At 70.8% G+C, this 54,632-nt stretch carries 58 protein-coding genes and 6 tRNA genes; 42 read left to right on the top strand and 22 right to left on the bottom strand.

Going from position 1 to position 54,632, the window contains the following annotated elements; translation table 11 throughout:
* Window positions 1-43: 43 nt before the first annotated feature.
* Window positions 44-508, bottom strand: coding sequence for a DUF6314 family protein (locus tag ACWD3I_RS36180; protein WP_365395515.1), 465 nt, complete (start codon window positions 506-508; stop codon window positions 44-46).
* A gap of 136 nt (window positions 509-644) precedes the next feature.
* On the opposite strand from ACWD3I_RS36180, the gene ACWD3I_RS36175 reads away from it, so the two are divergent.
* Window positions 645-3,119, top strand: a complete 2,475-nt coding sequence (locus tag ACWD3I_RS36175; RefSeq protein WP_365395512.1) for an alpha-L-arabinofuranosidase C-terminal domain-containing protein — start codon at window positions 645-647, stop codon at window positions 3,117-3,119.
* Between the two features lie 58 nt (window positions 3,120-3,177).
* Here the strand turns inward: ACWD3I_RS36175 and ACWD3I_RS36170 are convergent, their stop codons facing one another.
* Window positions 3,178-3,330 (bottom strand): hypothetical protein, encoded by a 153-nt coding sequence (locus tag ACWD3I_RS36170; protein WP_365395510.1) that lies wholly within the window; start codon window positions 3,328-3,330, stop codon window positions 3,178-3,180.
* Between the two features lie 124 nt (window positions 3,331-3,454).
* A complete protein-coding gene (locus ACWD3I_RS36165) occupies window positions 3,455-3,649 on the bottom strand; it encodes a hypothetical protein (RefSeq protein ID WP_365395507.1) in 195 nt (64 codons plus the stop codon).
* Window positions 3,650-3,828: 179 nt separating this feature from the next.
* Here ACWD3I_RS36165 and argC point away from each other — a divergent pair, with 179 nt between their 5' ends.
* From argC to ACWD3I_RS36140, 5 genes are read left to right on the top strand one after another with little or no spacing between them, the layout of a single operon-like run.
* A complete protein-coding gene (argC, locus tag ACWD3I_RS36160; protein ID WP_365395504.1) occupies window positions 3,829-4,857 on the top strand; it encodes an N-acetyl-gamma-glutamyl-phosphate reductase in 1,029 nt (342 codons plus the stop codon).
* Window positions 4,854-6,005: a bifunctional glutamate N-acetyltransferase/amino-acid acetyltransferase ArgJ gene (gene argJ, locus ACWD3I_RS36155; RefSeq protein WP_365395501.1), complete on the top strand. Its 1,152-nt coding sequence runs from the start codon at window positions 4,854-4,856 to the stop codon at window positions 6,003-6,005. The genes argC and argJ overlap by 4 nt, the downstream gene beginning before the upstream one ends.
* Complete coding sequence (argB, locus tag ACWD3I_RS36150) at window positions 6,002-6,910, top strand: acetylglutamate kinase (RefSeq protein WP_365395498.1); 909 nt, start codon at window positions 6,002-6,004, stop codon at window positions 6,908-6,910. The genes argJ and argB overlap by 4 nt, the downstream gene beginning before the upstream one ends.
* Entirely contained in the window at window positions 6,907-8,103 is a 1,197-nt protein-coding gene (locus ACWD3I_RS36145; RefSeq protein ID WP_365395495.1) for an acetylornithine transaminase, read from the top strand. The genes argB and ACWD3I_RS36145 overlap by 4 nt, the downstream gene beginning before the upstream one ends.
* Before the next feature lie 20 nt (window positions 8,104-8,123).
* Window positions 8,124-8,663: an arginine repressor gene (locus ACWD3I_RS36140; RefSeq protein WP_046261502.1), complete on the top strand. Its 540-nt coding sequence runs from the start codon at window positions 8,124-8,126 to the stop codon at window positions 8,661-8,663.
* Between the two features lie 91 nt (window positions 8,664-8,754).
* On the opposite strand, the gene ACWD3I_RS36135 is transcribed toward ACWD3I_RS36140, so the two are convergent.
* From ACWD3I_RS36135 to ACWD3I_RS36110, 6 genes are all read right to left on the bottom strand, one after another.
* Window positions 8,755-9,543, bottom strand: coding sequence for an FAD:protein FMN transferase (locus tag ACWD3I_RS36135; RefSeq protein ID WP_365395690.1), 789 nt, complete (start codon window positions 9,541-9,543; stop codon window positions 8,755-8,757).
* 4 nt (window positions 9,544-9,547) lie between these two features.
* Window positions 9,548-10,339, bottom strand: a complete 792-nt coding sequence (locus ACWD3I_RS36130; RefSeq protein WP_365395492.1) for an FMN-binding protein — start codon at window positions 10,337-10,339, stop codon at window positions 9,548-9,550.
* 39 nt (window positions 10,340-10,378) lie between these two features.
* Window positions 10,379-11,761, bottom strand: coding sequence for a ferredoxin reductase family protein (locus tag ACWD3I_RS36125; RefSeq protein ID WP_365395489.1), 1,383 nt, complete (start codon window positions 11,759-11,761; stop codon window positions 10,379-10,381).
* A 125-nt stretch (window positions 11,762-11,886) separates the two neighbouring features.
* Window positions 11,887-12,588 (bottom strand): L,D-transpeptidase family protein, encoded by a 702-nt coding sequence (locus tag ACWD3I_RS36120; protein WP_365395487.1) that lies wholly within the window; start codon window positions 12,586-12,588, stop codon window positions 11,887-11,889.
* 3 nt (window positions 12,589-12,591) lie between these two features.
* Entirely contained in the window at window positions 12,592-13,176 is a 585-nt protein-coding gene (locus ACWD3I_RS36115; RefSeq protein ID WP_365395484.1) for a pyridoxamine 5'-phosphate oxidase family protein, read from the bottom strand.
* Window positions 13,177-13,297: 121 nt separating this feature from the next.
* On the bottom strand, window positions 13,298-14,179 hold the full coding sequence (locus ACWD3I_RS36110) for a hypothetical protein (RefSeq protein WP_365395481.1): 882 nt from the start codon (window positions 14,177-14,179) through the stop codon (window positions 13,298-13,300).
* 212 nt (window positions 14,180-14,391) lie between these two features.
* Between ACWD3I_RS36110 and argH the strand changes: the two genes are divergently transcribed.
* The 11 genes from argH (at window position 14,392) to ACWD3I_RS36055 (ending at window position 25,316) form a co-directional block, all read left to right on the top strand.
* A complete protein-coding gene (argH, locus tag ACWD3I_RS36105; RefSeq protein WP_365395478.1) occupies window positions 14,392-15,822 on the top strand; it encodes an argininosuccinate lyase in 1,431 nt (476 codons plus the stop codon).
* 176 nt (window positions 15,823-15,998) lie between these two features.
* Complete coding sequence (locus ACWD3I_RS36100; protein ID WP_365395475.1) at window positions 15,999-16,970, top strand: aldo/keto reductase; 972 nt, start codon at window positions 15,999-16,001, stop codon at window positions 16,968-16,970.
* Between the two features lie 83 nt (window positions 16,971-17,053).
* Window positions 17,054-17,602, top strand: a complete 549-nt coding sequence (locus ACWD3I_RS36095; protein ID WP_365395472.1) for a TetR/AcrR family transcriptional regulator — start codon at window positions 17,054-17,056, stop codon at window positions 17,600-17,602.
* Window positions 17,599-19,125: an MFS transporter gene (locus ACWD3I_RS36090; RefSeq protein WP_365395469.1), complete on the top strand. Its 1,527-nt coding sequence runs from the start codon at window positions 17,599-17,601 to the stop codon at window positions 19,123-19,125. Before ACWD3I_RS36095 ends, ACWD3I_RS36090 begins: the two co-directional genes overlap by 4 nt.
* Before the next feature lie 116 nt (window positions 19,126-19,241).
* Window positions 19,242-19,439 (top strand): hypothetical protein, encoded by a 198-nt coding sequence (locus tag ACWD3I_RS36085; RefSeq protein ID WP_365395466.1) that lies wholly within the window; start codon window positions 19,242-19,244, stop codon window positions 19,437-19,439.
* Window positions 19,436-20,422 (top strand): AAA family ATPase, encoded by a 987-nt coding sequence (locus ACWD3I_RS36080; RefSeq protein WP_365395463.1) that lies wholly within the window; start codon window positions 19,436-19,438, stop codon window positions 20,420-20,422. The genes ACWD3I_RS36085 and ACWD3I_RS36080 overlap by 4 nt, the downstream gene beginning before the upstream one ends.
* Window positions 20,419-21,372, top strand: coding sequence for a DUF58 domain-containing protein (locus tag ACWD3I_RS36075; protein WP_365395460.1), 954 nt, complete (start codon window positions 20,419-20,421; stop codon window positions 21,370-21,372). The genes ACWD3I_RS36080 and ACWD3I_RS36075 overlap by 4 nt, the downstream gene beginning before the upstream one ends.
* A gap of 28 nt (window positions 21,373-21,400) precedes the next feature.
* Window positions 21,401-22,351 (top strand): VWA domain-containing protein, encoded by a 951-nt coding sequence (locus ACWD3I_RS36070; protein ID WP_365395457.1) that lies wholly within the window; start codon window positions 21,401-21,403, stop codon window positions 22,349-22,351.
* Between the two features lie 145 nt (window positions 22,352-22,496).
* The gene (locus ACWD3I_RS36065) at window positions 22,497-23,399 is read left to right on the top strand and encodes a S1C family serine protease (RefSeq protein ID WP_451084276.1); all 903 of its coding nucleotides are present in this window, start codon (window positions 22,497-22,499) and stop codon (window positions 23,397-23,399) included.
* Window positions 23,400-23,436: 37 nt separating this feature from the next.
* Window positions 23,437-24,105: a response regulator transcription factor gene (locus ACWD3I_RS36060; RefSeq protein ID WP_365410787.1), complete on the top strand. Its 669-nt coding sequence runs from the start codon at window positions 23,437-23,439 to the stop codon at window positions 24,103-24,105.
* Window positions 24,102-25,316 carry a sensor histidine kinase gene (locus tag ACWD3I_RS36055; protein WP_365410784.1) on the top strand — a complete coding sequence of 405 codons (1,215 nt, stop codon included), beginning with the start codon at window positions 24,102-24,104 and terminating at the stop codon, window positions 25,314-25,316. The genes ACWD3I_RS36060 and ACWD3I_RS36055 overlap by 4 nt, the downstream gene beginning before the upstream one ends.
* A 50-nt stretch (window positions 25,317-25,366) precedes the next feature.
* On the opposite strand, the gene ACWD3I_RS36050 is transcribed toward ACWD3I_RS36055, so the two are convergent.
* Entirely contained in the window at window positions 25,367-26,056 is a 690-nt protein-coding gene (locus tag ACWD3I_RS36050) for a lysophospholipid acyltransferase family protein (protein WP_266833293.1), read from the bottom strand.
* A 314-nt stretch (window positions 26,057-26,370) separates the two neighbouring features.
* Between ACWD3I_RS36050 and ACWD3I_RS36045 the strand changes: the two genes are divergently transcribed.
* The 3 genes from ACWD3I_RS36045 (at window position 26,371) to ACWD3I_RS36035 (ending at window position 28,659) form a co-directional block, all read left to right on the top strand.
* Complete coding sequence (locus tag ACWD3I_RS36045) at window positions 26,371-27,534, top strand: glycerophosphodiester phosphodiesterase (protein WP_365410780.1); 1,164 nt, start codon at window positions 26,371-26,373, stop codon at window positions 27,532-27,534.
* A 74-nt stretch (window positions 27,535-27,608) separates the two neighbouring features.
* Window positions 27,609-28,115, top strand: a complete 507-nt coding sequence (locus tag ACWD3I_RS36040) for an RNA polymerase sigma factor (protein WP_266894898.1) — start codon at window positions 27,609-27,611, stop codon at window positions 28,113-28,115.
* A 46-nt stretch (window positions 28,116-28,161) separates the two neighbouring features.
* Window positions 28,162-28,659: a GNAT family N-acetyltransferase gene (locus tag ACWD3I_RS36035; protein ID WP_365410777.1), complete on the top strand. Its 498-nt coding sequence runs from the start codon at window positions 28,162-28,164 to the stop codon at window positions 28,657-28,659.
* Between the two features lie 7 nt (window positions 28,660-28,666).
* Here ACWD3I_RS36035 and ACWD3I_RS36030 read toward each other — a convergent pair whose 3' ends face one another.
* The 3 genes from ACWD3I_RS36030 to ACWD3I_RS36020 are packed head-to-tail and all read right to left on the bottom strand — an operon-like array spanning window position 28,667 to window position 29,812.
* Window positions 28,667-29,083, bottom strand: coding sequence for a hypothetical protein (locus ACWD3I_RS36030; RefSeq protein ID WP_365410774.1), 417 nt, complete (start codon window positions 29,081-29,083; stop codon window positions 28,667-28,669).
* Between the two features lies 1 nt (window position 29,084).
* Complete coding sequence (locus ACWD3I_RS36025) at window positions 29,085-29,444, bottom strand: hypothetical protein (RefSeq protein WP_365410771.1); 360 nt, start codon at window positions 29,442-29,444, stop codon at window positions 29,085-29,087.
* 50 nt (window positions 29,445-29,494) lie between these two features.
* Window positions 29,495-29,812, bottom strand: a complete 318-nt coding sequence (locus tag ACWD3I_RS36020) for a hypothetical protein (protein ID WP_365410768.1) — start codon at window positions 29,810-29,812, stop codon at window positions 29,495-29,497.
* 66 nt (window positions 29,813-29,878) lie between these two features.
* Here ACWD3I_RS36020 and ACWD3I_RS36015 point away from each other — a divergent pair, with 66 nt between their 5' ends.
* The 11 genes from ACWD3I_RS36015 to ACWD3I_RS35965 all read left to right on the top strand — a co-directional run bounded on the left by ACWD3I_RS36015 (window position 29,879) and on the right by ACWD3I_RS35965 (window position 43,634).
* Window positions 29,879-30,529, top strand: coding sequence for an HAD family hydrolase (locus tag ACWD3I_RS36015; RefSeq protein WP_365410766.1), 651 nt, complete (start codon window positions 29,879-29,881; stop codon window positions 30,527-30,529).
* A 313-nt stretch (window positions 30,530-30,842) separates the two neighbouring features.
* Window positions 30,843-31,931 (top strand): methionine ABC transporter ATP-binding protein, encoded by a 1,089-nt coding sequence (locus ACWD3I_RS36010; RefSeq protein ID WP_365410763.1) that lies wholly within the window; start codon window positions 30,843-30,845, stop codon window positions 31,929-31,931.
* The gene (locus tag ACWD3I_RS36005; RefSeq protein WP_266833275.1) at window positions 31,928-32,653 is read left to right on the top strand and encodes a methionine ABC transporter permease; all 726 of its coding nucleotides are present in this window, start codon (window positions 31,928-31,930) and stop codon (window positions 32,651-32,653) included. The genes ACWD3I_RS36010 and ACWD3I_RS36005 overlap by 4 nt, the downstream gene beginning before the upstream one ends.
* A 78-nt stretch (window positions 32,654-32,731) precedes the next feature.
* Window positions 32,732-33,565, top strand: a complete 834-nt coding sequence (locus tag ACWD3I_RS36000) for a MetQ/NlpA family ABC transporter substrate-binding protein (protein WP_365410759.1) — start codon at window positions 32,732-32,734, stop codon at window positions 33,563-33,565.
* A gap of 30 nt (window positions 33,566-33,595) precedes the next feature.
* Window positions 33,596-34,423: a MetQ/NlpA family ABC transporter substrate-binding protein gene (locus ACWD3I_RS35995; RefSeq protein ID WP_365410757.1), complete on the top strand. Its 828-nt coding sequence runs from the start codon at window positions 33,596-33,598 to the stop codon at window positions 34,421-34,423.
* A gap of 153 nt (window positions 34,424-34,576) precedes the next feature.
* Window positions 34,577-35,215 (top strand): GNAT family N-acetyltransferase, encoded by a 639-nt coding sequence (locus ACWD3I_RS35990; protein WP_365410754.1) that lies wholly within the window; start codon window positions 34,577-34,579, stop codon window positions 35,213-35,215.
* 105 nt (window positions 35,216-35,320) lie between these two features.
* A complete protein-coding gene (cbiE, locus tag ACWD3I_RS35985; protein ID WP_365410751.1) occupies window positions 35,321-36,532 on the top strand; it encodes a precorrin-6y C5,15-methyltransferase (decarboxylating) subunit CbiE in 1,212 nt (403 codons plus the stop codon).
* 366 nt (window positions 36,533-36,898) lie between these two features.
* Window positions 36,899-40,972 carry a nicotinate-nucleotide--dimethylbenzimidazole phosphoribosyltransferase gene (cobT, locus tag ACWD3I_RS35980; protein WP_365410748.1) on the top strand — a complete coding sequence of 1,358 codons (4,074 nt, stop codon included), beginning with the start codon at window positions 36,899-36,901 and terminating at the stop codon, window positions 40,970-40,972.
* 146 nt (window positions 40,973-41,118) lie between these two features.
* Window positions 41,119-42,351: a uroporphyrinogen-III C-methyltransferase gene (cobA, locus tag ACWD3I_RS35975; protein WP_365410745.1), complete on the top strand. Its 1,233-nt coding sequence runs from the start codon at window positions 41,119-41,121 to the stop codon at window positions 42,349-42,351.
* A gap of 64 nt (window positions 42,352-42,415) precedes the next feature.
* Entirely contained in the window at window positions 42,416-43,234 is an 819-nt protein-coding gene (locus tag ACWD3I_RS35970; protein ID WP_267017961.1) for a TrmH family RNA methyltransferase, read from the top strand.
* A 7-nt stretch (window positions 43,235-43,241) separates the two neighbouring features.
* Entirely contained in the window at window positions 43,242-43,634 is a 393-nt protein-coding gene (locus ACWD3I_RS35965; RefSeq protein WP_365410741.1) for an NUDIX domain-containing protein, read from the top strand.
* A gap of 4 nt (window positions 43,635-43,638) precedes the next feature.
* Here ACWD3I_RS35965 and ACWD3I_RS35960 read toward each other — a convergent pair whose 3' ends face one another.
* Window positions 43,639-44,970 (bottom strand): serine/threonine-protein kinase, encoded by a 1,332-nt coding sequence (locus ACWD3I_RS35960; RefSeq protein WP_365410793.1) that lies wholly within the window; start codon window positions 44,968-44,970, stop codon window positions 43,639-43,641.
* Window positions 44,971-45,166: 196 nt separating this feature from the next.
* Between ACWD3I_RS35960 and ACWD3I_RS35955 the strand changes: the two genes are divergently transcribed.
* From ACWD3I_RS35955 to ACWD3I_RS35940, 4 genes are all read left to right on the top strand, one after another.
* Window positions 45,167-45,406: a hypothetical protein gene (locus ACWD3I_RS35955; RefSeq protein ID WP_046261530.1), complete on the top strand. Its 240-nt coding sequence runs from the start codon at window positions 45,167-45,169 to the stop codon at window positions 45,404-45,406.
* Window positions 45,407-45,640: 234 nt separating this feature from the next.
* Window positions 45,641-45,838: a hypothetical protein gene (locus tag ACWD3I_RS35950; protein WP_046261531.1), complete on the top strand. Its 198-nt coding sequence runs from the start codon at window positions 45,641-45,643 to the stop codon at window positions 45,836-45,838.
* 403 nt (window positions 45,839-46,241) lie between these two features.
* Entirely contained in the window at window positions 46,242-47,186 is a 945-nt protein-coding gene (locus tag ACWD3I_RS35945) for a phosphotransferase family protein (RefSeq protein WP_365410737.1), read from the top strand.
* An 80-nt stretch (window positions 47,187-47,266) separates the two neighbouring features.
* Entirely contained in the window at window positions 47,267-47,566 is a 300-nt protein-coding gene (locus tag ACWD3I_RS35940; protein ID WP_266894929.1) for a TFIIB-type zinc ribbon-containing protein, read from the top strand.
* A 53-nt stretch (window positions 47,567-47,619) separates the two neighbouring features.
* Here the strand turns inward: ACWD3I_RS35940 and ACWD3I_RS35935 are convergent.
* From ACWD3I_RS35935 to ACWD3I_RS35915, 5 genes are all read right to left on the bottom strand, one after another.
* A tRNA-Val gene (locus ACWD3I_RS35935) sits at window positions 47,620-47,691 on the bottom strand.
* 29 nt (window positions 47,692-47,720) lie between these two features.
* Window positions 47,721-47,792 (bottom strand) — tRNA-Val (locus ACWD3I_RS35930).
* Window positions 47,793-47,811: 19 nt separating this feature from the next.
* Window positions 47,812-47,883: transfer RNA gene (locus tag ACWD3I_RS35925), tRNA-Val, on the bottom strand.
* A gap of 1 nt (window position 47,884) precedes the next feature.
* Window positions 47,885-47,958 (bottom strand) — tRNA-Cys (locus ACWD3I_RS35920).
* A gap of 39 nt (window positions 47,959-47,997) precedes the next feature.
* A tRNA-Gly gene (locus tag ACWD3I_RS35915) sits at window positions 47,998-48,070 on the bottom strand.
* A gap of 177 nt (window positions 48,071-48,247) precedes the next feature.
* On the opposite strand from ACWD3I_RS35915, the gene ACWD3I_RS35910 reads away from it, so the two are divergent.
* The 3 genes from ACWD3I_RS35910 to ACWD3I_RS35900 are packed head-to-tail and all read left to right on the top strand — an operon-like array spanning window position 48,248 to window position 50,988.
* On the top strand, window positions 48,248-49,291 hold the full coding sequence (locus ACWD3I_RS35910; RefSeq protein WP_365413753.1) for a chorismate-binding protein: 1,044 nt from the start codon (window positions 48,248-48,250) through the stop codon (window positions 49,289-49,291).
* The gene (locus ACWD3I_RS35905; RefSeq protein ID WP_365413751.1) at window positions 49,288-50,109 is read left to right on the top strand and encodes an aminotransferase class IV; all 822 of its coding nucleotides are present in this window, start codon (window positions 49,288-49,290) and stop codon (window positions 50,107-50,109) included. Before ACWD3I_RS35910 ends, ACWD3I_RS35905 begins: the two co-directional genes overlap by 4 nt.
* 54 nt (window positions 50,110-50,163) lie before the next feature.
* The gene (locus ACWD3I_RS35900; RefSeq protein WP_365413749.1) at window positions 50,164-50,988 is read left to right on the top strand and encodes a GNAT family N-acetyltransferase; all 825 of its coding nucleotides are present in this window, start codon (window positions 50,164-50,166) and stop codon (window positions 50,986-50,988) included.
* A gap of 12 nt (window positions 50,989-51,000) precedes the next feature.
* On the opposite strand, the gene ACWD3I_RS35895 is transcribed toward ACWD3I_RS35900, so the two are convergent.
* Window positions 51,001-51,525: a DsbA family protein gene (locus ACWD3I_RS35895; protein WP_365413747.1), complete on the bottom strand. Its 525-nt coding sequence runs from the start codon at window positions 51,523-51,525 to the stop codon at window positions 51,001-51,003.
* Between the two features lie 199 nt (window positions 51,526-51,724).
* Here ACWD3I_RS35895 and ACWD3I_RS35890 point away from each other — a divergent pair, with 199 nt between their 5' ends.
* Together ACWD3I_RS35890 and ACWD3I_RS35885 are read left to right on the top strand one after the other, a co-directional pair.
* Window positions 51,725-52,165 carry a hypothetical protein gene (locus ACWD3I_RS35890; RefSeq protein ID WP_365413745.1) on the top strand — a complete coding sequence of 147 codons (441 nt, stop codon included), beginning with the start codon at window positions 51,725-51,727 and terminating at the stop codon, window positions 52,163-52,165.
* A 155-nt stretch (window positions 52,166-52,320) separates the two neighbouring features.
* On the top strand, window positions 52,321-52,473 hold the full coding sequence (locus tag ACWD3I_RS35885) for a hypothetical protein (protein WP_020138043.1): 153 nt from the start codon (window positions 52,321-52,323) through the stop codon (window positions 52,471-52,473).
* A 64-nt stretch (window positions 52,474-52,537) separates the two neighbouring features.
* On the opposite strand, the gene ACWD3I_RS35880 is transcribed toward ACWD3I_RS35885, so the two are convergent.
* Both ACWD3I_RS35880 and ACWD3I_RS35875 read right to left on the bottom strand, forming a co-directional pair.
* Window positions 52,538-53,098 (bottom strand): CGNR zinc finger domain-containing protein, encoded by a 561-nt coding sequence (locus tag ACWD3I_RS35880; RefSeq protein WP_365413742.1) that lies wholly within the window; start codon window positions 53,096-53,098, stop codon window positions 52,538-52,540.
* Between the two features lie 241 nt (window positions 53,099-53,339).
* Complete coding sequence (locus ACWD3I_RS35875; RefSeq protein WP_004002642.1) at window positions 53,340-53,753, bottom strand: SsgA family sporulation/cell division regulator; 414 nt, start codon at window positions 53,751-53,753, stop codon at window positions 53,340-53,342.
* Between the two features lie 191 nt (window positions 53,754-53,944).
* Here ACWD3I_RS35875 and ACWD3I_RS35870 point away from each other — a divergent pair, with 191 nt between their 5' ends.
* Both ACWD3I_RS35870 and ACWD3I_RS35865 read left to right on the top strand, forming a co-directional pair.
* Window positions 53,945-54,397 carry a TIGR02611 family protein gene (locus tag ACWD3I_RS35870; protein ID WP_365413739.1) on the top strand — a complete coding sequence of 151 codons (453 nt, stop codon included), beginning with the start codon at window positions 53,945-53,947 and terminating at the stop codon, window positions 54,395-54,397.
* Between the two features lie 63 nt (window positions 54,398-54,460).
* Window positions 54,461-54,532: transfer RNA gene (locus ACWD3I_RS35865), tRNA-Val, on the top strand.
* Window positions 54,533-54,632 lie beyond the last annotated feature (100 nt).

Here is a 54,632-nt window from a genome sequence, read left to right as displayed (position 1 = left end):
GGCCCCGGGTCGCGAAGGCGTGCCCGTTGCCGGAGTCCGGCGATCAGCTCCCGCGTGACACGTTGGTCGTATCGCGCTCGTACTCGGTCGTGAGGACGAGGTCCTTGGTGGGGCCGCCCACCCGCCACACCGTCCGCCAGTGGTGTTCGTCGAGGACGGTGAACTCGCCGCGGTAGAGGTCCGCCGCGCAGGGGTGGTCGGTGACGTGGTGGCCGGTGGTCAGGTTGAGGTCGTGGAAGAAGCGGCCGTCGGCGAAGCGCACGTCGGCCGCGGCTGCCGAAGTCCCGGGCAGGAAGCGCAGGGTGCGCTCGGCGGGACGGGTGACGCCCTGCCAGGTGAAGGTGCCGGATTCCCGGTGCAGCAGCCCTTCGCCGTCCCATGGGCCGAAAACCGTCGTGCCCGAGAAGTGCCCGGCATCCCCGCTCGCCAGGTCTCGCACGGAACGTTCGACCCGCCAACTCCCGGCCAGATACGTCAGTACCTCCGGCACTGGCCAGAATCCGCCCATCCGTTCCTCCCTTCCGACACTTTCGGTACCGCGCGACCCGTTGACCTCGCCAATCCCCCTCCCTATCTTGCCGTTCGAAGTGTTGATCAGTGTCTGATATTTCGAACAACTCCCCCGATCGAGCCGCGGAGTATCCATGTCACGCACCCGCTGGAGATTCGGCCTCGCCGCCACCGCGTTCCTCGTGGCGGCCGGTCTCGTTCCGGCCCCGGCCCATGCCGAGGACGCCGCCGACTACGCCATCACCGTCGACCCGGCCGCCAAGGGCGCGAAGATCGACGACACGATGTACGGCGTCTTCTTCGAGGACATCAACCGGGCCGCCGACGGAGGCCTGTACGCCGAGCTCGTCCAGAACCGGTCCTTCGAGTACTCCACCGACGACAACCGCTCGTACACCCCCCTCACCTCCTGGACCGTCGACGGCACCGGACAGGTCGTGAACGACGACGGCCGGCTCAACGCGCGCAACCGCAACTACCTCTCCCTGGCGGCCGGTTCGACCGTGACCAACGCCGGATACAACACCGGTGTCCACGTCGAGGCGGGCAAGAAGTACGACTTCACCGTGTGGGCCCGCGCCGAGAGCGGCACGACCCTCACGGTCTCGCTCCAGGACGCCGACGGCAGCCTCGCCACCGCCCGCCAGGTCGCCGCGAAGGGCGGCTGGGCCAAGTACAAGGCGACCTTCACGGCCACCCGCACCAGCAGCAACGGCCGTCTGGCCGTCGCTTCCTCGGCCGCGGCCGCCCTCGACATGGTCTCCCTCTTCCCGCGCGACACCTACAAGCACCAGGCGAACGGCCTGCGCAAGGACCTCGCCGAGAAGATCGCCGCCCTCCACCCGGGCTTCGTGCGCTTCCCCGGCGGCTGCCTGGTCAACACCGGCTCGATGGAGGACTACAGCGAGGCCTCCGGCTACCAGCGCAAGCGCTCCTATCAGTGGAAGGACACCATCGGCCCGGTCGAGGAGCGTGCGACCAACTCCAACTTCTGGGGATACAACCAGAGTTACGGAATCGGCTACTACGAGTACTTCCGCCTCTCCGAGGACATCGGCGCCATGCCGCTGCCCGTCGTCCCCGCCCTGGTGACCGGCTGCGGCCAGAACAAGGCCGTCGACGACGAGGCGCTGCTCAAGCGGCACATCCAGGACACCCTCGACCTCATCGAGTTCGCCAACGGCCCGGTCACCTCGACCTGGGGCAAGAAGCGCGCCCGGATGGGGCACCCCAAGCCCTTCCACCTCACCCACATCGAGGTCGGCAACGAGGAGAACCTCCCGGTCGAGTTCTTCGCCCGGTTCAAGGAGTTCCGCGCCGCCATCGCGGCCAAGTACCCGGACATCACCGTCATCTCCAACTCCGGCCCCGACGACGCCGGTTCGACCTTCGACACGGCCTGGCAGCTGAACAAGGACGCCAAGGTCGACATGGTCGACGAGCACTACTACAACAGCCCGCAGTGGTTCCTGCAGAACAACGACCGCTACGACTCCTACGACCGCAGCGGCCCGAAGGTCTTCCTCGGCGAGTACGCCTCCTGGGGCAATGCCTTCAAGAACGGTCTCGCCGAAGCAGCCTTCATGACCGGCCTGGAGCGCAACGCGGACGTCGTCAAACTCGCCTCGTACGCCCCGCTGTTCGCCAACGAGGACTACGTCCAGTGGCAGCCGGACCTCGTCTGGTTCAACAACCACGCCTCCTGGAACTCCGCCAACTACGAGGTCCAGAAACTGTTCATGACCAACGTCGGCGACCGCGTGGTGCCCTCCACGGCGACCGGGACACCGTCGCTGACAGGCCCCATCGCGGGCGCGGTCGGCCTGTCCACCTGGGCGACCACGGCGGCCTACGACGACGTGAAGGTGACGGACGCCGACGGCAACTCCCTGCTGAGCGACGACTTCTCCGGTGACGCCTCGAAGTGGACCCACACCGGCGGCGGCAGCTGGAGCGTCCAGGACGGTCAGTACGTGCAGACCGACGTGGCCGCCGAGAACACCATGGTCTCGGCCGGCGACACCGGCTGGCACGACTACGACCTGCAGGTGAAGGCCACCAAGAAGTCTGGCAAGGAGGGCTTCCTCGTCGCCTTCGGCGTCAAGGACACCGGCAACTACTACTGGTGGAACCTCGGCGGCTGGAACAACACCCAGTCCGCCGTCGAGCAGGCCGTGGACGGCGGCAAGTCGACGCTGATCTCCAAGGCCGGGTCGGTCGAGACGGGCCGTGCCTACGACATCGACATCAAGGTGAGGGGCCGCCAGGTCACCCTGTACCTCGACGGACAGGAATGGGGCAGCTTCACCGACGACAAGCCGGCCGAGCCGTTCCGGCAGGTCGTGACCAAGGACAAGAAGACCGGCGACCTGATCGTCAAGGTCGTCAACGCCCAGTCCACGGCGGCCCGTACGGCGGTCGACCTGGGCGGTGCCAAGGTCGCGTCCAAGGCCCGCGTCACCACGCTGACGGCCGACCCGAACGCGGTGAACTCGGAGACCGAGACACCGGTCACCCCGGTCAGGTCCACGTTCGAAGGGGTCGCCGACCGGTTCACGTACACCTTCCCGGCGAACTCGGTCACCTTCCTGCGGATCAGGCAGCGCTAGCGGATCCCGGCGGGTGCGGGCGACGCCGGCCCGCACCCGCCGGGCCCTCCCGTGTCCCTCAGGCGTCCTTGCGGCGCCGGAACCAGCCGCGCCCGGACGGCGGCGGGTGGGGGAGCGACTGCGGGGTGCCCGGCCCGCCGAACGGCGGCAGGGCCCTGAAACGGTCGTCGAAGGTGATCGTGGGCGTGATCCGGTGCAGGGCGGCGCGCACGAGGGTGAGCGGATGGTCGGGAAACCGGGCGTCCCACTCTTCGCGAAGTACCCGGCCGGACCCACCTGAGCCATGATCATGGCCTCCCGCGTCCCGGTCGTGGCACCCGCGGCGGCCTGCACCTTCACGACCGTGCCGGCCCCCCTGTCCCCGGCACGGTCCATGAGCCGACGAACGCCTGCCCGGGCCGGCTGCCCAGCGGCATCCTGACCAGCTGGCGCACCGCCGGGATGCCGTCCACGGAACCGGGCGCCGCCTCGATCAGCCCGCCACCGGCCCCGGCCACGAGCTGGGCGAGCCCCGCCGCGTCGGTCCACACCCCGGCTCACGCTCGGTGAAGCCGGTCAAGTCCAAGCTGGTCATCGGCGTCATGGCGATCACCGGGTCGAGGTTAAGCAGCCCTGCGGCATGGGCAAGGATCGCTCCGGCCCTGACCCTGCATGGATTGCATAAACGTGCATCGATACGTATAGTCATGCCATCCAAGAGGAGGATTCCATGGCGGTACGTGCGGCAGTGGCCGGAGCGAGTGGGTACGCGGGCGGCGAAGTCCTGCGGCTGCTCCTGGCGCACCCCGAGGTCGAGATCGGCGCCCTGACCGGCAACTCGAATGCCGGGCAGAAGCTGGGCACGCTCCAGCCACACCTGCTGCCGCTGGCCGACCGCGTACTCCAGGAGACCACGGCCGACGTCCTCGCCGGTCACGACGTCGTCTTCCTCGCCCTGCCCCACGGCCAGTCCGCCGCCGTCGCCGAGCAGCTCGGCCCGGACGTCCTGGTCGTCGACATGGGCGCCGACTTCCGGCTGAAGGACGCCGCCGACTGGGAGACGTTCTACGGCTCCCCGCACGCCGGAACCTGGCCGTACGGCCTTCCCGAACTGCCGGGTGCCCGCGCCGCGCTGGAGGGGTCCAAGCGCATCGCGGTGCCCGGTTGCTACCCGACCGCCGTCTCGCTCGCGCTCTTCCCGGCCTATGTCGCCGGACTCGCCGAGAACGAGGCCGTGATCGTCGCCGCCTCCGGGACCTCCGGTGCCGGCAAGGCGCCCAAGGCCAATCTGCTGGGCTCCGAGGTCATGGGCTCCATGTCGCCGTACGGTGTCGGCGGCGGCCACCGGCACACGCCCGAGATGATCCAGAACCTCAGCGGGGCGGCGGGGGAGCCGGTCTCCGTCTCCTTCACACCGACCCTCGCGCCGATGTCCCGCGGCATCCTCGCCACGTGCAGCGCGAAGGCCAGGGACGGCGTCACCGCCGAGTCCGTCCGCGCCGCCTACGAGAAGGCCTTCGCCGACGAGCCCTTCGTCCACTTGCTCCCCGAGGGGCAGTGGCCCGCCACGGCGTCCGTCCACGGTTCCAACGCCGTTCAGATCCAGGTCGCGTACGACGAGGCCGCCGGCCGCATCATCGCCATCAGCGCCATCGACAACCTGACCAAGGGCACCGCGGGCGGTGCCCTGCAGAGCATGAACATCGCCCTCGGACTCGACGAGTCCACCGGGCTTTCCACGATCGGAGTCGCACCGTGAGCGTCACGGCAGCCAAGGGATTCCAGGCGGCGGGCATCGCCGCCGGGATCAAGGAGAACGGCAACCCGGACCTGGCCCTCGTGGTCAACACCGGGCCGCGCCGCGCCGCCGCGGGCGTCTTCACCTCCAACCGCGTGAAGGCCGCCCCGGTCCTGTGGTCCGAGCAGGTGCTGAAGACCGGCCAGGTGACGGCCGTCGTCCTCAACTCCGGCGGCGCCAACGCCTGTACGGGTCCCAAGGGCTTCCAGGACACGCACGCCACCGCCGAGAAGGTCGCCGACGTCCTCGGCATCGGCGCGGGCGAGGTGGCCGTCGCCTCCACCGGCCTGATCGGCGTGCTGCTCCCCATGGACAAGCTGCTGCCGGGTGTCGCCACGGCCGCCGAGGCCCTGAGCGAGCACGGTGGTGAGAAGGCCGCCATCGCCATCAAGACCACCGACAGCGTCCACAAGACGTCCGTCGTGACCAAGGACGGCTGGACCGTCGGCGGCATGGCCAAGGGTGCGGGCATGCTCGCCCCCGGCCTCGCGACCATGCTCGTCGTCCTCACCACCGACGCGGACCTCGACAGCGACGTCCTGGACAAGGCCCTGAGGGCCGCCACCCGGATGACCTTCGACCGGGTCGACTCCGACGGCTGCATGTCCACCAACGACACTGTGCTGCTCCTCGCCTCCGGCGCCTCCGAAGTCGCCCCCGGCTACGAGGAGTTCGCCGAGGCCGTACGGCAGGTCTGCGACGACCTCGGCCAGCAGCTCATCCGGGACGCCGAGGGCGCCAGCAAGGACATCAAGGTCGAGGTGGTCAACGCCGCGACCGAGGCCGACGCCGTCGAGGTGGGCCGCTCCATCGCCCGCAACAACCTCCTCAAGTGCGCCATCCACGGCGAGGACCCCAACTGGGGCCGTGTGCTCTCCGCGATCGGCACCACGCAGGCCGCCTTCGAGCCGGACCTGCTCAACGTCGCCATCAACGGCGTCTGGGTCTGCAAGAACGGCGGAGTCGGCGAGGACCGCGACAAGGTCGACATGCGCTACCGCGAGGTGCACATCGTCGCCGACCTGGCCGCGGGCTCCGAGACCGCCACCATCTGGACCAACGACCTCACCGCCGACTACGTCCACGAGAACAGCGCGTACTCGTCATGAGCACTACTCGCAAGCACACCGCACTGCCGAAGGCGCAGATCCTCATCGAAGCGCTGCCCTGGCTGGTCCGGCACAACGGCAAGACGGTCGTCATCAAGTTCGGCGGCAACGCCATGATCGACGAGGACCTGAAGGCCGCCTTCGCCCAGGACGTCGTCTTCCTGCACCACGCCGGCCTCAAGCCGGTCGTCGTGCACGGCGGCGGCCCGCAGATCAGCGCCGCCCTCGACCAGGCCGGCATCGTCAGCGAGTTCAAGGCCGGACTCCGGGTCACCACCGAGGACGCCATGGACGTCGTGCGGATGGTGCTCGCCGGACGGGTCCAGCGCGAGCTCGTCGGACTCCTCAACCAGCACGGACCGCTCGCCGTGGGACTCACCGGCGAGGACGCGCACACCATCACCGCCACCAAGCACCAGCCCGAGATCGACGGCGAGTTGGTCGACATCGGACGGGTGGGCGAGATCACCGCGATCGACACGGGCGCGATCGAGGCACTGCTCGCCGACGGCCGGATCCCGGTCGTCTCGTCGATCGCCCGTAGCCAGGACGACGGACATGTCTACAACGTCAATGCTGATACGGCGGCTGCGGCACTCGCTGCTGCTCTGGGCGCCGAAACCCTCATGGTCCTCACGGACGTCGAGGGTCTCTACGAGGACTGGCCCAACAGCGACGAGGTGATCAGCCGCCTCACGGCTTCCCAACTGGAGAAGCTGCTGCCGGAGTTGAGCTCCGGCATGGTCCCGAAGATGGAGGGCTGCCTGCACGCCGTGCGAGGCGGCGTCACCACGGCCCGGGTCATCGACGGGCGGGTCCAGCACTCGATCCTGCTGGAGATCTTCACCGACGAGGGCATCGGCACGATGGTCGTGCCGGACGCCGAAGAGGGGGATGGGGAATGACCGGCACCGCAAGCAACGCAGAGCTCACCCAGCGGTGGCAGAGCTCGCTCATGAACAACTACGGCACCCCCCGGCTGCCCCTCGTCCGCGGTGCGGGCCTCAAGGTCTGGGACACCGAGGGCAAGCAGTACTACGACTTCGTCGGCGGCATCGCCACCAACGCGCTCGGCCACGCCCACCCGGCGATCGTCGAGGCCGTCAGCAAGCAGATCGCCTCGATCGGCCACATCTCCAACTTCTTCATGGCCGAGCCCACCGTCGCCCTCGCCGAACGGCTCCTCCAGCACTTCGGGCGGGACGGCAAGGTCTTCTTCTGCAACTCCGGCGCCGAGGCCAACGAGGCCGCCTTCAAGATCGGCCGGCTCACCGGGCGGACCCACATGGTCGCCACCAGCGGCGGCTTCCACGGCCGGACCATGGGCGCCCTCGCCCTCACCGGCCAGCCCGCCAAGCAGGAGCCCTTCCTGCCGCTGCCCGGCGACGTCACGCACGTGCCGTTCGGCGACGCGCAGGCGCTGGCCGCCGCGGTCACCGAGGAGACAGCCCTCGTCGTCATCGAGCCGATCCAGGGCGAGAACGGTGTGATCGTCCCGCCCGCCGGCTATCTGAAGGCGGCCCGGGCGATCACCGCGGCCACCGGCACGCTCCTCGTCCTCGACGAGGTGCAGACCGGTATCGGCCGGACCGGCCACTGGTTCGAGTACCAGGCCCACGAGGGCGTCCTGCCGGACGTCGTCACCCTCGCCAAGCAGCTCGGCGGCGGCCTGCCGCTCGGCGCGACCGTGGCCTTCGGCCGGGCCGCCGAGCTGCTCCAGCCCGGCCACCACGGCACGACCTTCGGCGGCAACCCCGTGGCCTGCGCCGCCGGACTGGCCGTGCTCGACACCATCGCGAACGAGGGGCTGCTCGAGAACGTCAAGCGCCAGAACGCCGCGCTGTCCGACGGGATCGAGGCACTGGGGCACCCGCTGATCTCCCACGTCCGGGGCTCCGGCCTCCTCCTGGGTATCGTGCTCACCGAGCCGCTCGCGCCCCAGGCGCAGCAGGCGGCTCAGGACGCCGGTTTCCTGGTGAACGCGCCCGCCCCCGATGTCGTACGGCTGATGCCGCCGCTGAACCTCGGCGACGACGAGGTGGAGGCGCTGCTCCAGGCGCTGCCGGGCGTGCTGGACGTGGCCAACGGGGATGGATGAGCCGGAGAGATGAGACGTCGATGAGCCAGGCGCAGGATCACGAGCAGACCCACGGGCCTGCCGTACCGCAGACCCGCACCGCACGGCACCGCCGGATCGTGGACATCCTCAACCGGCAACCGGTCCGTTCACAGAGCCAGTTGGCGAAGCTGCTGTCCGACGACGGGCTGAGCGTCACACAGGCGACGCTCTCCCGGGACCTGGACGAGCTGAACGCGGTGAAGATCCGTAACACCGACGGTGACCTGATCTACGCGGTGCCGAGCGAGGGCGGGTTCCGTACTCCTCGTGCGCCGCTGGGGGAGTCCGCCAAGGAGGAGCGGATGCGGCGGCTCTCCCAGGAGCTGCTGATCTCCGCGGAGGCATCCGCGAACCTTGTCGTTCTGCGGACGCCGCCCGGTGCTGCGCAGTTCCTGGCGTCGGCCATCGACCAGGCCGAGCTGCATGACATTCTCGGGACGATCGCGGGTGACGACACGTTGATGTTGATCAGCCGGGATCCCACTGGGGGGCAGGCGTTGGCCGAGCACTTGTTGAGGCTCGCTCAGAACGGGCACTGAGTTTCGGCCGGGGGTGCTGCGTGGGGCCCGGTCGCGCCCACGCGGCGGAGCCGCGAACCGGTACCGGCCCGCGCCCCCGAGGCACAGACACTCACCCGAGTCGAGATGCCAAGCCCCCTGTGCATCTCACCTCGTCGCCCGCCGTGATCAGGAGTGCCTCCACGTCGGGCAGCGACTCCAGCCACCGCAGGCCCTCCCGAGACCCCATCGCGAACGCCGCTGTCGCCCAGCAGTCCGCCCAGGTCACACTGGGGGCCACCACGGTCACCGCGACCAGGTCCGTGACCGCTGAGCGGCCGGTGCGGGGGTCGACGATGTGGGCGCCGCGCTCGGCCGTACCGGATGTCGCCACGGCCAGTTCGGTCGTACCCGCCGCCGAGACCACCGCCGCCAGGCCCCCGGGCCGCAGCGGATCGGCCACCCCCACCCGCCACGGCCGCTGCGGCCCCGGCGTCCCCAGCAGCTGTACGTCCCCGCCGCCGTTGAGGCTCACCCCGGTCGCCCCGGCCTCGGAGAGGGAGCGTGCCGCGCGTTCGACGGCCCAGCCCTTGACGATGCCCGTCGGGTCCAGCCGGCCCTCGTAGCGCAGGCTGAACCAGCCGTCGCTCGCTTCCTCCGCCTTGGCGCCCAGGTCCAGGATCTGGGCGACCTCGGGGGCGCAGTCGTCGACCGTCAGTTCGCCGCGGGCGAGCCGGGAGATCTGGCTGTCGTCGCGGTAGGTGCTGAAGACGGCGTCGGCGCGGTGCAGACCCGCGACCGCCTTCGCCAGGGCCGCCTCGACGGCGGCCGGTTCCCCGCCGCGGACGTCGAAGGAGAAGACGGTCCCCATGACCTCCTCCGTATGACGTACCGCGGCGGGAGCTTCTGCCGGTTCGGCCACCGTGTCAGCCACCGGCCTGGTCCAGCGCCGACTGCAGGGACTGCTTGTAGCCGGCGCTCGTGTAGGTCGCGCCCGACACCGCGTCGATGTCGGCGTTGCCCGCCGCCACCGCCGCCTGGTTGAGCTTCGGGATGGCGTTGCCGTTGACCTGGTCGCTCTGGCCGCCCTTGGGCTGCTGGACCGCCTCGGCCTTGGTGATCTTGCCGTTGGTGACGGTGACACGGACCTGGACGGGCCCGTACTGGGTCTGGGAGACGGTGCCGGTGACGACCTTGGGGGCCGCCGCCTCGGCGTTGCCCGCGCTCTCCGAGGGGGCCGGCGAGGACGCTCCCGTCGCGGCCGCCGCGTTGCCCTTGTCGATGGCGGACTGGAGCGACTTCTTGTAGCCCTCGCTGGTGTAGGTCGCCCCGGACACCGTGTCGATCTGCGCACTCTGCTTGGCGAGCGTCGCCGCGTTGAGCTTCGGCACCGCGTTGCCGGTGATCTGGTCGCTCTGGCCGCCCTTGGGCTGCTGGACCGTCTCGGCCTTGGTGATCTTGTTGTTGACGAAGGTGATACGGACCTGGATGGCCCCGTACTCGGTCTCCACGGCGTCCCCGGTGGCCGTGCCGGTGGCCGCCTGGGCGCCGCCCTGCGCGGACTCCTGGGCCGCCGCGGTCTGCTGCGGGGCCGCGTCGCCGGCCGCGGACGCGTCGGATGCGTCGGTCCCCGGCTTCAGGGACAGCAGCAGCACGATCCCGGAGACGGTGGCGGCGCCGGCCAGGACGACACGCCGAAGGGGGTGACTCTTCCTCATCGCTTCAACAGCTCCTGAAGTCCTTGAAGTTCCTGTCGCTCACATCTCGAACGACTCGTGATGGATGCGGCGGGCGGGTACACCCGCGCCGCGCAGTGCCTCGTACACGCCCTGTGCGAAGCCGGGCGGCCCGCACATGAAGACGTCGTGCTCGTCGATGTCCGGCAGCTTCTGCTGCAGCCGCTCCGCCGAGATGTCGGGCCGCTCGCCGTCCGGACTGTTGACCGCGTACATCAGCCGGGCGCCCCGCTCGTCGGCGATGGCGGCCAGTTCGTCCCAGAGCGCCAGGTCCTGGGTGCTGTTGGCCCGGTAGAGCAGTGTGATGTCGCCGGACGCCCCGGGCAGCGTCTCGAACAGCGCCCGCATCGGCGTGATGCCGACGCCACCCGCGACCAGCAGCACCTTGCCGCGGCTGCGGCGCTGGGCGGTGAGCGCGCCGTACGGGCCCTCGGCCCACACCTTGGTGCCGGGCGTCAGCTCGCGCAGCCGCTCGGTGTGGTCGCCGATCGCCTTGACCGTGATCCGCAGCATGTCCGGGCGGGGCGCCGCCGACAGCGAGTACGGGTGCGAGCTGAACCGCATGCCCGGCGCCTTGAACCGCCAGCGGAAGAACTGCCCCGCCTGCGCGCCCATCCGGTGCAGCTTCTTGCCGCCGATGAGCACCGACACGATGCCCGGCGTCTCCTCGATGACCGCCTCGACATACATCCGGTGCCGCAGGTTGAGACGGATCGGGGTGAGGATCCGGTACCAGACCACCAGCGCGGTGACCACGCCGTACAGCCCGTACCAGAAGGTCTTCGCGGCCGGCTCCACGGCGAACTCGTTGCCGGTGCTGATCTGGTGCCAGAACGTCAGGTAGACGACCGCGTAGGTCAGCAGGTGGATGTGGTACCAGGTGTCGTACCCGATGATCCGGCGGATCCCGCCGATCGAGAGGAACGCGATGACGAACAGCAGCAGGGTGCCGATGCCCGCCTTGCCCATGTCGGGCAGGGTGTTGACCGAGTCGATCGTCTGCTGGACCACGTCGCCGAGCGACTTGCCGGCCTGGAGCGCGTACGCCCACATGGTGAGGAAGACATGCGCGGCGACCAGGAAGATCGTGTACCGGCCGCTCATGGCGTGCCAGCGCGCCACCCGGTCCGAGCCCACCCGCCGTTCCAGGGCGGGCACCCGGGCCATCTGGAGCACCACGAGCGCCATGAGATAGCCGGCCAGCAGACCGGTGATCCGGCCCGCGGCGAGGATCTTGGCGGTGTTGTCCGCGAGGGACGGTGTGTTGTCCCACCACAGCCACAGCACCGCGGCCGCGCCCGCCCATAGGGCGATCACCAGCGGGACGGCCGGGGAGCGGCGCGGACGGATGCGGCGCATCGTCTGGCGGCGGGCGGCGCGGCCGCCTGCGAGCGTGGTGGTCACGGTTCCTCCGGGAGCGGGGCAAGGGGGGTGGCGTGGTCCCTTGGCCCAGAGGTACGTGCCGCGACGCCCGTGTGTTCAGTGCCCGGTCGAGTTCGAGGTGGACTCGTGTGACTCGGGGTAACACCTCAGTACCGGGTGATCGCCGTACGTCCGCTCGTCGTGCCGATCGCGATGTGCGGATCGTCGTCGGGGTCGGCCCATGCGAGGATCCGCCGCATGGCGTCCGCGGGCACCGACACGCAACCCGCCGTCGCTCCAGTGCCGTTGACATGGAGGAAGATCCCGGCGCCCCGGCCGCGCACGGGCTCGGTGTAGTTGAAGCCGATGACCATGGCGTGGGCGTACTGCTTCTCGTACGAGATCAGATGCTCGGACTCGGCGGCCCGGCAGTCCTTGGCACGGGGCTCGCTCCAACGGTTGTAGGAGCGGGAGTCGTTGTCCTGGCACCACCAGGATTTCTCGCGCACGGGACGGTATTTGTACGACGTCCCGCCCGGCGCCGCTTTGATACCGAAGGCGTACGGCAGGTGATAGAGCCCCGTCGGTGTCGTGCTGGTGTTCTGCTTGCGCGAGGCTCCCTCGACGAGTCCGTTCGCCCCGAACCGGGCCTTGGCCGAACCGGCCCGCACCCACTGCCCGTTGCGCAGATCCCACCAGGTGAGGGTGCCGGTGGTCGAGCCGGTCCTCGCGGCGACCGCGGTGATCAACTGTGTGCCGCCCCCGGTGTCGGTCATACGGGCGGGCAGGGGCTGCCCGCCGCCGGGCGCGGCACCGAGTACGAGAAGGGACGCGGAGACGAGAGCCGTGGCGACGGCGGGGGAGCCCATGGCTCAGACCGTAGAGGGCGGCAGCGGCAGTGGCAGTCCGGGTAGGCCATCCAGGCTCGTGGCGATCTGCCTCTGGGCGAAGTAGGCGCTCAGCGACTCGTCGTCCTCGCGCGCGAAGCGCCTGGCGTGCAGATCGCGGTCCTCGTCGTACGTCATGAAGGGCACCGCGTAGCCGCAGGAGTCGCGGATCGTCTCGGCCGTCACGACGATGATCGCCCGCAGTCCGTGCAGGCTCGGGTCGATGTCCGGGAAGTGGCTGAGGAGTTCCTCGAAGCGCGGGTCGTCCCGCAGGACCGCCTCGCCGCGGCCGTGCACCCGGACGATGTTGGGCGGGCCCTCGAACGCGCACCACATCAGGGTGATCCGGCCGTTCTCCCGCAGATGCGCGACCGTCTCGGCGTTGGAGCCCGCGAAGTCCAGGTACGCGAAGGTGAGTTCGTCCAGAACCGCGAAAGAGCCCTTGAGGCCCTTGGGGGAGAGGTTCACCGTGCCGTCGCCGGAAAGAGGGGCGGTCGCGGTGAAGAAAATGGGCTGCGCCTCGATGAAGGTGCGCAGCCTGCCGTCTATGCGTTCATAGGTCTTTCCCATGTCTAACGATTATGGGTGCAACTCGTTCGCCTGTCTAATGAATTGCGGCATCCGATGGACGGGTGCCGCCGTGGCCGCCCCGGCCGGCGCTGGAATCGGGGCGGCCACAGCACCTGTCACGTCACTGGGTGAGCGTGCAGGTGGCGAGGGACTCCAGGCCCTGCGGCTTCTCGGCGGTACGGCCGATGGAGATGGCGATGCGCTCGATGGCGGCCGTGCGCTTGCTCGCCAGCGGGCCGACGATGGCGTTCTGGACGAAGTTCGGTCCGCCCTGGCCGACCGTGTCGACCAGACGCTTGTTGGCCTCGTCGATCTGGGTCTGCAGGAGGGTCAGGTTGCGGTCGACCTCGGCCTGCGCGGTCGCCGGGATCGCGGGGAGCTGGGAGGCGACGTCCGGGCAGCTGATGGTCCCGACGCCGGCGTTGCCCGCGTCCTCGCCCGCCTCCTCGCCGGTGTCCTCCGCGGCGTCCGACGCCGTGGCGCTGGGAGTCGCCTCGGCCTCCTCGCCGGCGCCGGCCTCCTCGCCCGCTCCCGCCTCTTCCTCGGCGACACCGCCCGCGTTGAGAGCGCAGGGCGCGAGCGCCTCCAGACCCGCCGGGCGGTCGGCGGTGCGGCCGATGGCGGTGGCGATCCGGTTGACCACGGCGATCCGCTTGTCCTCCAGCGGGCCGAGGATGGCGTTCTGGACGAAGTTGGCTCCGCCCTGGCCCACGGTGTCGACGAGGCGCTTGTTGGCCTCGTCGATCTGGGTCTGCAGGAGGGTGAGGTTGCGGTCGACCTCGGCCTGCGCGGTCGCGGGGATCGCGGGGAGCTGGGAGGCGACGTCCGGGCAGCTGATGGTGCCGGGGTCGGCGAGGGTCTGCGCGTTGGTCGTGCCGTTGCTCTTGGAGGTCTCTCCGGCGAGGGCGGAACCGGCGATCACCGCACCGGTCAGCACGAGGGCGGTGGCACCGCCGATCAACGCGACGCGGCGCTTGTTGTACTTCGGAAGAGCCCTGGACATGCTGATGCCTCACAAGGGTCGAGGGGTGTCGTCGTCTCTGGGTTGTACAAACGCGGCGCCTGCGTTCGGCGGGAAGTACGGGTAAGCGGTTTCCCGTGTTCAAAGGACTCTTAAATTCGCGGCCGAACCTGCCGCAATTGACGAATCATGCAGAGCACTGCATACTCATGCATGACAGTGCAGGCGCCACACCCTCTCTAGGAGCAACGCAAGTGAGCAGCAACAGCGGTGATGTCCGGCTCTGGGGCGCCCGTTTCGCCGACGGTCCCGCCGAGGCCCTGGCGAAGCTGTCCGCGTCCGTCCACTTCGACTGGCGGCTGGCGCCCTACGACATCGCCGGTTCGCGTGCCCACGCGCGCGTGCTCCACAAGGCCGGGCTGCTCACGGACGACGAGCTGACGCGGATGACCGCGGGCCTGGACCAGCTCGCGGCGGATGTCGCCGACGGTTCCTTCGTGGGCACGATCGCCGACGAGGACGTCCACACGGCGCTGGAGCGTGGCCTCCTGGAGCGCCTCGGCCCCGACCTCGGCGGCAAGCTCCGCGCGGGCCGCTCCCGCAACGACCAGGTCGCGACCCTCTTCCGCATGTACCTGCGGGACCACGCCCGGATCATCGGCGGCCTGATCGCCGAGCTCCAGGACGCGCTGATCGGCCTGGCCGAGGCCCACCCGGACGTGGCGATGCCCGGCCGCACCCACCTCCAGCACGCCCAGCCGGTGCTCTTCGCCCACCATGTCCTGGCCCACGCGCAGTCCTTGTCCCGGGACGCGGAGCGGCTGCGTCAGTGGGACGAGCGGACGGCGGTCTCCCCGTACGGCTCGGGCGCCCTGGCCGGCTCCTCCCTGGGCCTGGACCCGGAGGCGGTCGCCGCGGACCTCGGCTTCGAGCACGGCAGCGTCGGCAACTCGATCGACGGCACGGCGTCCCGTGACTTCGTCGCCGAGTTCGCCTTCATCACCGCGATGATCGGCGTGAACCTCTCCCGGATCGCGGAGGAGATCATCATCTGGAACACGAAGGAGTTCTCCTTCGTGACCCTGCACGACGCGTTCTCGACCGGCTCGTCGATCATGCCGCAGAAGAAGAACCCGGACATCGCCGAGCTGGCGCGCGGCAAGAGCGGCCGCCTGATCGGCAACCTGACGGGCCTCATGGCCACGCTCAAGGCGCTCCCGCTGGCGTACAACCGCGACCTCCAGGAGGACAAGGAACCGGTCTTCGACTCCTGCGACCAGCTCGAGGTCCTGCTCCCCGCCTTCACCGGCATGATGGCCACCCTGACGGTCCACCGCGAGCGCATGGAGGAGCTGGCCCCGGCGGGCTTCTCCCTCGCCACCGACATCGCCGAGTGGCTGGTCAAGCAGGGCGTGCCGTTCCGCGTCGCCCACGAGGTCGCCGGCGAGTGCGTCAAGGCCGCGGAGTCCGAGGGCAAGGAACTGGGCGACCTGACGGACGAACAGTTCGCGAAGATCAGCGCCCATCTGACGCCGGAGGTGCGGACGGTGCTGAACGTGCCGGGCGCGCTGGCTTCCCGCAACGGCCGCGGCGGTACGGCGCCGAGCGCGGTGGCGGTCCAGCTGGCGGAGGTCAAGGCGGACGTGGCGGCACAGCACGAGTGGGCAACTGCCAAGAAGGCCTGAGGGAAGCGCCCCTTCGGGGGTGCGGGGCTGTATCGATGTGCGGCTCCGCCGCGTGGGCGCGAGCCACCACGAAGCACCCGTAGCCGCCAGAACACCGCACGACCCGAGCACTGAAGCGAAGGTCATCGCGGGTTAAGTTGGTCATCGAGCCTGGAGCCGACCCAACGGAGCCCGCGATGCCCTTCGCCCGCCTGGCCACAGCGACAACCCCCACCTGCCACATCGGCTTCGGCCTCGCCGCAGTCGGTCGCCCCGGCTACATCAACCTCGGCCGCGACCAGGACCTCCCGGAGAGCCGCAGCGTCGACGCCCTGCGCGCCCGGACCCATGAACTCCTGGACGCCGCCTACTTCCAGGGCGTCCGCTACTTCGACGCGGCCCGCTCCTACGGCCGCTCCGAGGAGTTCCTCGCCGACTGGCTCAACGCACGCCCCGACATCGACGACATCGTCGTAGGCAGCAAATGGGGCTACACCTACACCGCCGCCTGGACCACCGACGCCGAGAAACACGAGGTCAAGGACCACAGCGTCCAGACCTACGTCCGCCAGCGCAAGGAAACCGCCGAACTCCTCGGCGACCGCCTGGACCTCTACCAGATCCACTCGGTGACCCCGGACAGCCCGGCCCTCACCGACAAGGACCTCCACGCGAAGCTGGCCGAAGCGGCCGCCGCGGGCGTGAGTATCGGCTTCTCCACCAGTGGCCCCGCCCAGGCCGACGCCATCCGCGCGGCCCTCGCCGTGACGGTCGACGGCGAGCCTCTCTTCCGCACGGTCCAGTCCACCTACAACGCCCTGGAGACCTCGGCCGCCCCCGCCCTCGCCGAGGCCCACGACGCCGGACTGACCGTGATCGTCAAGGAGGGCATGGCCAACGGCAGGCTCGCGGACCCGTACGCGCCGGACGCCCTGAAGACGGTGGCCGCGGAGACGGGCCTCGGCTGCGACGCGGTCGCCCTCGCCCTGATCCTGCGCCTGCCCTGGGCCGGTGTCGTCCTCTCCGGCGCCGCCACCAGCAGCCAGCTCGCCTCCAACCTGCACGCCGCGGTCGTCGACCTCGACGAGGCCCAGCTGGCCCGCCTCGCCGAGCTCGCGGAGGAGCCGCAGGCGTACTGGGCGCGGCGCGGTCAGTTGCCCTGGCACTGACAGAACCGCGGCTCGACGGTCACTTATGAGGCAGCCATGCCCATGATGAGACATGAGTGTCTCATATGGGTTATGGTTGTCTCATGGCTGTCGATCGTGACCACGTGCTGCGCAGTGCCGCGGCCCTGCTGACCCACAAATCCACCGCGACCATGGACGAGGTCGCGAAGGCCGCCGGGATCAGCCGCGCCACCCTGCACCGCCAGTTCGCCGGGCGCGACGCGCTCGTACGGGCCCTGGAGGCCCTCGGCATCGCGGAGTGCGAGGCCGCCCTGGACGCGGCGTGCCCGGACGAGGGCCCCGCGAGCGATGCCGTACGGCGACTGGTGCGCGAGATCGAACCGGCCGCCGCCCTCCTCGCCTTCCTCTACAGCGAGAACCAGCTGTTCGAGGGTGAGCAGAACGCGGGCTGGACCCGCATCGACGAGCGCATCGCGGCCCTGTTCAAGCGCGGCCAGGCGGGCGGCGAGTTCCGCATCGACCTCACGCCGACCTGGCTCACCGAGGCGCTGTACGGCCTGCTGGCCTCCGGCGCCTGGGCGGTGTCGGAGGGCCGGGTGGCCGCCAAGGACTTCCCATACATGATCGTCGAGCTGTTGCTCGGCGGAGCACTACGGAGAGAGGAATCATGACCAGCACCCTGCAGCCGGCGTCGACGACCGAGGTGGTGACCAAGCGCCCGGGACGTTGGCTCGCGCTGTCCGTCCTCGTGCTCGCCGTGCTGCTGGTGGCCGTCGACGCGACCGTCCTCGGTCTCGCGACCCCCTACATCAGTGAGGACCTGAAGCCGTCCGGCACCCAGCTCCTCTGGATCGGCGACGTCTACTCCTTCGTCATCGCCGGTCTGCTCGTCTCGATGGGCAGCCTCGGCGACCGCATAGGCCGCAAGAAGATACTCCTCGTCGGTGCCACGGCGTTCGGTGCGATATCGGTCCTCAACGCCTATGCCACGACACCGGAGTTGATGATCCTCGCCCGCGCCCTGCTGGGCGTGGCGGGCGCGACGCTGATGCCGGCGACCCTCGCCCTGATCCGGAACCTCTTCCACGACCCGCGCGAACGCAGCCTCGCGGTGGGCATCTGGGGCGCGACGGCCTCCGCCGGTACGGCGATCGGCCCGATCGCCGGCGGCTTCCTGCTCGAACACTTCTGGTGGGGCTCGGTCTTCCTGATCAACCTGCCCGTGATGGCGGTCCTGGTCGTCGTCGGCATCAAGCTGCTGCCGGAGTCGAAGAACCCGAACCCGGGCCCGTGGGACATGCTCAGCGTGGCCCTGTCCCTGGTCGGCATGATCGCCCTGGTCTACGCCGTCAAGGAGGCCGCCACCCACGGCTTCGGCGGCGAGGTCGCCGCCGTCGCCCTGCTGGGCGCGGGTGCGCTGATCTGGTTCGTCCGCCGCCAGCTGACCCTGCCGACCCCGCTGCTGGACATGCGGCTGTTCCGCAACCGAGGCTTCAGCGCGGCCGTCCTGGCCGACCTGCTGACCATCCTCGGCCTGTCGGGTCTGGTGTTCTTCCTTTCGCAGTACCTGCAACTCGTGCAGGGCAGGCGCCCGTTGGAGGCGGGCCTGGCCGAACTTCCCGCGGCGATCGGCGCGGTGGCGGCGGGTCTGCTCGCCGGCCGCGCGGCCCGTCGCTTCTCGGTCCGCTCGGTGGTCGCGGGCGGCCTGGCGGCGGTCGGCCTGGCGCTGGCCTCACTGACGGTGATCGACCAGTCGACGGGCTACCCGCTGCTGGGCGCGGCCCTGCTGGTCGTCGGCATCGGCGCGGGCTTCTCGTTCACGGTGACGGCGGACGTGATCCTGTCGAGCGTGCCGAAGGAGCAGGCGGGCTCGGCGTCAGCGGTCTCGGAGACGGCGTACGAACTGGGTGCGGCCCTGGGCATCGCCGTACTGGGCTCCATCGTGACGGGCGTGTACCGGGACTTCACGGGTCCGGTGGGGACGCCGGACGGGGCGCACGAGTCGCTGGGCGGCGCGGTGGAGGCGGCGGCAGGAATGCCGGCGCAGCAGTCGGCGGCACTCCTGGACTCGGCGAGGCAGGCATTCGTGGACGGCCTGTCGCTGGCGGCGGGCCTGGGAGCGGCGGTCCTGCTGGCAGCGGCGGTGGCGGCATGGTTCATGCTTCGCGACCAACGGTTGGAGAACGAGGTCTAGGAGCGCGGGGAACTACGCGATCAACCCCCACGGCCCGCAGCCGCCGTGCGGTCCCCAGCCGGCCCCTACATCTGCCTTTAGCTCCCTTTTCGCCCCGGCCTGATGGTCTTGGCTCCATGACACGACGCACACGAAAACTGTTCGTCACCGGAGCCGTACTGGCGGCCGCGGGCCTGACCGGCGGTGGAGTCGCCCTCGCAGTGGGCGAGGGCGACGAACCGTCCCGCGACAGGGTCCGGTTCGTCGTCACGGAGAACGACCACGACTGCCCGGAGAAGAGCACGGGCACCGACACCCCGGCCTCCGAGTTGTGACCGGCGAGGCCAAACTCCTCGAAGAGGCCCTCTTCGAGGTCAAGCGCGTCATCGTCGGCCAGGACCGCATGGTGGAACGCATGTTCACCGCGGTCCTGGCCCGAGGCCACTGCCTCCTGGAGGGCGTCCCCGGCGTCGCCAAGACCCTCGCCGCGAAGACCCTCGCCCACGTGGCCGGCGGCCACTTCGCCCGCCTCCAGTTCACCCCCGACCTCGTCCCCTCCGACATCACCGGCACCCGCATCTACCGCCCCTCCCAAGAGGCGTTCGACATCGAACCGGGCCCGGTCATCGCCAACGTCGTCCTCGCCGACGAGATCAACCGCGCCCCCGCGAAGGTGCAGTCCGCCCTCCTGGAGGTCATGGGCGAGCACCAGGTCTCCATCGGCGGCACGACCCTGTCCGTCCCCGAGCCCTTCCTCGTCCTCGCCACCCAGAACCCCATCGAGTCAGAGGGCGTCTACCGCCTCCCCGAGGCACAACGCGACCGCTTCCTGCTCAAGGTCGAGGTACCCGCGCCCAGCGAGTCCGAGGAACTGGCCATCCTCTACCGGATGAGTGTGGACCCGCCGAGCCCCCGCCGCGTCCTCACCCCGGCCCGGCTCGTCGCCCTCCAGCGCGCCACCGACGAGGTGTTCGTGCACCACGCGATCGCCGAGTACGCCGTACGACTGGTCTGCGCGACCCGCGAACTCGCCGGGCCGGAACAGCGGTTGGCCCACGGGGCCGGCCCCCGCGCGACCCTCGGTCTCGTCGCCGCGGCCCGCGCCCTCGCCCAGCTGCGCGGCCGCGGATACGTCCTGCCCGACGACGTCAGCGACCTGACCCACGAGGTGATCGGACACCGCCTGGTCCTCTCCTTCGACGCGCTCGCCGACGGTGTCACACCGGGCGAGATCGTCGACGAGGTCCTCGCCGCCGTGGAGCAACCGCGGATCAGCCCCCGCCAGGCCGCCACCGACGTCGGAGAGGTCGTGGCATGACCCCCACACTGCGTGAACTCACCCCGGAACAGGCCCTGAAACACCTGGAGTTGCTCTTCACCAGACACCCCGACGGCCTCCTCCAGGGCGACCACCCGGCCCTTGCGCCCGGCCCCGGCGACGAGCTGGCGGAGACCCGGCCCTATGTCGTCGGGGACGACGTACGCCGTATGGACTGGAACGCCACCGCCCGCACCACCGTCCCGCACGTCCGCCTCACCCTCGCCGACCGCGAACTCACCACCTGGATCGTCCTCGACGCCTCCGCGAGCATGGACTTCGGCACCGCGCGCATGGAGAAGCGGGACCTTGCGGTGGGCGCGGCGGCGGCCGTCGCGTTCCTGACCGAGCGCGCCGGGAACCGACTCGGCGCGATCTTCTCCGGCTCAGGACCCGAAGGCCATCCGCAGGGACCGCGCGGTACGGGACCGCACGGCATCCGGCGCATACCGCCCCGCACCGGTAGACAGCACCTGCTCACCATCCTGCGCGCCGCTCTGGACCGCCCCCGCGTCGCGCCCGGTGCACCCGCCGACACCCTCGCCGACGCCCTCGGCGTCCTGCGCGCCCTGCCCGACCGGGGCGCTCTGGTCGCGGTCGTCTCCGACTTCCTGGAGACCGGCTGGGAGCGGCCCCTGCGGACCGTGGCCCGACGCCACCAGGTGCTGGCGATCGAGACGGTCGACCCGCGTGAACTCGAGCTGCCCGCCGTCGGGTTGCTCACCGTCGTGGACCCGGAGACCGGACGCCGACGCGAAGTTCCCACGTACGCGCGGAAGTTCCGTGACCGGTACGCCGAGGCCGCGCTGGAGCAGCGGGCCCTGATCAAAAGGACCATCCACCGGGCCGGCGCCGCCCATCTGCGGCTGCGCACGGACCGGGACTGGGTGCGGGACGTCGTGAAGTACGTCGAGGACCAGCGGCGCCGGGCGGGAGGCGGCGCCGCGTGACGCGCCCGCTCGCAGGAAAGGAGGGATCATGGGTCTGCGTTCACCCGGCTGGCTGCTGCTCCTGGTGCCGCTCGCCGCGCTGATCGCCGCGTATCTGCTGACGCAGCGCCGCCGCGGCCGGTACGCCGTCCGCTTCACCAACCTCGAGCTGCTCGACAAGGTCGCGCCCGCGCGGCCCGGTTGGCGCAAGCACGTCCCGGCGGGCGCCTTCTGCGCCACGCTCGCCCTGCTGGTGGTGGGCTTCGCCCGCCCGACCGCCGACGTGCAGGTCCCGCGGGAACGGGCCACGATCGTCGTCGCGTTCGACACGTCCGGGTCCATGGACGCCACCGACGTGGAGCCCACCCGGTTCCTGGCGGCCCAGCGCGCCGCCCTCGCCTTCGTCGACCGGCTGCCCGCACGCTTCAACACCGGGCTGGTCACGTTCAGCGGCAACGCCACGGTCGCCGTTCCGCCGACCACCGACCGCGCTCTGCTGCGCTCGGCCGTCCGACAGCTCACCACCGGCCAGGGCACCGCGATCGGCGAGGCCGTCATCGCCGCCCGCAACGCCATCCGCGCGCTCGACAAGCGGGCCGAGACCGAACCGCCGCCGGCCCACATCGTCCTTCTCTCCGACGGCTCCAACACGGTGGGCCGCTCGGTCGAGTCGGCGGCACGGGAGGCGGCCGCCGACAGGATCCCGGTCTCGACGATCGCCTACGGCACCGAGGACGGCGTCGTCGAGTTCCCCGACGGTCGGGTCCTCCAGGTCCCCGTCGACGGACCCGCGTTGGAGAACCTCGCCGCCGTCACGGGCGGCGACTACCACGAGGCCGCCACGGGCGAGGAGCTCCAGGCCGTCTACGACGACATCGGCAGCTCCGTCGGCCATCGCACCGAGGAACGCGAGATCTGGCAGTGGTTCGTGGCAGCGGGCCTCGGCACCGCGCTGATCGCCGCGGCGACATCGCTGCTGTGGTTCTCGAGGCTGCCCTGAACGGGCGGCCGAGGGCACGTGGTGGCGGCTGCCCCGGAGGGGCGGTGCCGAGAACCGGCGCCGGGATCCGGCCGCCGCCCAGCCACCACCGACGGCCCTGCGGACAGCCGCCGGTCCACCGATCCCCCCGACCAAGGAGCCAGCCGTGACAGACCCCGAGCACCCCGGCCCACCGGCCCCTGCGTCACCCGTCGGCCTCGGCACCCCGCGCGGCCCCGCCTTCCTGGCCGGCCGCCCCCCGACGCTCCCTGCCCCGACCGCACCTTCGGCACCCACTCCGCCTCCCTCTCCGTACGAGACCCCGAAACCCCCACCCCCCAAAGGCCCCCGCACCCCCCGACCCCTCGCCACCGTCCTCCTCGCCGCCGTGCTCGCAGGCGGCGCCGCCGGATACACGGCCGGTGCCCTCGGCGACGACGACCCCGCCACCCCGGCCGCCGCCCGCACCCCCGGTGACCTGGAAGCCGTCGCCGCGCGCGTCCTGCCCAGCGTCGTCTCCGTGGTCACCTCCAACGGCCAGGGCTCAGGCTTCGTCTTCGACACCCGCGGCCGGATCCTCACCAACGCCCATGTCGTGGACGGCAGTTCCACCGTGACCGTCGAACTCCAGGACGGCCGCAGGCTCAGCGCCGAGGTGATCGGCGACGACCCCGACCACGACGTGGCCGTACTCCGGCCCGAGACCGCACGCGGACTGCGCCCCGCCCAGCTGGCCACCGCCGGCAAGCGTCCCGGCGTCGGCGACACCGTCCTCGCCATCGGCTCCCCGCTCGGCCTCAGCGGTACCGTCACCTCCGGCATCGTCAGCGCCCTCGACCGCGACGTACAGCTGGGCGAGGGCGGTCGGCAGCGGGCGGTGCAGACCGACGCCTCGATCAACCCCGGAAACTCCGGCGGACCCCTGGTCGACTCCGACGGGCGGGTCATCGGCATCAATACGGCCATCGCGACGTTGGACCAGCAGCGGGGCGGCTCCATCGGCATCGGCTTCGCCATCCCCGTCGCCGACGCGGCGGCCGCGGCCCGCACCATCATCGACGGCGGCTGAACCGCCACGGAGACCAACGGAGACCGAGGGGGCGGACATGCGACTGCTCGTGGTCGAGGACGAGGAGGACCTGGTCGTCGCGCTCAAGGTCGGGCTGGTGAGAGCGGGGTACGCCGTGGACGTGGCCCCCGACGTCGACACCGCGACCGAGAAACTCGCCGTCAACGACTACGACCTCGTCCTGCTGGACCTCAACCTCCCCGACGGCGACGGCTTCTCGGTCTGCCGCGCCGTCCGCGCCACCCCCGGCGGCCCCCGCATCCTCATGCTCACCGCCCGAGACCGCCTCGCCGACCGGGTGCGCGGCCTCGACGAAGGCGCCGACGACTACCTCGTCAAACCCTTCGCGCTACCCGAACTCCTCGCCCGCATCAGGGCGTTGCTGCGCCGCGAGGACGGCGGCACCGCCATCGTCGAGGTCGGCGAACTCCGCCTGGACACCGCCCGCTTCGAGGCCTACCGAGGCAACCGCCGACTCCGGCTCACCCCGAAGGAGTTCAGCGTCCTGCACTATCTGATGACCCGACCCGGCCGCGTCGTACCGGCCGAGGAACTCCTCGAACACGTCTGGGACGAATACGCCGACCCGTTCACCAACACCGTGCGGGTCACGGTCGGTTCACTGCGCCGCAAGGTCACCGGAGAACAGGAACCGCTCATCGAGACGGTGATCCGGCAGGGCTACCGCCTGAAGGAGACACCATGAAACGGCCGTCTCTCACCAAGGCCCTCCCCGCCTTCACCCACACCATCCGCTTCCGGCTCACCGTCCTCTACTCGGGACTCCTCTTCGTCCTCACCGCCCTCGTCCTGGGCGCCACCTACCTCGCCGTGGAACGCGGCGGCGAGGCCCACCCGGTCACCAGGCAGTTCTCGGTGACGAAGATCGTGAACGGCGAGGAGGTGGGGGAGTTCGACGCGGTCAAGGTCGCCGAGGTCGAGGCCGCCGTCAACTACGAGACCCTCGCCAACCTCCGCCGCTTCTCCTTCGCCGTCCTCGGCGGCGTCGCGGTCGCCAGCCTCGCCCTGGGCTGGATCCTCTCCGGCCGCGCCCTGCGCCCCGTGCGCTCCATCTCCCGCACCGCCGCCGAGATCCAGGCCACCGACCTCAGCCAGCGCATCCGCCTCCAGGGCCCGAAGGACGAGCTGCGGGACCTCGCCGACACGGTCGATTCCATGCTCGAACGCCTGGACGAGGCCTTCCGGGCCCAGCGCCAGCTCATCGACGACGCCTCGCACGAGTTGCGCAGCCCGCTGGCGATCATCCGCGCGAACGTGGACGCCGTACTGACGGCGGAGGACTCGAACGAGGAGGAACGCCGAACGGCCGCCCGCAGCGTCGACAGGGCCACCACCCGGATGACCCACCTCGTCGAGGACCTCCTCGCCACCGCCCGCCGCAACGCCCCCGCCCTCGCAGACGCCGACGTCGACCTCGCGGCAGCGGCGGCGGAGGCCTGCGAGGAGTTCCTGCCCCTGGCCGTCGAACGCGGCCTCACCCTGCACCGCCGCCTCACCACAGGCCTGACCGTCATCGGCGACCACGACGCCCTGCGCCGCGCCGTCGGCAACCTGCTCTCGAACGCCGTACGCCTCTCCCCACCGGGCACGCTGATCACGGTCGCGGCGGGAAGGAGCGCCAACTGGCTCTGGGTGGCAGTACGGGACGAGGGCCCCGGCATCCTGGACGACGACCGGACGAGGGTCTTCGACAGATTCTGGCGAGCGAACACGGCAAGCGGCAGAGACCGGCACGCGGGCCTGGGCCTGGCGATAGTCAGACAGATCGTGGAGTCACACGGAGGTCAGGTGCGCCTGTTTTCCCAGGTGGGGGAGGGCTCGACGTTTGTGCTCTGGTTTCCCGCACCGGGCGTGGGGCACGGCAATGGCGGGCCTCCGGGAAACGCGCCCCTCTAGGGGCGCGGGGAACTGCGCGACAAGCCCCCCACCGACCCGCAGACGACGTACTACGCGGCCTTCGCCTTCGTGGCGTACATGTCCACGTACTCCTGCCCCGACAGCTGCATGACCTCCGTCATCACGGAGTCCGTGACCGCCCGCAGCACATACCGATCCCGGTCCATCCCCTCGTACCGGGAGAACTCCATCGCCTCACCGAAGCGAACGGTGACGCGCCCCGGTCGCGGAATCCCCGCTCCACCCGGCTGCACCTTGTCCGTACCGATGATGGCGAACGGCACGACCGGCGCACCGGTCATCATGGCCAGCCGCGCGATCCCGGTGCGCCCGCGGTAGAGCCGGCCGTCGGGGGAGCGGGTGCCCTCCGGGTAGATGCTGAAGACCTTGCCCTCCTCCAGCACCCGGCGCCCGGTCATCAGCGCCGCGACACCACCGCGCCCGCCGTCCCGGTCGACCGGGATCATGCCGCAGCCCGTGAAGAACCAGGCCATCAGGCGCCCTTTGAGGCCCTTGCCGGTGACGTACTCGTCCTTGCCGATGAAGAAGACCTGACGGTCGCAGAAGAGCGGCATGATCATCGAGTCGATGAACGTGAGGTGGTTGCCGGCGAGGATCACCGGGCCGTCTCCCGGGATGTGCTCCGCGCCCTCCACCCGTGGGCGGAACATCAGGCGCATGATCGGTCCGAGCACTGCCTTGATGAGCGCGAAGCGGGACAACGGATCCTCCGGTGTCAAGTGAATCGGTATATGTCTGTGCAGGTGAGGACGATACTCGCGGTTCCGGGGCTCGTGCACATCGGGTGCGCCGGGTTCACCGAGGTCTTACGTACTGTTGACGCTGGTTTACCTGCGGTGGCGCACGGTGTACCGCCCGTAACCCGTTGGCCATGATGTGACGGACATCGCGTACCCCTTCTGATGAGTCGTCAACTCAAACCATCGGTACGACATCCAGCGTCACCCGCGTGTTCTGCCGGAGGTCTCCCGTCCGTCATGTACACGCACCTACGATCGGCCCGCACTGAAGAGCCGACGCAGGGAGGGCCCTCATGGGAACGCAGAACTCGGACGAGCAGGTGGGCGGGACCGGACGACGGGCACTTCTCGGCGCCGCGGTACTCGGTGCGAGCGGAGCGGTCCTCGGACTGTCGGGTACCGCGAGAGCGGGCGAGGACCGGCATGGTGGAGGGGTGAAGAGCCTGCCCGTACCGACGATCATCGGCCACCGGGGCGCCAGCGGCTACCGGCCGGAGCACACCCTCGGCTCGTACCAGCTCGCCCTCGACCTGGGCGCCCATGTCGTGGAGGCCGGCGACCTGGTGCCCACCAGGGACGGTCACATCGTCTGCCGTCACGAGCCGGAGATCGGCGGGACGACGGACGTCGCGGACCATCCCGAGTTCGCCGGCCGCAAGACCACCAAGCTCCTCGACGGCGTCTCCGTCACCGGCTGGTTCACCGAGGACTTCACGCTCGCCGAGCTGAAGACCCTGCGCGCGATCGAGCGCATCCCGGCCAACCGTCCGCACAACACCCTCTACAACGGCCGCTGGGAGATCCCCACCTTCGAAGAGGTCCTGAAGTGGCAGGACGAGCAGACCCGCAAGCGGGGCAAGCAGGTCTGGATCTACCCCGAGACCAAGCACCCCACGTACTTCCGCAAGCTGGGCCTGGGCCTGGAGGAGCGGGTCGCGAAGCTGCTGCGCAAGTACGGCAAGGACGGCAAGAACGCGCCGGTCATCCTCCAGTCGTTCGAGCCGACCAGCATCCAGCGCCTGAACAAGCTGGTCGGCAACCCGCTGGTCGTCCTGCTCTCCTCCGCGACCAGCCGCCCCTGGGACTTCGTCGAGACGGGTGACCCGCGCACGGTCGCCGACCTGATCACGCCCAAGGGCCTCAAGGAGATCGCCGGCTATGCCCAGGGCATCGGCCCGACCCTCGACCTGGTCATCCCGAAGGACGCGAACGGCAACCTCACCACGCCGACCAGCCTCGTCGCGGACGCGCACAAGGCGGGCCTGATCCTGCACCCGTACACCATGCGCAACGAGAACCCCTTCCTGCCGACCGAGTTCCGCAAGGGCACCGACGCCGACGCGTACGGCGATGTCTTCGGTGCCTACCGGACGTACTTCGCCACGGGCATCGACGGTGTCTTCACCGACAACCCGGACACCGGCCTGCTGGCCCGCCAGGATTTCGTCAACGGCTGAGCGAGCGACCCCGGTTGGGGTGACAAAGGGCCGTCCGGGCAACCCGCCGCCCGGGCGGCCGCGTCGTCAGGCATATGACGCACGACCTCGTGGCCACGCTGCGCCCCCTGCTCACCGCCGAAGCCTCCGCCGAGGCACATGCCACCGGTACGGAACCGGGCGACCTGGAACAGGCGGTCTGGCTCCGCCTTCTGGAACGCCTCGACACCGACGGCCCGCCGACCGACCCGCAGGGCTGGCTGCGCAGAGCGGTCCGCTCGGAGTCCCGCCGTACCCGTCGTACGACCCGGCTCGAACGGCCGTACGGCACCGAGCCCGCGGACGACGTGGACCGCACCCCCGAACACCTCGCCCTCGCGGCGGCCCGCGGTCGGGCACTGCGTGATGCCGTACGCCGTTTGCCGGGCCGCTGCCCGAGTCTGATGGAGGCGCTGCTCTCCCCGATGGACCTCACCTATCGGGAAATCGCGGGGGAGTTGGGTATCTCACAGGGCAGTCTCGGTCCGGAACGTTCCAGATGCCTGGGTTGTCTTCGCCGATTGCTCACACCGGAGGTTGCGGCCCGCGGAGCGCGGGGATAGGAGTGAAGGACGAAATGGCGATCAGGTGAGCGGGAGGCGTGCGCACATGGGCATGAGCGTGACCATCTCGGTGGCGACCGAACAGGACGCGGAGCAGATCTTCAGGCTTCAGTACCTGTGCTTCCAGAGCGAGGCGGCGTTGTACGGCAACTACCGCATCGATCCGCTCGTCCAGACCCTGGACTCGGTCCGAGGGGAGGTCGCCGCGGACTGCGTCTTCGTGGCCCGGCTCGGTGAGGAGGTGGTCGGCTCGGTGCGCGGCCGCATCACCGAGGACGGCTCGGCCGCCATCGGCAAGCTCTGCGTCCACCCCCGCCTCCAGGGCCACGGCATCGGCGCGCGACTTCTCCGCGCGGCCGAATCGGCTCTGGTCGAGGAGCGCGGCGCCACCCGGTTCCGCCTCTTCACGGGCCACCGCAGCGAGGGCAACCTCCGCCTCTACCGCAAGGTGGGCTACGAGGCGGTCGGTACGTCCGAGGGTGCGGACGGCGTACCCATGATCGTCCTGGAGAAGCCGGCCGGCGCCTACGCGGCGACGGCCTGAGGGCTTCTCAGACGGTCCGCGCCCTACGGAGCCAGTAGATGGCCGACAGCGGCAGCAGTACGGGGATGAAGACATACCCCATGCCGTAGTCCGACCAGACGGTCGCGTCGGGGAACGCCGACGGGTCCAGCAGGGTCCAGGTGCCCACCGTCAGCACGCCCACCAGCTCGGCGGCGCAGCACACCAGCGCCGCCTTGCGGGCGGTTTCCCCGCCGCGCACCAGCGTGTACGTGATGAAGCCGTACACCAGCCCCGCGACGGCGGACAGGGAGTAGGCGAGCGGCGCCCGGTCGAACTCGGTCGCGATCTGGTAGATCGAACGCGACACCGCACCGACGACCATCACGCCGTACAGCCACACCAGCAGCGTGCCAGGACCGCTGACCAATCGGTTCTTCGCCGACTCGCCCTCCGTCACGGTCACCTCAGCCTCCCCAGATGTCGTAGAGCCGCACCTCGAGAACGGCCAGCACCACAGCGCCGGCGGCAGCCGTCACCGAGCCCCACTTCGACCGTTCCGACAGCGACATGAGCCCCGCGGCCGGGACGCAGGCGAACGCGCCCAGCAGATACGCCACGAAGATCGTCGTCCCCTGCTCCGGCTTCTCGCCCCGCGCCAGCTGCACGATCCCGACCACCAGCTGCACAAGCACCAGCAGCGACACCACACCCATCCCGATGAAGTGCCAGTCCTTCGTCGGCTCATCGCGATAGGCCGCCCAGCCGCACCACGCGGCGAGCAACAGCGCGGCGACGCCGGTCACGAGCGTCAGGGCATCAAGCATGGGGCGACCTTATTACGGCCCGAAAGCCTCGATGCGGCCGACCCCAGCCGTCAGCCGGCCGGCCCGTCGGTGACGATCCCGGCGTTCAGGCACCGCTGCCACAACCGGAGCGGCCACTCGCCGGCATTCGGTCCGGGCCGGACATCGAACACCGGGTTCGGTCCGGTCTCGATCAGGTGCAGCAGTGTCCAGGCCACGCCGTAGCAGTCGTCCGGTCCGAAGCACTCGGCCAGGGCACGAGCCTCCTCGGCCGTCACCGGCCGGGCGATCTCGTCCAGCTGCGCCGCCCGGCGGTCGATCTCAGCGTCTTCGGCATCCCAGTCCGGCAGCGGTCCGTCGGCCACGAAGGACCGCACCTCGGCTCTCATGCCCGGCATGATCGTCGCCCCCGGCCCCGTCCGGCAAGCCCCGGCGGCCCCCGTAGGGTCTAGACCATGACGATCCACGCACAAGCCCTGCTCTTCGACAACGACGGCACCCTCGTCTCCTCCCTCGCCTCCGTGGACCGCTGCTGGCGGCAGTGGGCCGGGGAGTACGGGATCACGGCCGAGGAGTTCGGGCGGGTCGAGCTGCACGGTCGTACGGCCGCCGAGATAGCCGCCGACCTGCTGCCCGCAGAGGTCGTGCCGGAGGCGGTCGCGCGGATCGAGAAGCTGGAGGTGGAGGACGTGCCGAACGGGGGCGTGCGGTTGCTGCCGGGGACGAAGGCGTTCCTCGACTCCCTGCCCGCCGACCGCTGGGCCGTCGTCACCTCCGCCACCCGGCGCCTCGCCGAGGCCCGGCTGGACGCCGTCGGAATCCTGCCCAAGACCCTCGTCGCCGCCGAGGACGTCACCCGCGGCAAGCCCGACCCCGAGCCGTACCTCCTCGCCGCCCGCGCACTCGGCGTCGACCCGGCGCACTGCGTGGTCTTCGAGGACGCCCCCGCGGGCCTGAGGGCCGGTCGAGCCGCCGGGATGACCACCGTGGCATTGGCCACAACCCACCAGGCCCATGAGCTCGACGCGGACCTCGTCGTCGACGACCTGTCGGCCTTGTCGGCCCTGGTCACCGACGGGGGAGTGGAGATCTCCGTCCGCCCCTGACCTATGTCCGCCGCTGTCCGGCATGCGGACAGCGGCGCTTTGTCAGGACCGTAGATCTGCTTTACTCATTCCATGACCACGACGAGCAGCCGCACCCTTGCGACCGAGGCGACCATGACGCCCGGTGCTCGCTGTATGTGTCGAATGTGCGCCTTCTAGAGGGCCCCCGCACCACCCCGAGCTCGCGCCCCGAAGCGAGACGCCGTGGCATGTCCGTGCGCTGAATGCCGTACGTGACCGACGCCGCCCCGCGCACATGTTCTCCCCCGGCTCCTGTGCCACCGCATGAGAACCGTGCCGCGTTCCCGACCGAATGCACCCGCCAGGGCACACCCACGCCCTGCACCTGACAGTGACGGAAACCCACGTGATCACCACCTCGGGCCTGACCAAGGTCTACCGCTCCCGCGGCCGTGAGGTCACCGCCTTGGACGGCGTCGATCTCCACGTCCGCGAAGGCGAGGTCTACGGCGTCATCGGCCAGTCCGGCGCCGGCAAGTCCTCGCTCATCCGCTGCGTCAACCTGCTGGAGAAGCCCACCGCCGGCACGGTCAGTGTCGCCGGCCAGGACCTCACGGCCCTCGCGGGCCGCGGTCCGCGGGCCGGCCGGGAACTGCGCCAGGCCCGCAGCCGTATCGGCATGGTCTTCCAGCACTTCAACCTGCTGTCCTCCCGGACCGTCCAGGACAACGTCGAGCTGCCGCTGGAGATCCTCGGCACGTCCGGCAAGGACCGCTCCCGCAAGGCGCTCGAACTCCTCGACCTCGTCGGTCTCTCCGACAAGGCCAAGGCCTACCCCGCCCAGCTCTCCGGCGGGCAGAAGCAGCGCGTCGGCATTGCCCGCGCCCTGGCCGGCGACCCCAAGGTCCTTCTCTCCGACGAGGCCACCAGCGCCCTCGATCCGGAGACCACCCGCTCGATCCTGCAGCTGCTGCGCGACCTGAACCGCCAGCTCGGCCTCACCGTCCTCCTCATCACCCACGAGATGGACGTCGTGAAGTCGATCTGCGACTCCGCCGCCCTCATGGAGAACGGCCGCATCGTCGAGTCCGGCACCGTCAGCGAACTCCTCGCCACCCCCGGCTCCGAGCTCGCCACCGCGCTCTTCCCGGTCGGCGGCGAGGCCACCGGCGACGACCGCACCGTCATCGACGTCACCTTCCACGGCGAGGCCGCGACCCAGCCGGTCATCTCCCAGCTGTCGCGCACGTACAACATCGACATCTCGATCCTCGGTGCCGCCATCGACACCGTCGGGGGCCTCCAGGTCGGCCGGATGCGCATCGAACTGCCCGGCCGCTACGAGGACAACGTCGTGCCGATCGGCTTCCTGCGTGAACAGGGTCTTCAGATCGACGTCGTGGGCCAGGAGCCCCTGCTGGTGAAGGAAGGTGCCAAGTGACCTGGTCCGAGATGCAGCCCCTGCTGGAGCAGGCGTGTTGGGACACCCTCTACATGGTCGGCTGGTCCACCGTCATCGCCGTCGTCGGCGGCCTCCCGCTCGGCATCCTCCTCGTTCTCACCGACCGCGGCGGACTGCTCCAGAACGTCGTCGCGCAGAAGGTCATCGGGCAGGTCGTGAACGTCGCCCGCTCGATGCCGTTCATCATCCTGATGGTCGCGCTGATGGGCTTCACCCGCTCCATCACCGGCACGACCATCGGCCGCGAGGCCGCGATCGTCCCGCTCGCCATCGGCGCCATCCCGTTCTTCGCGCGCCTGGTCGAGACGGCGGTCCGCGAGGTGGACGGCGGACTCGTGGAGGCCGTGCAGTCGATGGGCGGCAACACCTGGACGATCGTCCGCAAGGTCCTCGTACCTGAGTCGCTGCCCTCGCTGATCGCCAGCACCACGACCACGATCGTCGCCCTCATCGGCTACTCCGCGATGGCCGGCACCGTCGGAGCCGGCGGCCTCGGCGACATCGCCATCCGCTACGGCTACCAGCGCTTCGAGACCGAACTCATGTGGATCACCGTCGCGATCCTCGCGGTCGTCATCTCGCTGATCCAGTTCGCCGGGGACTACGCCGCACGCTCGCTGCACAGCCGCGGTGGACGTGGCGGTCCGGCGCCGAAGCTGCGGCTGCTGAAGGCCTCGACGGCCGAGACCAACACCGCCTGAGCCTCGCGCAGGCCACCCTCCAGATGTCCCGTGCACCCCTTCACGGAACAGCTCCGCCCAAAAGGAAAGGCACTTTTCGTGCGTAACACCGTAAAGCTCGCCACCGCCGTCCTCGCCGCCGGCGCCCTCACCTTCGGGCTCACCGCCTGCGGCTCGGAGGACGCCTCCTCCGCCTCCTCCGACACCAGCGGCCCGCTGGTCGTCGCCGCGAGCCCCGTCCCGCACGCCGAGATCCTGAACTACGTGAAGGACAACCTGGCGAAGAAGGCGGGCCTCGACCTGGAGGTCAAGGAGTTCACGGACTACGTCACGCCGAACACGGCGACCGAGGACGGTTCGGTGGGCGCCAACTACTTCCAGAACCAGCCGTACCTCGACGACTTCAACAAGAAGAACGGCACCCACATCGTGCCCGTCGTGACGGTCCACCTGGAGCCGCTCGGCCTCTACTCGAACAAGGTGAAGAGCGCCGACGCCCTCAAGAGCGGTGCGACGATCGCCGTCCCGAACGACAGCGTCAACGAGGCCCGTGCCCTCAAGCTGCTCGACGCCAACGGGATCATCACCCTCAAGGACGGCGTGGGCAACGACGCGACCCCGGCCGACATCACCAAGAACCCCAAGAACCTCGAGTTCAAGGAGCTGGAGGCGGCCCAGACCCCGCGCTCCCTGGACGACGTCGACGCCGCGGTCATCAACGGCAACTACGCCATCGAGGCCGACCTCTCGCCCGCGAAGGACGCCCTCGTCCTGGAGTCCGCCAAGGACAACCCGTACGGCAACTTCCTCGCGGTGAAGGACGGCAACGAGGACGACCCGCGCGTGAAGAAGCTCGCCGAGCTGCTCACCTCCGCCGAGGTCAAGAAGTTCATCGAGGACAAGTACGACGGCTCCGTCATCGCGTCCTTCTGAGCGCACTGATCAACAGGGGGACCGATCCACATGCGCAAGCCCGTCATACCCGCGGCCGCCCTGGCCCTGGCCCTCGGCCTCACCGCCTGCGGCTCGGGCCCGGACTCCGGCGGGAGCGGTGGCGGTGACGACGCCCTGGTCGTCGGCGCCACCGCCGTCCCGGCCGGCGAGGTCCTGACGTACATCAAGGACAACCTCGCCGAGAAGGCCGGCCTGAACCTGGAGATCAAGGAGTTCACGGACTACGTCCTGCCGAACACCGCACTCCAGGAGGGCACCCTCGACGCGAACCTGTACCAGAACCAGCCGTTCCTGGACGAGTTCAACAAGTCCAAGGGCACGAACCTGGTGTCGGTCGTCAAGGCGTACCTGCCGCCGATGGGCGTGTACGCCAAGAAGACCGAGGACATCTCCGAGCTCGCTGACGGAGCCACGGTCGCCGTGCCCAACGAGACCACCAACGAGGGCCGCGCCCTCAAGCTCCTCGCCGCCGAGGGCCTCATCACGCTCAAGGACGGCGCGGGGGCGAACGCGTCCCCCGCGGACATCACGGCAAACCCCAGGCACCTGACGTTCAAGGAGCTGGAGCCCGCCCAGCTGCCACGCTCGCTCGACGACGTGGACGCGGCGGTCATCAACAACAACTACGCCCAGGACGCGGGTCTCAGCCCCACCGAGGACGCGATCCTCCTGGAGTCGGCGAAGGACAACCCCTACGCCAACCTCCTGGCCGTCAAGAAGGGCGACGAGGACGACCCACGGGTCGAGAAGCTCGCCAAGCTCCTCGTCTCGTCCGACGTGAAGAAGTTCATCGAGGACAAGTACAAGGGCTCGGTCCTGCCGGTCACCTCCGGCTGACCGCGCGTATACCGCGTATCGCCACGCACAGGGTCCACTCGCTCACCCCGGGTGGACCCTGCAGTGCGGTTCAGTGCTTTCATGCTGCATGCTGGGCAGTTCAGCAGGAGCTCAGCAGGACTTGAAGGTTTTCCGAAGGTTACGGAGCGGCGCATGACTAGCACCTTCCCCAACATCTCCATCAGCACGGAGCGGTTGGTGCTGCGTCCCCTCGACGAGGACGATGTGTCTGCGCTGGCCGAGATGATGAACGACGAACAGGTCGCCGCCTGGACCCACGTCCCCCAGCCCTTCACCGAGGACGGCGCCCGCACCTGGATCACCGATCACGCGCCCACCGAACGCGAGGCCGGCCGTGGACTCGACCTCGCCGTCACGGAGTTCCTCACCCAGCGCCTGGTGGGCATCGTCCAGCTGACCAAGACGAACTGGTACATCCGCGCCACCGAACTGTCGTACATCATCGCCCCCTGGGCCCGCGGCGAGGGCTATGCCTCCGAGGCGGCGCTCGCCACCGCCCAATGGCTGTTCACGGACCAGAAGTTCGAGCGCATAGAGCTGCGCACGGCGGCCGACAACACCGCCTCCCAGCAGGTCGCCCAGAAGATCGGCTGCATCAGCGAGGGCGTCCTGCGCAACGCCTGCATAGCGCGAGTCCGCACCGAGGACGACACCTGGAGCGACGTCCGTACCGACTTCATCGTCTGGAGCCTGCTGCCGGAGGACATCGAGGGCTCGGGAGAGCAGCTGTCCGATTCCGACGGTTTCACCTCGTACGGCGACTGGAACTGAACCAGGGGAGGCGACGGGACCGCCGCCGTGTTCGCCGGGCCGACCAGGTACCCTCACGGAGCCCGCCCCTGACGACCTGCGCAAACCCTCTGGAGACTGACGACGATGGCCGACCGGGTCACGGTGATCGGCTGGGACGGTTCGCCGCTGACCGCCGCGGCACGCTCCGCCCTCGGTGCCGCCACGCTGGTGGCGGGCGCCGCCCACCACCTGGCACTGCCCGAGGTGCCCCCCACCGCCGAACACATCCGACTCGGCAGCGTCTCCCTGGCCGCCCGCCGGATCGCGGGCCATCGCGGCACGGCGGTCGTGTTCGCCGAGGGGGACCCCGGGTTCTTCGGAGTCGTACGAACCCTGCGCGCACCCGAGTTCGGCCTGGAGGTCGAGGTCGTCCCCGCCGTCTCCTCGGTCGCCGCCGCCTTCGCCCGCGCCGGCATGCCCTGGGACGACGCACAGGTGGTCGTCGCACACCGGCGCACCCTGCGACGCGCGGTGAACGTGTGCCGCGCCCACACCAAGGTCGCCGTCCTCACCTCACCCGGCGCAGGGCCCGCCGAGCTCGGCCTGCTGATGGAGGGCGTCCACCGCACCTTCGTCATCTGCGAGGAACTCGGCACCGAGCGTGAACAGGTCACGATCCTCACCTCCGACAAGGCCGCCGACCACAGCTGGCGGGACCCGAACGTCGTCATCGTGATCGGCGGCCCGGTGACCGCGGGGGAGGGCGGCGGCTGGATCTCCGGCCGCGAGCCGGCCGCCGGACCCCGTGGCTGGGCCCTGCCCGCCGAGGTGTACGACGGTCCACTCGGCGAGGGCGAGACGGATCTGCTGCGCGCTGCCCAACTCGCCCGCCTCGGACCCCGCGTCGGCGACCTCGTGTGGGACATCGGCTGCGGCAGCGGCGCCTTCGCCGTCGAGGCCGCCCGGGCCGGTGCCGCCGTCATCGCCGTCGACCGGGACCTCATCGCCTGCGGCCGCACCGACGCCGCGGCCCGCCGCTTCGGTGTTCAGCTCCAGATCATCCGCGGCACCGCCCCGCACGTGCTGGAGAACCTCCCCGAGCCGGACGTCGTCCGTGTCGGCGGCGGGGGAGCGGCCGTGGTCTCCGCGGTCGCCGACCGCCGCCCGCAGGGCATCGTCGCCCATGCCATGACGCGCGACGAGGCCGAACTCGTCGGACGTGACCTGACCGAACACGGCTACCGCGTCGAATGCGCCCTGATCCAGTCCGTCGAACTCGACACACGGGCCTGGACGGAGAAGGAGCGGAGCGTAGCGTTCCTGCTCAGCGGGGTTCTGCCGGACCGTGCTGCATGACCCCATTTGTTGGTCCCGTGATCCTGTTGTCGTACTGCGCGCGGTAGGCTGGCCGACTGTTGTACCGCTTCGGTGGACCGGCCTTTCGTTCGTCAATGTCCGGAAAACGCGCCCGTTTTGGGGTGGGTGTGGTACGGCAGAACCGGAGGACGCGCAACGTGGCGCAGTCCACAGCGGGCTGTCGCGGATCAAGGTGTCGCGACGGGGGAACGGCCGGGACAATGCCAGTTAATGGCTTTGTCGTCTTTCTCGGCGGGCCGTTCGTGCCGCTGGGCACGCACGCTCGTTCTTCACTGCGGGGGCGGTCGGTGCGCCGTCCCCGGTGAGCTGGTCGTAGAAGCACTAACCGATGGGCGAGGGGTACGCATGACCGACACCGGCCAGGTCCCGGGCGAGGGACTGCCGGAGAACGCAGGCATGGTGGAACAGCCGGGCGTTCCCGCGCACGGTGCGTACACCTACCTCTCCGAGACCACCGCCGAGGACGAAGACCTGTTGCTGCTGCCGGGCGCCCAGGGGGCATGGGGCAACGAGGTCGCCCCACCCGCGCCGGAGCCGGTCGTCGAGACGGTCCACGCTCCCGGTCCGCACGAGATGTCCGGCCGGGACAGCGGCGCGCACGACCTCAGTGCGGTCCGCGCGCCCGACCCGGTGGCGGCCCCGTCGCTGCCGATCCCGCCGATCACCCCCCGCCGGCCCCTGCACCTCGGCCCGCCCATCCCCGACGCCTCCGCCAGCCCGGTCCGCTCCCTCGCCGACCGCGGCCCCGCGGGTGCGCCGGTCCGCCAGTCGGGCCCGCCCACCGCGGGCCCCGAGTACCTCGATGTCCCGCAGCCGCTGCGTGAGATGTCCCCGCAGGGCGCGGCCCCTTGGGGCGCCCCGGCTCCGGTGGGCACCATGGCCCCGGCTGCCGAAACGGTTGTCCCGGTGCCGGAACAGGGCACCGAGCCGGTGGGCGCGGCCCAGGCCGCGGTGGCCCGTCTCGCGACGGAGGCGGTCGCGGCGACCGGCGAACCGCAGCCCCGGGAGGACGTGTACGCCGAGCAGGTCATGGTCGGCGCCGACGGTGTACCGGTCGCCGGGGTGGCGTACGGCGAGCCCGTCGTTGCCGAGCATGCGCCGGAAACCGGGGGCGTTCCCGGCTCCGAGGGGCTCCCCGTGGCCGGGGTTCCGGGCGCCGACGGGTTCCCGGGTGCTGAGGGTGTCCCCGGAGATTCATACGCGCCGGGGGCCGAGACTGTTCAGAGCGATGTGCACATGCCGGGGCCCGTGGTGTTCCCGGAGGCCGGGGCCGCGAACGCGCCCGAGGCGAACGGCATCCCGGTCGCCGCACCCACGCCGGACGGAATCGTGCCGGAGGCCCCCGAGGGTCCCGCCGCGGTGTCCGCTCCGGAGGGCGGGGAAGCTCCCGCGGCCGGGCAGACCGACGGTCCCGAGTCCGCCGGTGAGGCCGGACCGGACGTCGGCGTCGCTCCGGCGCCCGAGGCCCTGCCGGTCCCGGGCGCCGTGGATCCCGCCGATGCCGCTCAGGGTGCCGTTGCCGAGGACCCTGCCGGTGCCGTCCAGGTGCCGGGTGCCGTCGAGGTACCGGACGCCGCTCCCGTGCCGGACGCCGTGGAGGTGGCGGACTTCGCCCAGGTCCCGGCTCCCGCCGCAGTGCCCGACGCCGATCAGACCCCGACTGCCGTGCCGCTGCCGGACCTCGCGCAGACCCTCGAGGCGCCCGAGGCGCCGCTCGCGCCCGAGCCCGCCGAGCTTCAGGCCGTACCGGAACCGGAAGCGTCCGGTCCGGAGGTGGCTCAGGTCGCCGAGCCCACCGCCTTCGTAGCCGAGGTCGCCGAGCCCGCAGCCGTCCTGGCCGAGCCCGCCGAACTCCAGGCTGTGCCGGTCCCGGACGCCCCCGGCCCGGAGGCCGACCAGGTCACAGCGCCCACCCCCGTCGTGCCCGAGGCCGCCGTACCGGAGCCCGTGCCGGCCCCCGAGGACGTACTGGCCCCCGAGCCCGTGCCGGCCCCCGAAGCCCCGCTTCCGGCGCCCGCGCCTGCCGAAGCCGCGGTCCCGACGCCCCAGCCGGCCCCCGAAACCGCACCCGTGCCGTCCCGCGAGTCCACCGACGCGGAGCAACTGCCGCACCCCGTGGACACAGAGGCCGCCGCGCAGCCGGAGCCGCCCGCTGCCGTGGCCGAACAGCTCGTACAGCCGGAGGGCGTCCCCACCCCCGTGGACGTCACGCGGGAGCGGACCGAGCAGCCTGCCCTCGTCGACGCTGCCCCGCAGTTCGCCGACGCCCCCGACCTCGCGCCGGTCCCGGAGGCACCTCAGCCGATGCCCGCCGCGGCAGACGCACCCGCCGACGACCTCCAGGCCGTCCCCGCGCCCGTCGCACAGGTCGACCCGGCCCCCGCCCCGTCGCTCGTCGCCGAACCCGCGGGCCCCCAGGTCCTGTTCATGGACCAGGCCCAGCCGATTGCGGAGGCTCCGCAGCCCGTGGGCCAGTTCGTCCCCGTCGAGGGCCTGGTGCCGACGACCCCGCACCTCGCCCCGACCCCGCCCCAGGCCCTCGTCCTCCCCCCGGAGGAGCACCCCGCCGTCCCCGCTCCCCGTGACGGCGACCCCGAACTCGTACAGCACGCCGACGACCTGGACACCCGGGGCGCGGATCAGGAAGAAAGCACGGCCCCCGTGGAAGAAGTGCGTCAGTCCACCGGCCCGGCCGCGCCCGCCTACGACGACGCCGAGCGCGAGGCCGTCCTCAAGGTCATGCGCGAGCGCCGCGACATCCGCAACGGCTTCCGCGGCGACCCCATCCCGCACGAGGTCCTGCTCCGCGTCCTGGAGGCGGCCCACACCGCACCGTCCGTGGGCCACTCCCAACCGTGGGACTTCGTCGTCATCCGCTCGGCCGAGACGCGCCGCACCATGCACGAACTGGCCATGCGCCAGCGCGACGCGTACGCCAAGTCCCTCCCCAAGGGCCGGGCCAAGCAGTTCAAGGAACTGAAGATCGAGGCCATCCTCGACACCCCGGTGAACATCGTCGTCACCGCGGACCCCACACGCGGCGGACGCCACACCCTAGGCCGGCACACCCAGCCGCAGATGGCCCCGTACTCCTCCGCGCTCGCCGTCGAGAACCTCTGGCTCGCCGCCCGCGCCGAGGGCCTGGGCGTCGGCTGGGTCAGCTTCTTCGACGAGCGCGAGATGGTCCGCTCCCTCGGTCTGCCCGAGCACCTGGAGGTCGTCGCCTACCTCTGCGTCGGCTATGTCGACGAGTTCCCGGACGAGCCCGAGCTGCTGCAGGCCGGCTGGTCCAAGCGCCGCCCGCTGTCATGGGTCGTCCACGAGGAGACGTACGGCCGTCGCGCGCTGCCCGGCGAGGAGCCGCACGACCTGCTCGCCGAGACCGTCTCCCAGATCCGCCCGCTGGACGCCAAGGCGCTCGGCGAGGCCTGGGAGCGACAGAAGCGGATGACCAAGCCGCCCGGCTCGCTCGGCATGCTGGAGATCATCTCCGCGCAGCTGTCGGGCCTGTCCCGGCAGTGCCCGCCGCCGATCCCGGAGCCCGCGGCAGTCGCGATCTTCGCGGGCGACCACGGCGTCCACGCCCAGGGCGTCACCCCCTGGCCGCAGGAGGTGACGGCCCAGATGGTCGCCAACTTCCTCGGCGGCGGCGCGGTCTGCAACGCCTTCGCCGCCCAGGTCGGCGCCGAGGTGTGCGTGGTGGACGTCGGCGTGGCGGCTGACCTGCCCGCCACCCCCGGCCTTCTGCCCCGCAAGGTCCGCGCGGGCACCTCCGACATGACCACCGGCCCCGCGATGACCCGCGAGGAGGCCCAGCAGGCCATCGAGGTCGGCATCGAGACGGCCCGCGACCTGGTGGCGGCCGGCAACAAGGCCCTGCTCACGGGTGAGATGGGCATCGCGAACACCACCGCGTCCGCCGCCCTGATCTCGGTCTTCACGGACACCGACCCGGCCGATGTGACCGGCCGCGGCACCGGCATCAACGACGAGACCCTCGCCCGCAAGACCGAGGTCGTCCGCCGCGCCATCGAGGTCCACCAGCCGGATCCGGCCGACCCCATCGGCGTACTCGCCGCGATCGGTGGCTTCGAGCACGCGGCGATGGTCGGCCTGCTGCTGGGCGGCGCGTCCCTGCGTACCCCGGTGATCCTGGACGGCGTCAGCGCCGGCGCCGCCGCCCTGGTCGCGCGTGCCATCGCCCCCGAGGTCCTCGCGGCCTGCATCGCGGGACACCGCAGCGCGGAGCCCGGGCACGTGGCCGCCCTGAACAAGCTCGGCCTGCGCCCCCTGGTCGACCTCGACCTCCGCCTGGGCGAGGGCACGGGCGCCCTGCTGGCCCTGCCCCTGGTGCAGAGCACCGCGCGCGCGATGCACGAGGTCGCGACGTTCGACTCGGCGGGAGTCACCGAGAAGTAGGCCGGAACCGGGGGTGGTAGGGGTACGCGTTCCTGCGGGCCCTCCACCCCCGCCGTACGCTGAATCCGCAGCTTAAAATCCGCACGTCAGGGCAGCTCCAGAGCCGTAGCGCCCATCGCATCGCCCGTACGAGGAGCCGCACCCTCATGGCCGAAAACCCCGCCTACCCCGTAGGCCTCCGCCTCACCGGCCGCAAGGTCGTCGTCCTCGGCGGCGGCCAGGTCGCCCAGCGCCGCCTCCCGGCACTGATCGCAGCGGGCGCGGACATCCTCCTCGTATCCCCCGAAGCGACCCCGTCCGTCGAAGCGATGGCGGACGCGGGTGAGCTCACCTGGGCGAAGCGGCCGTACACCGAAGGCGACCTCGCCGACGCCTGGTACGCCCTCATCGCCACCAGCGACCCGGAGGCCAACACCGCGGCCTCCACCGAAGCGGAGCGGCACCGCGTCTGGTGCGTCCGCTCGGACGACGCCGACCAGGCGACGGCCTGGACCCCGGCCACCGGCCACAGCGAGGGCGTCACGGTCGCCGTCCTCACCACGAACGCCAAGGGCCGCGACCCCCGCCACACCGCCGCCATCCGCGACGCGGTGGTGGAGGGTCTGCGCGACGGCACCCTGGTGGCGCCCCACCACCGCACCCGCACCTCCGGCGTCGCCCTCGTCGGCGGCGGCCCCGGCGACCCGGACCTCATCACGGTCCGCGGCCGCCGCCTCCTCGCCGAGGCCGACGTCGTCATCGCCGACCGCCTCGGCCCGCGCGACCTCCTCGCCGAGCTCCCGCCGCATGTCGAGGTGATCGACGCGGCGAAGATCCCGTACGGCCGTTTCATGGCCCAGGAGGCCATCAACAACGCCCTGATCGAGCACGCCAAGCAGGGCAAGTCGGTCGTCCGGCTGAAGGGCGGCGACCCCTATGTCTTCGGCCGCGGCATGGAGGAACTGCACGCCCTCGCCGAGGCCGGCATCCCCTGCACGGTCGTCCCCGGCATCTCCAGCTCGATCTCGGTCCCGGGCGCGGTCGGCATCCCCGTCACCCACCGCGGTGTCGCACACGAGTTCACGGTGGTCAGCGGCCATGTCGCCCCTGACGACGAGCGCTCCCTGGTCGACTGGCCCTCGCTCGCCAAGCTCACGGGCACGCTGGTGATCCTGATGGGCGTCGACAAGATCGGCAAGATCGCCGAGACGCTCGTCGCGCACGGCAGGCCGGCGGACACTCCGGTGGCGCTCGTCCAGGAGGGCACGACGGCGGCCCAGCGTCGCGTGGACGCCACCCTCGCGACGGTCGCCGAGACGGTCCGTACGCAGGAGGTCAGGCCGCCGGCCGTCATCGTCATCGGCGAGGTCGTGAACGTCGGCCCCGGGGCAACCGCGTAACCCCGGGTAACCCAACTCGTACCTAGCCGTTGGCACCGCACCCAGAGCAAGGCAGTATCACCCTGTGGCCGATCTCATCACCGTCGAGGATCCCGATGACCCGCGCCTGCGCGACTACACAGGCCTGACCGACGTCGAACTGCGCCGCAAACGAGAACCCGCCGAGGGCCTGTTCATCGCCGAGGGCGAGAAGGTCATCAGACGGGCCAAGGACGCCGGGTACGAGATGCGTTCGATGCTGCTGTCCGCCAAGTGGGTCGACGTCATGCGCGACGTCATCGACGAGCTCCCGGCGCCGGTCTACGCGGTCAGCCCGGAGCTCGCCGAGCAGGTCACCGGCTATCACGTGCACCGCGGCGCGCTCGCCTCCATGCAGCGCAAGCCGCTCCCGACGGCGACCGACCTCCTCCAGACCGCCCGCCGCGTGGTGGTCATGGAGTCGGTCAACGACCACACCAACATCGGCGCGATCTTCCGCTCGGCGGCGGCGCTCGGCATGGACGCGGTCCTGCTCTCCCCGGACTGCGCCGACCCGCTCTACCGCCGAAGCGTCAAGGTCTCGATGGGCGCGGTCTTCTCGGTCCCCTACGCCCGTCTCGACACCTGGCCCAAGAGCCTGGAGTCCGTCCGCGAGGCGGGCTTCTCCCTCCTCGCCCTCACCCCGGACGAGAAGGCCAAGACCCTCGACGAGGCCGCCCCCCACAAGATGGACCGGGTCGCCCTGATGCTCGGCGCGGAGGGCGACGGCCTCTCCACCCAGGCCCTGGTCGCCGCCGACGAATGGGTCCGCATCCCCATGGCCCACGGCGTCGACTCCCTCAACGTCGGCGCGGCGGCCGCGGTCGCCTTCTACGCGGTGGCCACGGGCCGCCCCGAGCTCTAGGAGCCCGATGCCCCAGGGCGAGGCGATCGTCGCGGTCCTGCTCCGAGCCGACCGACTGCTGGTCGTCCGTCGCGGCCCCACCATCTCCCGCGCCGGCTACTGGCAACCCCTCAGCGGCCGCATCGAACCGGGGGAGACCCAACGGGAGGCGCTGCTCCGCGAGGTACGCGAGGAAGTCGGACTCACCGTCGTACCGCTCGCGAAGGTCTGGGAGTCCGAGACCGACGACGGCCGCTTCCGCCTCCACTGGTGGACCGCCCGCGCCGAGGACGGCGAGGTGGTCCCCGACCCCGTGGAAGTGGCCGAGGCCCGCTGGATCACCCCGCAGGAGTTCCCGGCCCTGGACCCGATCTTCGAAGGCGACCTGGAGTTCTTCGACCGGATCCTGCCGGGCCTGTGACCCGCTAGTCGGTCGACCCGTCCGGCGGCGTCACGTGCACCTGCTCATGGCGTACGACACCACGGTCGCCGTCGAGTCCTCGCGCCGGCCCCTGACATCCCTGGGCCGCGGCGATACCGAGCGCCGCCAGCAGCGTCACCACGACGAACACGAACAGCCGCTGACGCAGCAGCCGTGGATTGGCGGGCCGTCGTCCCGTCCCCGTCGTTCTGGGGCCCGGACGTCCGCTGCCGCTGCGTGGCGCCGGACGGTTGCCGGAGCGCGTCGTGTTCCGCGAGGCGGGTGTGGGCCGCGCCCCGCTCCGGGACGGAGAGCCGTTGCGCGACGGGGCGGGCCCGCGCGAGGAGGTGCCGCGGGGCGGGGGAGTGCGCTGGGTGGGTCCCGGCGGCTGCCCCTGCGGCCGTCGCTGGGCGCGCTGCTGCTCCGGATAGCTCGGCTCGGCGAGCCGTCCCGTGGGCCGGTCGCTCTCGCCCGCACGCGGCCCGGGCGGCCGAACGTCGGCAAGCCCCTGAGCCTCCCGCGCGGCGATCTCCTTGAGCCGCAGCGACAGTTGGAGCGTGCTCGGCCGCTCCTCGGGATCCTTGGCGAGACAGGCACGCACGAGCGGAGCCAGCGCGTCCGGCACCCCGCCCAGGTGCGCCTCCTCGTGCACCACGCGGTACAGCATCACCTCGGAACTGCCGTGCCCGAAGGGCGAGTCACCCATGGAGGCGTACGCCAGGGTCGCCCCCAGCGAGAACACGTCCGTGGCCGGGGTGACGGCGGCACCGCGCACCTGCTCGGGCGCGAGGAAGCCGGGCGACCCGACGGCCGTACCCACATGCGTGAGCGTGGAGGCCCCGGTCGCCCAGGCGATGCCGAAGTCGATGATCCGCGGCCCCTTGGGGGACAGCAGGATGTTGGAAGGCTTGAGATCCCGGTGCACGACCCCCGCCTCATGCACCGCGACGAGCCCCTCCGACAGGGCGGCCCCGATGGCGGCGACCTCGGCCGCGCCCAGTGAGCCCTCGTCGGCGACCTTGTCGTGAAGGGAGGGGCCGGGCACGTACTGCGTGGCGAACCACGGCCGTTCCGCGTCGAGATCGGCGGCCACGAGCCGTGCCGTGCACCCGCCGCGAATCCGCCGGGCCGCCGAGACCTCACGCGCGAACCGCGAACGGAACTCCTGGTCCTCCGCCAGATCGGGCCGGATCACCTTCAGCGCGACTCGCTGCCCCTTCTTGTCGGAGCCCAGATAGACGACGCCCATCCCGCCCGCGCCGAGCCGTCTGTGAAGCCTGAACGAGCCGACGACGCGCGGGTCCTCGCGCCTCAGGCGCATCATCGCCATGTTCATCCCCGCTGCCCGGTCCGTGTGACGAGCCACAGCTTACGTTTCCACGGCCGCCCGCGCGCAGAGGCCGCGCCCTCTCGTCCCGATGGATTGTCAGTGCTGGGTGGGAGAATTGAGGGGTGGTCAGGGAGCGGGAGAGCGGGGTGGGTTCGCTCTGCCGGTGATCCCAACCACCTTTCGTCGAAGGGGGATTGAACCCGTGAAGGGTGATCGCGTGGAGATAGTCGTGGACGCAGGGGACACGACGCGCACATACGAGGTGGTGGCGAGCAGGGCGGGCCGCCGGGTGGAGACAGCGGTACGCCGGGGTGTGGTGGAAGTGAGCGAAGTCACCCGCAGCGGCTCCGTCGTCCGCACGGCCCGCTTCATGGCGACCCGGGTCCTGGCACTGGTCGAGCAGCCGGTGCCGCGTGAGGACGGCTCGGAGAAAGCGGGATAGACCGGGCACCCCCTCCGGGAAGACCCGGAGACCTAGGTCCTCGTCTCCACCCAGGGGAGTACTCCCCAGGTCATGGCTCATCCTCCGGGAGGCCCGCCAATCGGTACGAGGGCATGACGTGCGGCGGGCGCCGTCCGCCTAGATTTGAGGTCAAGCGGCGGGTGCAGCACTCGTCCCCCGAGGTCAGACACCCGCCGCTGCCAAAGACAACGCAGAACGGTCAGGAGAGGGACCATGGCCCACACGGCACCGCGGACGATGATCCGCACCAAGGAGCGCACCGCGCTCCACCCCCGCCGGCAGGGCCGTCGCCACCCCTTGGTGGCGACACTCATGGCCCTTCCCCTGGCGGCCCTGCTCCTCCTCGTCTTCGACGGCTGGGAGACAGTGGCCACACAAGCGTCGTCCGTGGGAGTGATGCTGGGGCGCTGAGCGGCGACCCCAGGCCCGGAAGAGCGGTCTGGGCGGGGACATCCACCCATGAAACCCCGTGGGGACGGGGGTGCGGCGGACGGCACAAATGCCGGCGCAGCTGGGGAGCTGCGCCGGCATTGCTGTGCCCGCACCTTTCGGCCCTTTCGGCGTCCGAGGGCGGGGTCTGTCTTTCAGTCCGTCCGGCGTTTGAGGACGAGGCCCTTTCGGGGCCGACGGGGGTCCGGGGGCGAAGCCCCCAGGAACCGGGGTCGCAGGGGCAGCGCCCCTGGAGGATGGGACGGGTAGGGGCGGCGGGGGCGAGAACAGCCCGAGGTCGCCCACAACACCGAGCACCCGACGGCCACCCCACGCCTCCCCGTACCCTCGCGACCAGACAACGCACCACCGCCCAGGGAGCCCCGTGACCACCACCCCCTTGCTCTCCGAGCTCAGCGCCCGAGTCAAGGCCAGGGCCCACTCCCACACCACCACCTGCCCCTGCGGAGCGACGAGCGTCCTGGCCGACCGCCCCGACGCCACAGTCGTCCGCCACGCCGACACCGTCGCCAAGGCCCACGCCCCGGACACACCCCCCACCGAGCTGACCTCCCGCCTCACCACGGCGACAACGCTCCCCGACGTCCTCCTCCCCCCGCTCACCCCGACGCCGGTCACCCTGCACGGCCGCCTGGTCACGTTCTGGCCCTACGGCACCCCCGTGGACCCGGACACCCCGGACAAGGCCCCCTGGGAGGAAGCCGCAACCCTTCTCGCCCGCCTCCACCGCACCCCCACCCCACCCGGCACACCCCTCATGCGCGGCCCTGCCAAGGCGGCCCGGTCCATCGCCCGCCTCCGCACCACACCCGCCGCCTTCGAACCCCTCGTACGACCCGTCCTCGCAGCCTGGTCCGCCCTCCCCGCCTGGGCCCGCGCCGAGACCCCCATGCCGGACACCGGCACCCTGTGCCACGGTGACCTCCACCTCGGCCAGCTCGTCCGCCACCCCGCCCCCGACGGCCCCTGGCGTCTCATCGACGTGGACGACCTCGGACGAGGCGTCCCCGCCTGGGACCTCGCCCGCCCGGCCGCCTGGTACGCCTGCGGCCTCCTCCACCCCGACGAGTGGACCCGCTTCCTCGACGCCTACCGCGCGGCGGGTGGCCCGGCCGTTCCCGCGGACGGCGATCCCTGGCCCGCCCTGGACGTCCCGGCCCGCGCCCTCACCGTGCAGACCGCGGCCCGCGCCCTGACCAAGGCCGCCGCGGCGAACCGCTCCCTGGACGAGGTCGAACAGCTCCTCGTCGACGCCTGTGCACGAATGGGTTCCGCCCCACCCGAGTTGACCCGCACCGACGCGAAGTAGGGTGCAACCGACCGGAGCCGGACAGTGTCTGTCCTGGCGTAACGCGAAGCAGGACCAACCGGCGAGGAGTTGAGCCGACGATGCAGTGTCCGAAGTGTCACGCACCCATGCACACGTACAACCGCAACGGTGTTCAGATCGAGCAGTGCAGCGGCTGCCGCGGGATTTTTCTCGACTACGGCGAGCTGGAGGCGCTGACCCGCCTGGAGACCCAGTGGACCCAGCCCGCCCCGCCGCCCCCGGCCGCCCCGCAGGCCTACCCGGCGGCGCCCGCGGCTCCCATGGCCCCCGCCTGGGGCGCCCCGCAGCACGGCGGTCACGGTGGCCACTACGGCCACAAGCGTCACAAGAGCTTCGGCCACATGCTGTTCTCCAGCTGACAGCCGGCAGGAACGAAGAAGCCCCCGGCCGCAGGGCCGGGGGCTTCGGTGTGTGGACGATACTGGGATTGAACCAGTGACCTCTTCCGTGTCAGGGAAGCGCTCTCCCGCTGAGCTAATCGTCCAGGTCAGCCACCCCGTGAGAGGGGCTGCGTGCGCGATACTGGGATTGAACCAGTGACCTCTTCCGTGTCAGGGAAGCGCTCTCCCGCTGAGCTAATCGCGCGGGGGATCCGGAGATCCAGTGGACGATACTGGGATTGAACCAGTGACCTCTTCCGTGTCAGGGAAGCGCTCTCCCGCTGAGCTAATCGTCCTTGGAGGTGGAGACGGGATTTGAACCCGTGTAGACGGCTTTGCAGGCCGTTGCCTCGCCTCTCGGCCACTCCACCAGGAGTGTAGGGGGTCGGGAAGATCCCCTTGCTCTTTCGAGCGAACGACGAGGTTCGAACTCGCGACCTCAACCTTGGCAAGGTTGCGCTCTACCAACTGAGCTACGTTCGCCTGTCTTTCCGATCCGCTCTCGCGTCCCGGCGACGTGTTGAACTCTAGCGGATTCCGGGGCCAGCACAAAAACGCGTTTGTGCAGCGTGCTGCGCTGCACCCGCTCGCGCACCTGGTCACAGGCTCCGGAGGGACATGACCAGGTCACCCGCAGGACACCCGCCATAGACTCGACGCGTGCTCGACCTCGCCCCTCTCGCTCGCTTCGGCGGCCGCACAGCCACCGGACTCCTCGATGTCACCAGCGACCCCGCGGCCCTGGACTCCAGTGGTTTCTGGGCGGTCTGCGCCGACTTCGAGGGCCGTCTGACCTGCGCCCGCTTCCAGGACGTACGACAGGAGCGGGTGCCTGCCCCGGTGCCGGGGGCGTGGCACGGCCCGGCGGCCGACGACTGGACGTCCTCCCTGGACCGCGCCGGATACACGGCGGGTGTCCGCCGGATCCGCGAGTACATCGCGGTCGGCGAGGTCTACCAGGCCAATCTCTGCCGGGTGCTGACCGCGCCCGTCGCGCCCGACGCCGACGTGGACGCGCTGACCGCCCTGCTGGCCCGCGGCAACCCGGCACCGTACGCAGGAACGATCCGGCTGCCGGAGCACGGCGTGGAGATAGCCACCGCCTCCCCCGAGCTGTTCCTGCGCCGCGACGGCCGGATCGTCGAGTCCGGCCCGATCAAGGGCACCGGACGCACCGAGGCGGACCTCCTGGAGAAGGACTACGCCGAGAACGTGATGATCGTGGACCTGGTCCGCAACGACATCGGGCGGGTCTGCGCCACCGGCAGTGTCAGCGTCCCCGACCTGTGCGCCGTCGAGAAGCACCCGGGCCTCGTCCACCTCGTCTCGACGGTCCGCGGCGAACTGCGCGAGGACGCCGGCTGGCCCGAACTGCTCGACGCCGCCTTCCCGCCCGGCTCCGTCACCGGCGCCCCCAAGTCCAGCGCCCTGCGGATCATCGACACCCTGGAGACGGCGCCCCGCGGCCCGTACTGCGGAGGCATCGGCTGGGTCGACGCCGACCGGGGCACCGGCGAGCTGGCCGTCGGCATCCGCACCTTCTGGATCGACCGCGCTGAAGGCGTGCTGCGGTTCGGTACCGGCGCCGGCATCACCTGGGGTTCGGACCCCGAGGGGGAGTGGCGGGAGACCGAGCTGAAGGCGGCCCGGCTGCTCGCGGTAGCGTCGGGTACGTACGAGGTGAGTGAAGGGACCATCAGGTGAAGATCTGGCTCGACGGCGGGTTGCAGGACATCGAGTCCGCCCGTGTCTCCGTCTTCGACCACGGGCTGACCGTGGGCGACGGCATCTTCGAGACGGTGAAGGCGGTGGACGGCGAGCCGTTCGCGCTCACCCGGCACCTCGACCGGCTGACCCGCTCCGCGCGCGGCCTGGGCCTGCCCGACCCCGATCTCGACGAGGTGCGCCGCGGCTGTGCGGCCGTCATCGCGGCCAACCCGATGCCGCTCGGCCGGCTCCGCATCACCTACACCGGTGGCCACGGCCCTCTCGGCTCCGACCGCGGCGAACACGGCCCGACCCTGGTCGTCGCCCTCGGCGAGACCACCCGCCGCCCCGACTCCACCACCGTGATCACGGTCCCCTGGACCCGCAACGAACGCGGCGCCCTCACCGGACTCAAGACCACCTCGTACGCCGAGAACGTCGTGGCCCTCGCCCGGGCCCGCGAGCACGGCGCCTCCGAGGCGCTGTTCGCCAACACGGTCGGGCAGCTCTGCGAGGGCACCGGGTCGAACGTCTTCGTCGTCCTCGACGGTGAGATCCACACCCCGCCGGTCGCCTCCGGCTGCCTCGCGGGCATCACGCGCGCGTTGACGGTCGAATGGACCGGCGCCAAGGAGACCGACCTCCCGTTGGACGTCCTGGAGCGGGCCGACGAGGTCTTCCTCACCTCCACCCTGCGGGACGTACAGGCCGTTCACCGCCTCGACGACCGGGAACTGCCGGGCGCCCCGGGCCCGGTCACCGCCAAGGCCATGCGGATCTTCGACGAGCGGGCCGGGAACGACCTGGACCCGTGAAAGGCCCGATAAATTCGGCTGACTCGGAGGTCCGCGGCGGGTAGAACACCCCTGATGACCACGACCCTGCGGCCGACCGAGCCGCTCCAGCACAACGCCGACGGCACGCGTTCACGCCACTACCAGGTGTGCGTGAACAGCCGCCCCGTCGGCGCGATACACCTCGGCACGTCCCCCTCCTTCGGCGACTCGATGGCCCGCATCCACGACCTGCGGATCGAGGAGCCCGACCGGCGGCGCGGCCGGGGCACGGTGGCCGCGCTCGCCGCCGAGGAGGTCGCGCGCGGCTGGGGCTGCCGCCAGATCGAGGCCGGCGTACCGGCGGACGCCGAAGCGGCCCTGCGGCTGGTCAAGGCGCTGGGCTACGTCCTGCGCAATCGCGGCATGGTGAAGCAACTCGGCGACACCTCGCCGGAACTGCCCGCCGGCAGCCGGGCCCGCCCCATGACGCAGGCCGACTTCGACGCCTGGCTGGAGCACGAGTCGGAGGACTACGCGCGCACCTGGATGGCACGGGGCGTGCCGGAGGCCGAGGCGCGCGCCAAGTCGCAGCGCGACCACGACACGCTCCTGCCGCAGGGCCTCGCCACCGAGAACACGCGGTTCAGCATCCTGGAGCACGAGGGCACGCGCGTGGGCGTCCTCTGGCTCGCCCTGCGCGACGGCAAGCCCTACGTCTACGACGTCGAGGCGGAAGAGGCCCACCGCGGCCGCGGACACGGCCGCACCCTCATGCTGCTGGCGGAGACCCAGGCGCACGCCCTCGGAAAGCGGACCCTGGGCCTGAACGTCTTCGCGGGAAACACCCCGGCCGAGCGGCTGTACGAATCACTCGGCTACGAGACGACGCAGTACGCCTTCTACAAGTCGCTGCTGTAGGCGTACGACGGGTCAGGCGCCAGGCGCGGCCAGCAGCCGGTCCGCGATCTCCTCGATGCGCTCGCGCAGCCCCTCCTGGCTCTTGCCGCCGTCGAGGCGCTCGCCGTCGATGACGTACGTCGGGGTGCCGGTCACGCCGATCGCCTTGCCCTCGGCCTGGTCGGCGTCCACGATCAGGATGTGCCGGCCGTCGATCAGCGCGGTGTCGAACTCCTCGGCGTCCAGCCCCAGTTCGCCGGCCACCTCGACCAGGAAGGGTTCTCCCTTGCGGCCCAGCTCCTCGACCCGGCCCAGCACGGCCTCGACGTAGTCCCAGCCCTTCCCCTGCTCGGCGGCCTCCTCGGCGGCCTGCGCGGCGGCGAAGGCGTGCTTGTTCTTCTCCAGCGGGAAGTGCCGCAGCCGCAGCTCCAGCCGGTCGCCGTAACGCGCACGCAGGGCCCGGACGTCCTCCAGGGCGCTCCGGCAGTCCGGGCACTGAAGATCGCACCAGACGTCGAGCACGGGGACGACGGGACGCACGGGGGAGGAGTCGCTCATGTCCCCAGTCTCCCAGCCGCGCCCCGGACGACCCAATCGGCCCGGGAACGCCGCAGGGGACCCGCACCCCGACCGGCACCTACGGAGGATCCGACCCGGAGATGTCCCTGATGTCGGGTCGGAGCATGGCCCCGCGGGGTGGGGGCGGTGCAGGATGGAAGGGACGAAGTGCCCTGCCGAGCCCTGCCTGGAGGACCGGATGATTGCCGAGACCGTCTGTTCCGCCGCCGCCGCGGCCGGCCTGGGCATCGCGGCGGTGACGGCGTACCGCAAGCGCTTCCTCGCCGCCGCCCGTCTCGCCGCGTACTCTCTCGTGCCCCTCGGCCTGGTGATGACCGGTGTCGTCGACTGGGTGGCGGACACCGCGTTCAGTCCGACGGCCTGGGCCGGCTTCGCTGTGCTCGGTGTCTCCTGGCTGCTCTTCGTGAGCACGCGCGCGGTGGAGCGCAGGCGCGGCGGCACCCGCAAGGAGCGCAAGGCGGCCAGGGCCGCGCAGAGCGAGGCGATCGCCCCGGCGGCCTCGGCGCCCTCGCTGGGCCAGGCCTCCCGGCCGGCGACCCGTCCCGCCGCCACACCCCGCGCCGGTGCCGGGGAGGACTTCAGTGACATCGAGGCCATCCTGAAGAAGCACGGCATATGACGGGTGCAGGCGGACTGAAACGACACAGTCGGCCCGCATCCGTCCCGGAGCCGTCCACGCCTTGAACCGTTCGTCACGGGATCCGGCGAACTGCCCTTCTTTCCTGGCGTGTTGGTCACCCGACCGGTGCCGACTGCGTCATCATCGCCCGCGAGATGCTGGACACGACACAGAGCGACGCCGCGCCGCCGCAGGACGAGCCGCGCGGGTGCCTTTTCGCCCTTTCCCAGCCACCGCTGATGATCTTTCTTGCGGTGATCGGGTGTCTACTGCTCATGGCTGCGCTGCACGATCTGCTGTTGCTCTGAGCCGTACCCGCGGTGCCCGGCGCCACCCGCCGGGTACCGCGTCGACACCACCGTGGGCCGGAGCTCAGCCCGCCGCCTCCTTGCGGCGCGCCCGGTACGCGGCCACATGCAGCCGGTTTCCGCACGTACGGCTGTCGCAGTAGCGCCGCGACCGGTTGCGGGAGAGGTCGACGAAGGCGTGCCGGCAGTCGGGGGCCTCGCAGCGCCGCAGCCGCTCCTGCTCCCCGGCGACCACGAAGAAGGCCAGCGCCATGCCGCAGTCCGCCGCCAGGTGGTCGGCGATGGAGGCGCCGGGCGCGAAGTAGTGCACATGCCAGTCATAGCCGTCGTGGTCGGTGAGCCGGGGTGTGGTGCCCGCCGCGGCCACCAGCTCGTTGATCAGCCCGGCCGCGGCCCGGGGGTCCGAGGCGGAGAAGATCGAGGCGAACCGGCCGCGGATCTTGCGCACCGCGGAGAGATCGAACTCCGAGAGCACCCCGACATCGCTGATCTCGTGCTTTTGTACGAAATCCGCGAGAGCCGCGACGTCCGGCAGTGCGTCCGGGGTCGTGGTGTCCTCCGGTGCGGTGTTCACCAGATCCACCACGGCATCGAGGGCGCACCGGGTGTCATGGGTGATCAGCACGTTTCGCTCCCTGGCCTGGGGGTCGGGCGGGCGCCCGCCGATGCTGGCCGATGGTAGTGGCTTCGCGAGCGCCCGTACCGGCCCCGGACCTCACGAACCGGTGGTAACGGGCCCACGCACCGGCGCCGCCCCGCGAGAATCCGCGGTGACGGCGCCGGTGTGCGTACCCATATGCGGTTGTCTTGGCCCGAGCCGTCACCCCGAGTCGACGGCGCCGGGCGGCTTGGTGGGACCTCTCGCCCTAGCTCTCCGCCAGGATGTGCGAGAGCTCCTGATCGAGGTCGAAGTGCCGGTGTTCCGTGCCAGGGGGCACGGCGGCGTCGGTTCGCTTCAGGAACGACTCCAGGGCCCGGGCCGGGGCCTCGAGCAATGCTTCACCTTCCGGGGAGCTCAGGGCGATGCACACGACGCCCTGACCGTGACTGCGCGACGGCCAGACTCGGACGTCGCCGGTTCCGGTGGGCCGGTGGAGGCCCTCCGCGAGGAGGTCGCGGGCGAACACCCACTCGACGGTCTCCTCGGCTCCGGTGTGGAAGGTGGCGTGCACGGCGTAGGGGTCGGCCGTGTCGTACCGCAGGCCTGCGGGGACAGGCAGGGAGGACTCGCTCGACACAACGAGGCGCAGGTGCAGCTCGCAGCTGACCGTGGTGTTCATAAGCGCCAGGGCCTTTCGCTCAGTGTGCGCTCGGGGATTCGCACGTCGGCGAAATCGACATGCCACCTACGGTGCCGTTGTAAACCCCTCTGAGTGTTTTGCGTGCCTTTACGTAACTCTTCCGGCCGAGACCCCGTTCGCGAGGTACGACCATTTCGGTGACCGGTTTCCCTCGGGTAAAGTTTGGCCGTATGAATACGGGGAGTGACGAGCGGGCCGAGGTGGCCGTGGCATCGGACGAGTCGAAGACGAGCGGGGCGCAGAGCGAGCAGGGGCTCGGCTCGAAGGCGCCGGAATTCATCAAGGCGCGCCGAGCGCTGCACCTGAGCTGGCAGGTCGGGATCTTCGTCATCGGCCTTGCCGTCGTGGTCCTGGGCATCATCATGCTTCCGCTGCCGGGACCGGGCTGGGTCGTGATCTTCGGCGGCATGGCGATCTGGGCGACCGAGTTCGTCTGGGCCCAGTTGGTGCTGCGCTGGACCAAGCGCAAAGTGACCGAGGCGGCCCAGAAGGCGCTCGACCCCAAGGTGCGCCGGCGCAACATCATCCTGACGTCGATCGGCCTGGTGATCGTGGCCGCGATCTTCGCGGTCTACCTCTACAAGTTCGGCTTCGAGATGCCGTGGAACATCAAGGACCAGTGATCGGCGGCCCTGTGGGGGGTGCGGAGGCACCCCCTGACATGGGGTAATGTTCTTCCTGCGTCCGGGCGATTAGCTCAGTGGGAGAGCGCTTCGTTCACACCGAAGAGGTCACTGGTTCGAACCCAGTATCGCCCACTCGGCGCGCGGGTCCGTGCCGAGGGCATGGAATGGCTCGTGGAGAGTGCGGACGCCCGCTGGTTCACGTCCGGCTTCACGGTGCCCCGGCTCGTCCAGG

The sequence above is a fragment of the Streptomyces sp. NPDC002817 genome, assembly GCF_053592055.1.
This window is presented reverse-complemented; position numbering and strand designations above follow the sequence as displayed.

Excerpts from the sequence above, each read along its gene's own strand:
- ACWD3I_RS35895 (WP_365413747.1), bottom strand. The coding sequence starts at position 51,525 with ATGAGCGACTCCTCCCCCGTGCGTCCCGTCGTCCCCGTGCTCGACGTC.
- ACWD3I_RS35900 (WP_365413749.1), top strand. The coding sequence starts at position 50,164 with ATGACCACGACCCTGCGGCCGACCGAGCCGCTCCAGCACAACGCCGAC.
- ACWD3I_RS35885 (WP_020138043.1), top strand. The coding sequence starts at position 52,321 with ATGCTGGACACGACACAGAGCGACGCCGCGCCGCCGCAGGACGAGCCG.
- ACWD3I_RS35960 (WP_365410793.1), bottom strand. The coding sequence starts at position 44,970 with ATGAACATGGCGATGATGCGCCTGAGGCGCGAGGACCCGCGCGTCGTC.
- ACWD3I_RS36175 (WP_365395512.1), top strand. The coding sequence starts at position 645 with ATGTCACGCACCCGCTGGAGATTCGGCCTCGCCGCCACCGCGTTCCTC.
- ACWD3I_RS36040 (WP_266894898.1), top strand. The coding sequence starts at position 27,609 with ATGACGCACGACCTCGTGGCCACGCTGCGCCCCCTGCTCACCGCCGAA.
- ACWD3I_RS36035 (WP_365410777.1), top strand. The coding sequence starts at position 28,162 with ATGGGCATGAGCGTGACCATCTCGGTGGCGACCGAACAGGACGCGGAG.
- cobA (WP_365410745.1), top strand. The coding sequence starts at position 41,119 with ATGGCCGAAAACCCCGCCTACCCCGTAGGCCTCCGCCTCACCGGCCGC.
- argC (WP_365395504.1), top strand. The coding sequence starts at position 3,829 with ATGGCGGTACGTGCGGCAGTGGCCGGAGCGAGTGGGTACGCGGGCGGC.
- ACWD3I_RS36055 (WP_365410784.1), top strand. The coding sequence starts at position 24,102 with ATGAAACGGCCGTCTCTCACCAAGGCCCTCCCCGCCTTCACCCACACC.
- ACWD3I_RS36140 (WP_046261502.1), top strand. The coding sequence starts at position 8,124 with ATGAGCCAGGCGCAGGATCACGAGCAGACCCACGGGCCTGCCGTACCG.
- ACWD3I_RS36015 (WP_365410766.1), top strand. The coding sequence starts at position 29,879 with ATGACGATCCACGCACAAGCCCTGCTCTTCGACAACGACGGCACCCTC.
- ACWD3I_RS36075 (WP_365395460.1), top strand. The coding sequence starts at position 20,419 with ATGACCCCCACACTGCGTGAACTCACCCCGGAACAGGCCCTGAAACAC.
- ACWD3I_RS35870 (WP_365413739.1), top strand. The coding sequence starts at position 53,945 with ATGAATACGGGGAGTGACGAGCGGGCCGAGGTGGCCGTGGCATCGGAC.
- ACWD3I_RS35950 (WP_046261531.1), top strand. The coding sequence starts at position 45,641 with ATGGCCCACACGGCACCGCGGACGATGATCCGCACCAAGGAGCGCACC.
- ACWD3I_RS36115 (WP_365395484.1), bottom strand. The coding sequence starts at position 13,176 with ATGGGAAAGACCTATGAACGCATAGACGGCAGGCTGCGCACCTTCATC.
- ACWD3I_RS36070 (WP_365395457.1), top strand. The coding sequence starts at position 21,401 with ATGGGTCTGCGTTCACCCGGCTGGCTGCTGCTCCTGGTGCCGCTCGCC.
- ACWD3I_RS36085 (WP_365395466.1), top strand. The coding sequence starts at position 19,242 with ATGACACGACGCACACGAAAACTGTTCGTCACCGGAGCCGTACTGGCG.
- ACWD3I_RS35940 (WP_266894929.1), top strand. The coding sequence starts at position 47,267 with ATGCAGTGTCCGAAGTGTCACGCACCCATGCACACGTACAACCGCAAC.
- cbiE (WP_365410751.1), top strand. The coding sequence starts at position 35,321 with ATGGCCGACCGGGTCACGGTGATCGGCTGGGACGGTTCGCCGCTGACC.
- argB (WP_365395498.1), top strand. The coding sequence starts at position 6,002 with ATGAGCACTACTCGCAAGCACACCGCACTGCCGAAGGCGCAGATCCTC.
- ACWD3I_RS36130 (WP_365395492.1), bottom strand. The coding sequence starts at position 10,339 with ATGAGGAAGAGTCACCCCCTTCGGCGTGTCGTCCTGGCCGGCGCCGCC.
- ACWD3I_RS36180 (WP_365395515.1), bottom strand. The coding sequence starts at position 508 with ATGGGCGGATTCTGGCCAGTGCCGGAGGTACTGACGTATCTGGCCGGG.
- cobT (WP_365410748.1), top strand. The coding sequence starts at position 36,899 with ATGACCGACACCGGCCAGGTCCCGGGCGAGGGACTGCCGGAGAACGCA.
- ACWD3I_RS35890 (WP_365413745.1), top strand. The coding sequence starts at position 51,725 with ATGATTGCCGAGACCGTCTGTTCCGCCGCCGCCGCGGCCGGCCTGGGC.
- ACWD3I_RS35990 (WP_365410754.1), top strand. The coding sequence starts at position 34,577 with ATGACTAGCACCTTCCCCAACATCTCCATCAGCACGGAGCGGTTGGTG.
- ACWD3I_RS36120 (WP_365395487.1), bottom strand. The coding sequence starts at position 12,588 with ATGGGCTCCCCCGCCGTCGCCACGGCTCTCGTCTCCGCGTCCCTTCTC.
- ACWD3I_RS35875 (WP_004002642.1), bottom strand. The coding sequence starts at position 53,753 with ATGAACACCACGGTCAGCTGCGAGCTGCACCTGCGCCTCGTTGTGTCG.
- ACWD3I_RS36060 (WP_365410787.1), top strand. The coding sequence starts at position 23,437 with ATGCGACTGCTCGTGGTCGAGGACGAGGAGGACCTGGTCGTCGCGCTC.
- ACWD3I_RS36110 (WP_365395481.1), bottom strand. The coding sequence starts at position 14,179 with ATGTCCAGGGCTCTTCCGAAGTACAACAAGCGCCGCGTCGCGTTGATC.
- ACWD3I_RS35965 (WP_365410741.1), top strand. The coding sequence starts at position 43,242 with ATGCCCCAGGGCGAGGCGATCGTCGCGGTCCTGCTCCGAGCCGACCGA.
- ACWD3I_RS36045 (WP_365410780.1), top strand. The coding sequence starts at position 26,371 with ATGGGAACGCAGAACTCGGACGAGCAGGTGGGCGGGACCGGACGACGG.
- ACWD3I_RS36010 (WP_365410763.1), top strand. The coding sequence starts at position 30,843 with ATGCACCCGCCAGGGCACACCCACGCCCTGCACCTGACAGTGACGGAA.
- ACWD3I_RS36100 (WP_365395475.1), top strand. The coding sequence starts at position 15,999 with ATGCCCTTCGCCCGCCTGGCCACAGCGACAACCCCCACCTGCCACATC.
- ACWD3I_RS36090 (WP_365395469.1), top strand. The coding sequence starts at position 17,599 with ATGACCAGCACCCTGCAGCCGGCGTCGACGACCGAGGTGGTGACCAAG.
- ACWD3I_RS36145 (WP_365395495.1), top strand. The coding sequence starts at position 6,907 with ATGACCGGCACCGCAAGCAACGCAGAGCTCACCCAGCGGTGGCAGAGC.
- ACWD3I_RS36020 (WP_365410768.1), bottom strand. The coding sequence starts at position 29,812 with ATGAGAGCCGAGGTGCGGTCCTTCGTGGCCGACGGACCGCTGCCGGAC.
- ACWD3I_RS36025 (WP_365410771.1), bottom strand. The coding sequence starts at position 29,444 with ATGCTTGATGCCCTGACGCTCGTGACCGGCGTCGCCGCGCTGTTGCTC.
- ACWD3I_RS35995 (WP_365410757.1), top strand. The coding sequence starts at position 33,596 with ATGCGCAAGCCCGTCATACCCGCGGCCGCCCTGGCCCTGGCCCTCGGC.
- ACWD3I_RS36095 (WP_365395472.1), top strand. The coding sequence starts at position 17,054 with ATGGCTGTCGATCGTGACCACGTGCTGCGCAGTGCCGCGGCCCTGCTG.